This window comes from Halorussus ruber (assembly GCF_004765785.1).
Classification (GTDB): domain Archaea; phylum Halobacteriota; class Halobacteria; order Halobacteriales; family Haladaptataceae; genus Halorussus; species Halorussus ruber.
Genome location: NZ_SBIT01000007.1, coordinates 54,095 through 108,735 on the forward strand (window position 1 = coordinate 54,095; position 54,641 = coordinate 108,735).

General features: G+C 64.5%; 59 protein-coding genes and 3 pseudogenes (2 of these 62 running past the window's edge). 32 read left to right on the plus strand and 30 right to left on the minus strand.

The features are described from left to right. Positions 1-63: the 3' end of a hypothetical protein gene (locus tag EPL01_RS21630; protein WP_168215886.1), read on the plus strand. Its footprint begins 108 nt before the window's first position; only the last 63 of its 171 coding nucleotides appear in the window; the start codon falls outside the window, past its left edge; it ends in the stop codon at positions 61-63. Positions 64-106: 43 nt separating this feature from the next. On the opposite strand, the gene EPL01_RS11585 is transcribed toward EPL01_RS21630, so the two are convergent. Next, on the minus strand, positions 107-439 hold the full coding sequence (locus EPL01_RS11585; protein WP_135825434.1) for a 2Fe-2S iron-sulfur cluster-binding protein: 333 nt from the start codon (positions 437-439) through the stop codon (positions 107-109). A gap of 119 nt (positions 440-558) precedes the next feature. On the opposite strand from EPL01_RS11585, the gene EPL01_RS11590 reads away from it, so the two are divergent. After that, positions 559-1,929 carry a geranylgeranyl reductase family protein gene (locus EPL01_RS11590; RefSeq protein ID WP_135825435.1) on the plus strand — a complete coding sequence of 457 codons (1,371 nt, stop codon included), beginning with the start codon at positions 559-561 and terminating at the stop codon, positions 1,927-1,929. Between the two features lie 73 nt (positions 1,930-2,002). Here EPL01_RS11590 and EPL01_RS21635 read toward each other — a convergent pair whose 3' ends face one another. Next, positions 2,003-2,155 (minus strand): hypothetical protein, encoded by a 153-nt coding sequence (locus tag EPL01_RS21635; RefSeq protein ID WP_168215887.1) that lies wholly within the window; start codon positions 2,153-2,155, stop codon positions 2,003-2,005. 107 nt (positions 2,156-2,262) lie between these two features. Here EPL01_RS21635 and EPL01_RS11595 point away from each other — a divergent pair, with 107 nt between their 5' ends. Further along, positions 2,263-2,916: a hypothetical protein gene (locus EPL01_RS11595; protein WP_135825436.1), complete on the plus strand. Its 654-nt coding sequence runs from the start codon at positions 2,263-2,265 to the stop codon at positions 2,914-2,916. A 274-nt stretch (positions 2,917-3,190) separates the two neighbouring features. On the opposite strand, the gene EPL01_RS11600 is transcribed toward EPL01_RS11595, so the two are convergent. Continuing rightward, a complete protein-coding gene (locus tag EPL01_RS11600; protein WP_135825437.1) occupies positions 3,191-3,937 on the minus strand; it encodes a proteasome assembly chaperone family protein in 747 nt (248 codons plus the stop codon). A 189-nt stretch (positions 3,938-4,126) separates the two neighbouring features. On the opposite strand from EPL01_RS11600, the gene EPL01_RS11605 reads away from it, so the two are divergent. After that, entirely contained in the window at positions 4,127-4,885 is a 759-nt protein-coding gene (locus EPL01_RS11605) for an SAM hydrolase/SAM-dependent halogenase family protein (protein WP_135825438.1), read from the plus strand. Between the two features lie 42 nt (positions 4,886-4,927). On the opposite strand, the gene EPL01_RS11610 is transcribed toward EPL01_RS11605, so the two are convergent. From EPL01_RS11610 to pyrF, 3 genes are all read right to left on the minus strand, one after another. Next, positions 4,928-5,347: a GNAT family N-acetyltransferase gene (locus tag EPL01_RS11610; protein ID WP_135825439.1), complete on the minus strand. Its 420-nt coding sequence runs from the start codon at positions 5,345-5,347 to the stop codon at positions 4,928-4,930. 69 nt (positions 5,348-5,416) lie between these two features. Continuing rightward, positions 5,417-5,689: a DUF7520 family protein gene (locus EPL01_RS11615; RefSeq protein WP_135825440.1), complete on the minus strand. Its 273-nt coding sequence runs from the start codon at positions 5,687-5,689 to the stop codon at positions 5,417-5,419. Positions 5,690-5,720: 31 nt separating this feature from the next. Next, a complete protein-coding gene (gene pyrF / locus EPL01_RS11620; RefSeq protein WP_135825441.1) occupies positions 5,721-6,524 on the minus strand; it encodes an orotidine-5'-phosphate decarboxylase in 804 nt (267 codons plus the stop codon). Between the two features lie 319 nt (positions 6,525-6,843). Here pyrF and EPL01_RS11625 point away from each other — a divergent pair, with 319 nt between their 5' ends. Beyond that, positions 6,844-8,100 (plus strand): cation:proton antiporter, encoded by a 1,257-nt coding sequence (locus EPL01_RS11625; RefSeq protein ID WP_135825442.1) that lies wholly within the window; start codon positions 6,844-6,846, stop codon positions 8,098-8,100. 97 nt (positions 8,101-8,197) lie between these two features. Here the strand turns inward: EPL01_RS11625 and EPL01_RS11630 are convergent, their stop codons facing one another. Further along, positions 8,198-9,211, minus strand: a complete 1,014-nt coding sequence (locus EPL01_RS11630; protein WP_246045684.1) for a zinc-binding dehydrogenase — start codon at positions 9,209-9,211, stop codon at positions 8,198-8,200. Between EPL01_RS11630 and EPL01_RS11635 the strand changes: the two genes are divergently transcribed. Both EPL01_RS11635 and EPL01_RS11640 read left to right on the plus strand, forming a co-directional pair. After that, positions 9,201-9,449, plus strand: coding sequence for a hypothetical protein (locus EPL01_RS11635; RefSeq protein WP_135825443.1), 249 nt, complete (start codon positions 9,201-9,203; stop codon positions 9,447-9,449). The genes EPL01_RS11630 and EPL01_RS11635 overlap by 11 nt on opposite strands. A 238-nt stretch (positions 9,450-9,687) precedes the next feature. Beyond that, positions 9,688-10,533 (plus strand): GHMP family kinase ATP-binding protein, encoded by an 846-nt coding sequence (locus tag EPL01_RS11640; protein ID WP_135825444.1) that lies wholly within the window; start codon positions 9,688-9,690, stop codon positions 10,531-10,533. 95 nt (positions 10,534-10,628) lie between these two features. Here EPL01_RS11640 and thsA read toward each other — a convergent pair whose 3' ends face one another. After that, positions 10,629-12,191, minus strand: coding sequence for a thermosome subunit alpha (gene thsA / locus EPL01_RS11645; protein ID WP_135825693.1), 1,563 nt, complete (start codon positions 12,189-12,191; stop codon positions 10,629-10,631). Positions 12,192-12,526: 335 nt separating this feature from the next. On the opposite strand from thsA, the gene katG reads away from it, so the two are divergent. The 3 genes from katG (at position 12,527) to EPL01_RS11660 (ending at position 16,756) form a co-directional block, all read left to right on the plus strand. Continuing rightward, entirely contained in the window at positions 12,527-14,662 is a 2,136-nt protein-coding gene (gene katG, locus EPL01_RS11650; protein ID WP_135825445.1) for a catalase/peroxidase HPI, read from the plus strand. Between the two features lie 742 nt (positions 14,663-15,404). Then, entirely contained in the window at positions 15,405-16,229 is an 825-nt protein-coding gene (locus EPL01_RS11655) for an amidohydrolase family protein (RefSeq protein WP_135825446.1), read from the plus strand. 122 nt (positions 16,230-16,351) lie between these two features. After that, on the plus strand, positions 16,352-16,756 hold the full coding sequence (locus EPL01_RS11660) for a DUF7344 domain-containing protein (RefSeq protein WP_135825447.1): 405 nt from the start codon (positions 16,352-16,354) through the stop codon (positions 16,754-16,756). On the opposite strand, the gene EPL01_RS11665 is transcribed toward EPL01_RS11660, so the two are convergent. Continuing rightward, positions 16,753-17,139, minus strand: coding sequence for a DUF7344 domain-containing protein (locus EPL01_RS11665; protein ID WP_135825448.1), 387 nt, complete (start codon positions 17,137-17,139; stop codon positions 16,753-16,755). The genes EPL01_RS11660 and EPL01_RS11665 overlap by 4 nt on opposite strands. A 130-nt stretch (positions 17,140-17,269) precedes the next feature. Between EPL01_RS11665 and EPL01_RS11670 the strand changes: the two genes are divergently transcribed. Then, on the plus strand, positions 17,270-17,950 hold the full coding sequence (locus EPL01_RS11670; RefSeq protein ID WP_168215888.1) for a helix-turn-helix domain-containing protein: 681 nt from the start codon (positions 17,270-17,272) through the stop codon (positions 17,948-17,950). Here the strand turns inward: EPL01_RS11670 and EPL01_RS11675 are convergent, their stop codons facing one another. Then, on the minus strand, positions 17,951-18,928 hold the full coding sequence (locus tag EPL01_RS11675) for a glycosyltransferase family 2 protein (RefSeq protein ID WP_135825450.1): 978 nt from the start codon (positions 18,926-18,928) through the stop codon (positions 17,951-17,953). Positions 18,929-18,990: 62 nt separating this feature from the next. Then, positions 18,991-19,698 (minus strand): class I SAM-dependent methyltransferase, encoded by a 708-nt coding sequence (locus EPL01_RS11680; RefSeq protein WP_135825451.1) that lies wholly within the window; start codon positions 19,696-19,698, stop codon positions 18,991-18,993. A gap of 162 nt (positions 19,699-19,860) precedes the next feature. Between EPL01_RS11680 and EPL01_RS21640 the strand changes: the two genes are divergently transcribed. Next, a complete protein-coding gene (locus EPL01_RS21640) occupies positions 19,861-20,019 on the plus strand; it encodes a hypothetical protein (RefSeq protein ID WP_168215889.1) in 159 nt (52 codons plus the stop codon). Between the two features lie 15 nt (positions 20,020-20,034). Here EPL01_RS21640 and EPL01_RS11685 read toward each other — a convergent pair whose 3' ends face one another. Beyond that, the gene (locus EPL01_RS11685; protein ID WP_135825452.1) at positions 20,035-20,439 is read right to left on the minus strand and encodes a PPOX class F420-dependent oxidoreductase; all 405 of its coding nucleotides are present in this window, start codon (positions 20,437-20,439) and stop codon (positions 20,035-20,037) included. 150 nt (positions 20,440-20,589) lie between these two features. On the opposite strand from EPL01_RS11685, the gene EPL01_RS11690 reads away from it, so the two are divergent. From EPL01_RS11690 to EPL01_RS11705, 4 genes are all read left to right on the plus strand, one after another. Beyond that, positions 20,590-20,859, plus strand: a complete 270-nt coding sequence (locus EPL01_RS11690) for a MarR family transcriptional regulator (protein ID WP_135825453.1) — start codon at positions 20,590-20,592, stop codon at positions 20,857-20,859. Between the two features lie 58 nt (positions 20,860-20,917). Further along, complete coding sequence (locus EPL01_RS11695; RefSeq protein ID WP_135825454.1) at positions 20,918-21,697, plus strand: MBL fold metallo-hydrolase; 780 nt, start codon at positions 20,918-20,920, stop codon at positions 21,695-21,697. A 161-nt stretch (positions 21,698-21,858) separates the two neighbouring features. Beyond that, positions 21,859-22,539 (plus strand): YkgJ family cysteine cluster protein, encoded by a 681-nt coding sequence (locus tag EPL01_RS11700; protein WP_135825455.1) that lies wholly within the window; start codon positions 21,859-21,861, stop codon positions 22,537-22,539. Positions 22,540-23,015: 476 nt separating this feature from the next. Further along, entirely contained in the window at positions 23,016-23,429 is a 414-nt protein-coding gene (locus EPL01_RS11705) for a TRAM domain-containing protein (RefSeq protein ID WP_135825456.1), read from the plus strand. A 42-nt stretch (positions 23,430-23,471) separates the two neighbouring features. Here the strand turns inward: EPL01_RS11705 and EPL01_RS11710 are convergent, their stop codons facing one another. Beyond that, positions 23,472-25,199: a radical SAM protein gene (locus tag EPL01_RS11710; protein WP_135825457.1), complete on the minus strand. Its 1,728-nt coding sequence runs from the start codon at positions 25,197-25,199 to the stop codon at positions 23,472-23,474. A gap of 150 nt (positions 25,200-25,349) precedes the next feature. Here EPL01_RS11710 and EPL01_RS22035 point away from each other — a divergent pair, with 150 nt between their 5' ends. From EPL01_RS22035 to EPL01_RS11720, 3 genes and pseudogenes are all read left to right on the plus strand, one after another. Next, positions 25,350-26,900, plus strand: coding sequence for a hypothetical protein (locus tag EPL01_RS22035; RefSeq protein ID WP_210424134.1), 1,551 nt, complete (start codon positions 25,350-25,352; stop codon positions 26,898-26,900). A gap of 413 nt (positions 26,901-27,313) precedes the next feature. Then, the gene (locus EPL01_RS21645) at positions 27,314-27,472 is read left to right on the plus strand and encodes a DUF7559 family protein (RefSeq protein ID WP_168215890.1); all 159 of its coding nucleotides are present in this window, start codon (positions 27,314-27,316) and stop codon (positions 27,470-27,472) included. Next, positions 27,469-27,858, plus strand: a pseudogene (locus tag EPL01_RS11720) (Hsp20/alpha crystallin family protein); the annotation flags it as partial. The gene EPL01_RS21645 and the pseudogene EPL01_RS11720, both read left to right, overlap by 4 nt. 20 nt (positions 27,859-27,878) lie before the next feature. Here the strand turns inward: EPL01_RS11720 and EPL01_RS11725 are convergent. The 8 genes from EPL01_RS11725 to EPL01_RS11760 form a co-directional block, all read right to left on the minus strand. After that, positions 27,879-28,070 carry a hypothetical protein gene (locus EPL01_RS11725; protein ID WP_135825459.1) on the minus strand — a complete coding sequence of 64 codons (192 nt, stop codon included), beginning with the start codon at positions 28,068-28,070 and terminating at the stop codon, positions 27,879-27,881. A 63-nt stretch (positions 28,071-28,133) separates the two neighbouring features. Then, complete coding sequence (locus tag EPL01_RS11730) at positions 28,134-29,255, minus strand: NAD(P)/FAD-dependent oxidoreductase (RefSeq protein ID WP_135825460.1); 1,122 nt, start codon at positions 29,253-29,255, stop codon at positions 28,134-28,136. Next, a complete protein-coding gene (locus EPL01_RS11735; protein ID WP_135825461.1) occupies positions 29,256-30,026 on the minus strand; it encodes a creatininase family protein in 771 nt (256 codons plus the stop codon). It abuts the gene before it with no gap. A 74-nt stretch (positions 30,027-30,100) separates the two neighbouring features. Then, positions 30,101-30,820 (minus strand): fumarylacetoacetate hydrolase family protein, encoded by a 720-nt coding sequence (locus tag EPL01_RS11740; RefSeq protein WP_135825462.1) that lies wholly within the window; start codon positions 30,818-30,820, stop codon positions 30,101-30,103. 71 nt (positions 30,821-30,891) lie between these two features. Then, the gene (locus tag EPL01_RS11745; protein WP_135825463.1) at positions 30,892-31,674 is read right to left on the minus strand and encodes a DUF7388 family protein; all 783 of its coding nucleotides are present in this window, start codon (positions 31,672-31,674) and stop codon (positions 30,892-30,894) included. A 496-nt stretch (positions 31,675-32,170) separates the two neighbouring features. Next, positions 32,171-32,776 carry an NUDIX hydrolase gene (locus EPL01_RS11750; RefSeq protein WP_135825464.1) on the minus strand — a complete coding sequence of 202 codons (606 nt, stop codon included), beginning with the start codon at positions 32,774-32,776 and terminating at the stop codon, positions 32,171-32,173. A gap of 293 nt (positions 32,777-33,069) precedes the next feature. Continuing rightward, positions 33,070-33,549, minus strand: coding sequence for a DUF7109 family protein (locus tag EPL01_RS11755; protein WP_135825465.1), 480 nt, complete (start codon positions 33,547-33,549; stop codon positions 33,070-33,072). 308 nt (positions 33,550-33,857) lie between these two features. Continuing rightward, a complete protein-coding gene (locus EPL01_RS11760; RefSeq protein WP_135825466.1) occupies positions 33,858-34,958 on the minus strand; it encodes a pyridoxal phosphate-dependent aminotransferase in 1,101 nt (366 codons plus the stop codon). Between the two features lie 94 nt (positions 34,959-35,052). Here EPL01_RS11760 and EPL01_RS11765 point away from each other — a divergent pair, with 94 nt between their 5' ends. From EPL01_RS11765 to EPL01_RS11775, 3 genes are all read left to right on the plus strand, one after another. After that, positions 35,053-35,409, plus strand: coding sequence for a nuclear transport factor 2 family protein (locus tag EPL01_RS11765; protein WP_135825467.1), 357 nt, complete (start codon positions 35,053-35,055; stop codon positions 35,407-35,409). A 256-nt stretch (positions 35,410-35,665) separates the two neighbouring features. Beyond that, positions 35,666-36,181 carry a CinA family protein gene (locus EPL01_RS11770; RefSeq protein WP_135825468.1) on the plus strand — a complete coding sequence of 172 codons (516 nt, stop codon included), beginning with the start codon at positions 35,666-35,668 and terminating at the stop codon, positions 36,179-36,181. Positions 36,182-36,634: 453 nt separating this feature from the next. After that, on the plus strand, positions 36,635-37,117 hold the full coding sequence (locus EPL01_RS11775) for a metal-dependent hydrolase (RefSeq protein WP_135825469.1): 483 nt from the start codon (positions 36,635-36,637) through the stop codon (positions 37,115-37,117). 20 nt (positions 37,118-37,137) lie between these two features. Here the strand turns inward: EPL01_RS11775 and EPL01_RS11780 are convergent, their stop codons facing one another. Continuing rightward, positions 37,138-37,896, minus strand: a complete 759-nt coding sequence (locus EPL01_RS11780; RefSeq protein ID WP_135825470.1) for a PHP-associated domain-containing protein — start codon at positions 37,894-37,896, stop codon at positions 37,138-37,140. A gap of 101 nt (positions 37,897-37,997) precedes the next feature. Between EPL01_RS11780 and EPL01_RS11785 the strand changes: the two genes are divergently transcribed. From EPL01_RS11785 to EPL01_RS11795, 3 genes are all read left to right on the plus strand, one after another. Next, entirely contained in the window at positions 37,998-39,659 is a 1,662-nt protein-coding gene (locus EPL01_RS11785) for a long-chain fatty acid--CoA ligase (RefSeq protein ID WP_135825471.1), read from the plus strand. A gap of 389 nt (positions 39,660-40,048) precedes the next feature. Beyond that, on the plus strand, positions 40,049-41,203 hold the full coding sequence (locus EPL01_RS11790) for an acyl-CoA dehydrogenase family protein (RefSeq protein ID WP_135825472.1): 1,155 nt from the start codon (positions 40,049-40,051) through the stop codon (positions 41,201-41,203). A gap of 154 nt (positions 41,204-41,357) precedes the next feature. After that, positions 41,358-42,020, plus strand: a complete 663-nt coding sequence (locus tag EPL01_RS11795) for an HAD family hydrolase (protein WP_135825473.1) — start codon at positions 41,358-41,360, stop codon at positions 42,018-42,020. Between the two features lie 42 nt (positions 42,021-42,062). On the opposite strand, the gene EPL01_RS11800 is transcribed toward EPL01_RS11795, so the two are convergent. Next, entirely contained in the window at positions 42,063-44,129 is a 2,067-nt protein-coding gene (locus EPL01_RS11800; protein WP_135825474.1) for an ABC transporter substrate-binding protein, read from the minus strand. A gap of 198 nt (positions 44,130-44,327) precedes the next feature. On the opposite strand from EPL01_RS11800, the gene EPL01_RS11805 reads away from it, so the two are divergent. Continuing rightward, a complete protein-coding gene (locus EPL01_RS11805; RefSeq protein ID WP_135825475.1) occupies positions 44,328-44,633 on the plus strand; it encodes a DUF7565 family protein in 306 nt (101 codons plus the stop codon). 55 nt (positions 44,634-44,688) lie between these two features. Here EPL01_RS11805 and EPL01_RS22605 read toward each other — a convergent pair whose 3' ends face one another. Then, the gene (locus EPL01_RS22605; RefSeq protein WP_168215891.1) at positions 44,689-44,829 is read right to left on the minus strand and encodes a hypothetical protein; all 141 of its coding nucleotides are present in this window, start codon (positions 44,827-44,829) and stop codon (positions 44,689-44,691) included. Between EPL01_RS22605 and EPL01_RS22610 the strand changes: the two are divergent. Then, a pseudogene (locus tag EPL01_RS22610) lies at positions 44,809-44,901 on the plus strand (hypothetical protein); the annotation flags it as partial. The gene EPL01_RS22605 and the pseudogene EPL01_RS22610 overlap by 21 nt on opposite strands. Before the next feature lie 180 nt (positions 44,902-45,081). Then, positions 45,082-45,768, plus strand: a complete 687-nt coding sequence (locus tag EPL01_RS11810) for a hypothetical protein (RefSeq protein ID WP_246045686.1) — start codon at positions 45,082-45,084, stop codon at positions 45,766-45,768. Between the two features lie 17 nt (positions 45,769-45,785). Here EPL01_RS11810 and EPL01_RS11815 read toward each other — a convergent pair whose 3' ends face one another. Further along, positions 45,786-46,364 carry a GNAT family N-acetyltransferase gene (locus EPL01_RS11815; protein ID WP_135825477.1) on the minus strand — a complete coding sequence of 193 codons (579 nt, stop codon included), beginning with the start codon at positions 46,362-46,364 and terminating at the stop codon, positions 45,786-45,788. A gap of 106 nt (positions 46,365-46,470) precedes the next feature. Here EPL01_RS11815 and EPL01_RS11820 point away from each other — a divergent pair, with 106 nt between their 5' ends. Next, on the plus strand, positions 46,471-48,153 hold the full coding sequence (locus EPL01_RS11820) for an acyl-CoA mutase large subunit family protein (protein ID WP_135825478.1): 1,683 nt from the start codon (positions 46,471-46,473) through the stop codon (positions 48,151-48,153). A 684-nt stretch (positions 48,154-48,837) separates the two neighbouring features. On the opposite strand, the gene EPL01_RS11825 is transcribed toward EPL01_RS11820, so the two are convergent. The 3 genes from EPL01_RS11825 to EPL01_RS11835 form a co-directional block, all read right to left on the minus strand. Further along, on the minus strand, positions 48,838-49,584 hold the full coding sequence (locus tag EPL01_RS11825) for a twin-arginine translocation signal domain-containing protein (RefSeq protein ID WP_135825479.1): 747 nt from the start codon (positions 49,582-49,584) through the stop codon (positions 48,838-48,840). A gap of 4 nt (positions 49,585-49,588) precedes the next feature. Further along, positions 49,589-50,317, minus strand: coding sequence for a hypothetical protein (locus EPL01_RS11830; protein ID WP_135825480.1), 729 nt, complete (start codon positions 50,315-50,317; stop codon positions 49,589-49,591). A 288-nt stretch (positions 50,318-50,605) separates the two neighbouring features. Continuing rightward, positions 50,606-51,196, minus strand: a complete 591-nt coding sequence (locus tag EPL01_RS11835) for an AsnC family transcriptional regulator (protein ID WP_135825481.1) — start codon at positions 51,194-51,196, stop codon at positions 50,606-50,608. Positions 51,197-51,264: 68 nt separating this feature from the next. Between EPL01_RS11835 and EPL01_RS11840 the strand changes: the two are divergent. Beyond that, positions 51,265-51,359 (plus strand): annotated as a pseudogene (locus tag EPL01_RS11840) (four-helix bundle copper-binding protein); the annotation flags it as partial. A 444-nt stretch (positions 51,360-51,803) separates the two neighbouring features. On the opposite strand, the gene EPL01_RS11845 reads toward EPL01_RS11840, so the two are convergent. Further along, positions 51,804-52,925 (minus strand): aminotransferase class V-fold PLP-dependent enzyme, encoded by a 1,122-nt coding sequence (locus tag EPL01_RS11845; protein WP_135825482.1) that lies wholly within the window; start codon positions 52,923-52,925, stop codon positions 51,804-51,806. Between the two features lie 252 nt (positions 52,926-53,177). On the opposite strand from EPL01_RS11845, the gene mce reads away from it, so the two are divergent. Beyond that, positions 53,178-53,561: a methylmalonyl-CoA epimerase gene (gene mce, locus EPL01_RS11850; protein WP_135825483.1), complete on the plus strand. Its 384-nt coding sequence runs from the start codon at positions 53,178-53,180 to the stop codon at positions 53,559-53,561. 18 nt (positions 53,562-53,579) lie between these two features. Here the strand turns inward: mce and EPL01_RS11855 are convergent, their stop codons facing one another. Further along, positions 53,580-54,278 (minus strand): FAD-dependent oxidoreductase, encoded by a 699-nt coding sequence (locus tag EPL01_RS11855; RefSeq protein WP_135825484.1) that lies wholly within the window; start codon positions 54,276-54,278, stop codon positions 53,580-53,582. Between the two features lie 194 nt (positions 54,279-54,472). Here EPL01_RS11855 and EPL01_RS11860 point away from each other — a divergent pair, with 194 nt between their 5' ends. After that, positions 54,473-54,641, plus strand: the beginning of a protein-coding gene (locus EPL01_RS11860; protein ID WP_135825485.1) for a 2-oxoacid:acceptor oxidoreductase subunit alpha. 1,592 nt of this gene lie beyond the right edge of the window; the window shows 169 of its 1,761 coding nt (coding positions 1-169); its start codon is at positions 54,473-54,475; its stop codon lies off the right edge, out of view.

Sequence of the window (54,641 nt, forward strand, 5' to 3'; positions counted from 1 at the left end):
ATCCCTGAAATGACCGACTCACAGAGCTTCCGCGAACTCCTCGCCTCGATTATCCGCAAATAACTCTTGTTCTACGTGTCAGAAACTCGTTCTAGCAGTTCGTGGCTTAGTCGTCGGCCGCGGCGGGTTCGCTCTCCATCGCGGTGGCGTCGTCCTCGATGCTCGGCGGGTACTTCCCGCGGTCCAGCTTGAGGTCGCTGTTGGGCCGGGCCATGCAGGTCAGCGCGTAGTCCTCGGCCTCCTCCTCGGTCAGACCGCGGGCCGCGGGCTGGGTCACGTCGCCCTCCACGATTTCGGCCGAGCAGGCCAGACACATCCCGACGCGACAGGAGTACTCCTGCGCGATGCCCTCCTCGATGCACTTGCTCAGGATGGTCTCTTTGTCCGAGACTTCGATGGTCTCGCCCGTGCCGACGAACTCGACGGTGTACTCGGTCATGCCTCGTGCTACGAAACTCCCTCACTAAACTCTTTATCGCCGAGGCTATCCCCTGATCGCCAACAGAATCCCAGTTCGCGTATAAAGAGTTTTGCCCCCTCCGTCTCGTAGCCGAATGCATGGCTACGCACGAGTACGACATCGTCGTCGTCGGGGCGGGGACGGCGGGTTGTTACGCCGCCGCGACCGCCTCGAAGGCAGGGTACGATGTCGTCGTAGTGGAGCGAAAGAACGAGGAGGAAGCTGGCCACATCGCCTGTGGAGACGCGCTGAAGGGTGCGGACGCCTTTCCCGAGGCCATCCCCAAGTCCCAGTTAGAGCCGTCCTTTACGAACACGGGCGTCGACCACGGCCGGTTCGAGATACCGCAGGAGAACACGGTGCTGGAAATCCCGGTGCCCGGCGAGCTGGCGGTCATCGACCGCTGGGAGTACGGCCGCCGCATCATCGAGGGCGCGGAGAACGCGGGCGTCGAGTTCCACTACGACACGGTGGTCAAGGACGTGACCCAGCGCGAGGACGGCCGAGTCACCGGCGTTCGGGGCAAGCGCAAGGGCGACATCCACCGGTACGACGCCGACGTGGTCGTGGACGCCGCGGGGTCGCTGTCGATTCTGCAAGACAAGGCGAACCTCGAAGACGCCACCTTCGACACCAATGTCAACTACTCGCAGTTCTGTTCTGCCTACCGCGAAATCGTGGAAGTCGAGGAGCCGGTGCCGTGGGACGACGCGCTGGTGTTCAAGCCGACCGAGCGCGCGGCGGGCTACCTCTGGTACTTCCCGCGGACCGACACCGAGATTAACGCGGGCCTCGGCTTCCAGATGACCGAGGAGCCGATGCATCTGGTGGACGACCTCAAGCGCGACCTCCAGCAGCGTCCGGAGTTCGAGAACGCGACGGTCGAGGACAAACTGGGCGCGGCCCTGCCGACGCGCCGACCCTACGACTCGGCGACCGCGCCGGGATTCATGTCGGTGGGTGACGCCGCGGGTCACGTCAACCCGACCACGGGCGGCGGCATCGCTGGCGCGGCCTACGCCGGAAAGTACGCCGCCGAGGCCGCCATCGACGCCATCGAGCAGGGCGACGTGACCGAGGCCGCCCTCTGGGAGTACAACGAGCGCGTGATGGACCACTTCGGCGCGCGCTACGCCGGACTGGACGTGTACAACATCTTCTCGACCGCGGTGGACGTGGACGACCTGATGGGCCTGCTGGGCGCGCTCCCGGCGAGCAAGCTGGCGGAAGCCCTCTACTCGGGGTCGGCCAACGTCGGCTGGTGGCTCAAGATTCAGACCGCCATCAAGTCGGTCGGCCACTGGGACCTCATCTACGACCTCTACCAGACCAAGAACCTCGCCGACGACCTCATCGACCACTACGAGACCTACCCCAGCGACCCGCGGGGCCTCTCGGCGTGGCAGGAGAAGCGCGATTCGATTATGGACGACATCTACGCGACCACGGGCGCTGACCCGAAGTATTAACCACGGTCTTTTCACTGCGAGAGCAGTCGCTCACGGCGATTGCTCTCGACGAAAAACTCGACTATGCAGTTGGTTACTCCGACTCGGCTTTCTCGCGGAGGTCCTCGACCTCCTTCTGGATGCGACTCAGCGCGGCGTCGGCGTCCATGTAGCCCTTGTCGTACTCGCGGTAGACGGTGTCTGTCTCGCTCAGGAACTCCGAAACTGCGTCTTCGAGGTCGGTCATGGTCGAGATGAGTCACCGCGGGAGCAAAACACCGACGCTTTCGACTCCAGCGCGCGAGGAGTAGTTGATTCCGCAACAACTTTCCGGCCCGTCTCGGAGATTCGGATATGAACCGGCGCGCGGTGCTTCGAGTGGTCGGACTGAGCGCGACGGGAATCGCCGGATGTGTCGGATTCGGGTCCGAGGAGTCCGGTCCGACCACGGAAGCCACGACCTCGACCACCAGAGCGACAGCACGAACCACGACCGAGGGCGCGGCGTCGACAACGACGGACGGGACAACCCCAGCGACAGTCGAGACGACCGAAGACACGGGCGCATCGAGGACCGACAACTGTCCGCCGTCGGCGATTCCTGCGCGTCGGCGGCACGTCCGCAGCGATTACGGCCTCGGACTCGTCCGCGAGTCCGGACATCGTCCGGCGGTCACGGTCGTCGGCGATGAGTGGCGCTCGACGCTCCGAACGGACGAGGTGACCGACGCCGACGACGCCTTCCTGACCGAAACTGACTTCGAGCGATTCGCGGTGCTGGTCGTCCAGTACACGAAGAGCAGCGGCGGTCACGACCTCCGCGTGACTGACCTCGGAATCGACGGCCGAACCGTCCGCGCCGAGGTCTGCGTCGTCGCCGACGGTGCCACGAACGACGCGCCGACAGCGAACCTCCTCGTTCGCGTGCCCTACGAGGAGTCTCTACCAACTCGCGCAGAAGTCGAGATACGGACGCCGACCGGGCCTGTCACCGTCGCCAGCGAGTAGGTTAGACAAACCCGAAGATTCCCCTAAACAATCTATTTATTTCCTAAATATACAAAAATATTTCTTGGATGGGGCTGCGTTACCACCGGCGCATCGCACCAGCATCCGCGCGAGCGGAGCGAACGACGGCTCGTCAGAGCTTCGCTCTGACGGTGTTCTCCGTGAAAGTTTTGCCAGGGAGAAATCGCGGCGGAGCCGCGATTTCGACCGCACCGGAAGACAAACCGCGTCTTCCGAGCCTTTGCTCGCTACGCTCGCAAAGACAGCAAACGTTTCACTGGAACATCCGAAGCGGCTGGGCCTGCGAACTCTCGTCGGACTCGGCTTCCTGCATGCGCTGGGCGAGCTGCTCTTTCTGCTCGCTGATCTCCTCGGCGCGCTCCACGAGGTCACTGCTGTCGACTTCGACGCCGGTCAGGGGCGCAATCCCGCGTTCGATGAGGATGCGGGCGGCCTCGGGGTCGGGGAACTGCGGGTCGCTCTCCACGATGAGACCGAGCGCGTCGAGGTCTCGCGCGCCTGCCTCGTGGAGGAGCGCCCCTGTCGGACCGCTAATCGCGCCCTTGTCGCCGGGCGTGTCGATGTCCTGCTCGTCGAGGCGGTCGGCCACGTCGCCGGTTGCGACCCCGTAGAGCGACGGGATTTCGTCGGCCTCCTTCTTGTTGGGAAGCCCGCTCATGTAGATGGCGGTGGCGTCGTGGTCTTCGAGCCAGTTACTGATGCACGAGGAGAACTCCGAGGCCGCCGACGCCGAGACCGGCACGTCGCTCTGGAGGGCGACGAGATTGCGCTCCTCGTCGGCGTAGAGGCGGACCGGCGGTTGGAGTTCGCGGCTTCCGTCCTCGTAGACCGCGATTCGGGGCAGGCCCTCGCAGTCGATGCTGGCGAAGTACGTCATGTCGAACGTCTCCACGAGGTGGTCGGTTGCGATTTTCCCGACCAGTCCGATGCCCGGCAGTCCCTCGACCAGCGTGGGTCGGTCCAGTTCCACGTCCTCGGCGACGACCGTGACGTTTGCCATGTCCGGATTGTCGGGCAGAGAGCGCATAAAGGTCCGGGCTACGGGGCGTGTTTTGAGCGGCACGTTGGGGCGTGTTTTGGGCGGTGCGTCGTTTCGGTGTCTTTCGAAACGTCACTCCCGTCCGACTTCGCACCGCCGACCGCTCTGGAACGGGTGCGTTTTAGACGCAGGGGGCCGAACCCTTCGCGTATGATAACGCTCGCCTCAGACTTCGGCACGCCCTACCCCGCCGCGATGAAGGGCGTCGTGCTCCAGCGAACCGACGCGCGACTGGTGGACGTGGCCCACGATTTCCCCCGGCAAGACCTCCGCGCCGCCGGATTCTGGCTCCGCGAGGTCCTGCCGTACTTCCCCGCCGCGGTCCACCTCGTCGTCGTGGACCCCGGCGTCGGCACCGACCGGGCCGCGCTGGCGATTCGGGCGGGCGACCACGCCTTGGTCGGTCCGGACAACGGCGTCCTCCTCCCGGCGGCCCGCGAGCTGGCGGCCCGCGAGGGGGCCGACGTGGAGGTCTTCGAAGTCGAGTACGCCGACCCCGCGAGTTCCACCTTCCACGGTCGGGACGTGTTCGCGCCCGCCGCGGCCGCAATCCACGAGGAGGGCGTCGAGAACCTCCACGAGCGCGACGACGTGGTGCCCGTCGAGGAGTACCAGAACCTCCGATTCCCCGAACCGGAAATCGAGGACGGCACCGCGGTCGGCGAGGTCCTCGTCGTGGACGGGTTCGGCAACGTCGTGACCAACCTCCCCGGGGACCTCCTCGACGACCGCGAGGAAGTCGTCGTCAACGGCGAGTCCGCGCCGGTCGCGCAGGCCTACGACGAGGTCGGGCCGAACCAGCGCCTCGTCACGGTCGGAAGCCACGGCAACGTCGAACTCGCGGTCAACCGCGGCCGCGGCGACGAGGAATTCGGCGTCTCGGTCGGCGACGAGATTCGAATCGAGTGAAAACGAGCGAGCGGAATCGAGCAGTTCACTCGTATGTCACTTCTACAGCTCCGTCTCTACGACGTGTCCCCATCGCTCCATCCCCTCGGACTCGTAGAACCGGAGCGCGTCGTCGTTGCCGCCTCTGACGGCGAGCGCGACGTACTCGCAGTCTCGGTCCTCGGCCCACGACTCCACGAAGCCGAGCAGTTCCGCGCCGTGGCCTTGCCCGCGGTGGGCCTCGGCGACCACGAAGTCGTGAATCCACGCGTGGCGAGCGTGGTGGAGGACGCGCTGAATCGAGACTCCGGCGACCGCGACGAGATTCCCGCCTGCGAGCAGGCCGAACAGCCGATAGTCGTCCTCGTCGGCCCACGACCGGACGAACTCCTCGTCGGCGTCGGTCCAGAGTTGGCGCAGAATCGGGAGCGCGGCCGTCCACTCGGCCTCGGTCGTCAACTCCTGCACTCGGGTGTCGGTCATGCGAGACTCGTCGGAGGGCGGGTAAAAGGGCGTTTCGCCGACAGTTCTCCTACGGTCGTTCGTCCGTTTCTACGCTCGCTCGCCGGTCTGGTCGTCGTACCGGGCGGCCACGCTGACGAGGCCGAACAGGAGCGCCAGCACGCTCGCCGTCACGACCATCCCGAACGCGGCCATCGAGACCGGCGTCATCTGGAAGGAGACGACGCCCAGCAGGTCCATCGACACCGCTCGGTTCTGCCCGGACGCGCCGACGATTGCGCCGATACCGCCCGCCACGAGGACGACGATGACTGCGACCGCGGCGAAAATCGGTCGGCTGGAAATCGTCTCGTCAGTACTCACGCCCGGAGGTTAGGGTCGGTGGCGATTAGGGCTATCGGTACTGGTTCAGGCGCTCTTTCAGGTCCTTCGCGGCGTCTCCGGCGGCCTCGTCGAAGGCTGACTCGGAGTCCTCGCCCGAGAAGATGATGCCCCGAGTCGAGTTGACCAGTCCCGCGCCGTTCTCGGCGGTGGCGTGAGTCGCGGCGGCCTCCGCGTCGCCGCCCTGCGCGCCGACGCCGGGGACGAGGAAGGGGAGGTCCGGCACGCGCTCGCGGACTGCTCGGAGTTCCTCCGGCGTGGTCGCGCCGACGACGAGGCCGACGTTGTCGTTGGTGTTCCACTCGCTGGCGAGGTCAGCGACGCGCTCGTAGACCAGATTTCCGTCGGCGAGTTCGAGTTCCTGTACGTCCGCGCCGCCGGGGTTCGAGGTCCGACAGAGGAGGAAGCACCCGGCCTCCTCGCGGTCGAGGAAGGGGGCGAGCGCGTCCCGACCGAGGAAGGGGTTGAGTGTGATGGCGTCCACCGAGTCCAGCACCTTGGCGTACTGCCGGGAGGTATTGCCGATGTCGGCGCGCTTGGCGTCGAGCAGGACCGGGACGCCCTTCTCTTGAGCGTGTTCGACGGTCTTCTCCAGAGCTTGCCACCCATCAGAATCCTCGTAGAACGCGGCGTTGGGCTTGAACACCGCGGCGTGTTCGTGGGTCGCGTCGATGATTCGGCGGTTGAACTCCCAGCGCGGCAGGTCGGCGTCGCGGACCGCCTCGGGCAGGCGGTCGGTGTCAGGGTCGAGACCGACCGAGACGATGCTGTCGATGTCGGCGATGCGGTCGGCGAGTCGGTCGAAGAACGTCGTCATTGCTCCGGATTTCCGGGGGCGTGGATACAAAGGTTGCTACTCGTCGGGAACAGGCGAGGAGCCACCCTCGGGAGCGAGCGACCCCGGATGTCGAAAGCTGACCTCCGGACGAAGTCGGATGGCTACCAGCCTTTTCTACCTCTGGCCCGAAAACGCGGTGAATGTCTCTGACTCGTTTACCGCTCTCCCTCGGACGTAACCCCGAAAAGCCGGCGCAGGTCCCGACGACCGCTCCGCGTCGGTCGTCGTCGCGTAACGACCGTTCGAGGTCTCGCAACGGCCATTCGGGAGTCCCCGAAATCCCAGCGGAGACCCGGCGGTGAGCGACCTCGTCGTCTTGGTCGGCGAACTCATGCTGGTTTTGGGCATCGCCGCCGTCGTCCGAGCGTTGGCGACTCGCGTTCGCATTCCGTTCACGGTCGTCCTCGTGGTCGTCGGGTTCGCCATCTCGGTCTCCCAACTCCAAGTCAGTCTCGACCTCTCGCCGGACCTCGTGATGAAGGTGCTGTTGCCGACGATTATCTTTCAGGGTGCCGAGGAGACCAAGCCCGGACACTTCGGCGACGTGCTCCCCGAGGCGATTCTGATGGTCGTCCTCGGACTCCCGTTCGCCGTGTTGCTCCTCGGTCTTGCGGGGAGCTACGCGTTCGGCGTCCCCCTCGTCATCGCGCTGCTGTACGCCGTTATCGTCTACCCTATCGACCCGGTCGCCGTGCTGGCTATCTTCCGCGACACGGAGGCCCCGGTGCGACTCGGCGTCCTCGCCGAGACCGAGAGCCACCTGAGCGAAGGGTTCGCCATCGTGACGTTCTCGACGCTTCTGGCGCTGGTCTGGGAACAGGTCCAGACCGGCCAGTCCATCGAGGGACTCGTCACCGTCCCGGAACTCGTGAATTTGGCCGTCGAGATAACGTGGGTGAGCCTCGGGGGTCTCGCCGTCGGACTCGTCACGGGCGGGCTCGTCTTGCTCGTCCTGCGGTACGCCGTCGAGGAGATGGCCCAACTGCTGTTCCTGATCATCCTCCCGTACGGTAGCTATCTGCTCGCCGAGGAACTGTTGCACCTGAGCGGCGTTCTCGCGGTCGTCTCGGCGGGACTCCTGATCGGCACCTACGGGAAGGCGAAGGTGATCCGCGCCGAGACCGTGGAGTTCGTCGAAGAAATCTGGCGGACCGCGGCCTTCCTCGCAACGACCGTCCTCTTCGTGCTGGTCGGTATCCGCGTGCCGGTGGACCATCTGCTCAACTTCATGCCGCTCATCCTCGTCGCCGCGGTGTTGGTGTTCCTCGTCCGGGCCCTCTCGGTGTACCCGGTCATCAAGCTCGTGAACCGGTCGAGTACCGGACGGATTCCGCTGGACTACCAGCACGTCCTCGTCTGGGGCGGGATGCACACGGTCGTCCCGATAGCGCTCTTCCTGTCGGTTCCCGACGCGCTCCCGTACCACGACAAACTCGGCGCGATGGTGTTCGGGGTGGCCGTCCTGAGCATCGTCGTTCAGGGAATCCTGATGCCGTACGTCCTCCAGACCACCGAGACGATGGACTCGATGGAGGGGGCCATCGACTCGGACTGAGTCATCCACTTAGACTGAGTCATCCACTTGGACTGAGTCATCCACTTGGACTGAGTCATCCACCCGGACCGAGCGGTCCGCCGAGGGCTTCGCGGCGCTACTCGGCCCGGACCAGCGAAATCTTCCCGACGTGATTGCCCTCCTCGGCGTAGCGGTGGGCGTCGGCGACGCCCTCGGCGGTCAGCTCGAACTGCTCGTCATCCAGCACGGGTTCGAGGCCGCCTTCCGAAACTACGTCGTTGATTTTCCGGAATCGCTCGCCGACGCGCTCGCGGCCCTGCTGTCGGAGGACCGGCAGGATGGAGAGGACGACGCCGAGCGAGAGGGCCTTCTGGTGCATCTGGCCGAGGTTCTGGGTCGAACTCGACTCGGTGGTGACGACTCGCTGGAAGGGCGCGACGGCCTCGAACGCGGTCTGGAGGTGGTCGTCGCCCACGGGGTCGAACACCACGTCGAAGCCCGCGCCGTCGGTGTACTCGGCGACGTACTCCTCGGGGTCGCTCGCGGTGTAGTCGATGGTCGCGGACGCGCCCAACGCCTCGGCGAGGTCGCGCTTGCGCTCGGTCGAGCCGGTGGCGTACACGTCCGCGCCGAGCCAGTCGGCGAGTTGGACGCCGACGTGGCCCACGCCGCCAGCGCCGCCGTAGACCAGCGTCGAGTCCTCCTCGCCCGCGTCTGCCTTGTCCACGAGCATCTCCCACGCGGTGAGCGCGACGACGGGGAGCGCGGCGGCCTCGGCGAACGACAGCGAGTCCGGCACGGGCGCGAGGAGTTTCTCGTGAGCGGGGACGTACTCGGCGTAGGCTCCCTGTGCGCCGGTGACGCCGCCGACCATGCCGTAGACCGCCTCGCCCTCCTCGAAGGCCGTCACGTCGTCGCCGACCGCCTCGACTACGCCCGCGGCGTCACAGCCCAGAATCGCGGGGAAGTCGGGCGCGAACGGCGGCAGGTCGCCCGAGCGAATCTTGTACTCGACGGGGTTGACGCTGGAGGCCTCGACTCGGAGCAGGACCTCCTCCGGGTCGGGTTCGGGTCGGTCGAACTCCCTGTCCTCGAAGACGTCCGGGTCACCGTACTCCTCGATAGCGACGGCGTGCATCGTGTCGGTCACGCCGGAGGGTATCGGCTTCAGCAGGGAAAGCGCGGTGGCCGCGGGGCGACGAGAGAAGTATCGATCTACGCAGACGACAGTATATTTATTTATAAAATATTATAATAGGGATATTCCGCTACCGAACGACGACTCGTCGGGGGATTTGGTCGGCGAGAAACTCGGCGTCTTCCGCATGGGCATCGGTCTAGGCTACCTCGTCGCTATCGGGGCCGCGGTCAGCACCACCGGCGAGTGAGTTACGTCGGTCTCGTCACGATTACGCTCGGCATTCTCGTCTCGTCGTACTTCCGTCGGCAGAGCGAGTGACGGTCCTCTCTCACTCGGAGAACCAAAATTCAGCCTTTATAAATTGTATTTATTTTTTTTAACATAGGTTTTATTGTCTCTACTGTGGACGCAGTGACGAACGATTCCGGCGATTCCCGCCGACTGCCTCCCGAGGGTTCAAAAGGGATTCCGACCAATCACCGACTGTGAGAGCCTTCGCCCCCGGAAGCGTCACCGCCGTCTTCGCGCCGGGCGAGACGGCCGACCAGTCGAAGGGCGCGAGCGTCGCCATCGCCGACGGCGTCGTCGCGGACGTGACTCTCGCCGAGGGACCAGACGCCGGTAGCTCGACCACTGACGAACCGGACGCCGAGCGCCCGACCGCCGACGACCACGTCGTCACGGTCGGCGGTGAACCCACCGACTTCGAACCGGTCGAATTGGCCCTCCGGAAACTCGACCTGCCGAACGCGGCCCGCGTGGACGTCACCGCCGAGGTCCCCATCGGCCGCGGGTTCGGCGCGAGCGGCGCGGCCACCCTCGCCACCGTCATCGCCGCGAACGCCGAGTTCGACCTCGCTATGTCCCGCGAGGACCTCCTCGAAATCGCCCACCGCGCCGAAGTCGAGGCCGGGACGGGCCTCGGCGACGTGTTCGTCCAGCACCGCGGCGGTCTCGTGGTCGGCGACGGCGGCGACCCTCGGAAGTTCGCGCGCGAGACGACTATCGAGTACTCCTCGTTCGGCCCCATCGCCACCGAGGAGGCGCTGGCCGACGAGGACCTGATGGCTCGCGTCCAGCGCGAGGGGACCGCCCTCCTCGACGCGCTCCCCGACGACCCGACGCTCGCGGACCTGACCCGCGAATCGTGGGAGTTCGCACAGGCCATCGACCTGCCGACTGCGGCGGTGCGCGAGGCCGTCGAAGCGGTCGAATCGGCGGGCGGGACCGCCAGCATGGCGATGGTCGGCGAGACGGTGTTCGCTGTGGGCGTCGAGGGCGTGCTGGAGAATCAGACCGAGGTGTGTCCCGAGGGTGCGGAATTACAGTAGCTCTCGACGGAGCAAAATTGGAAGGACTACAAATGAAGCCCTCCCGCATCTAGACCATTACCTACTACGACGGAATAGGTGGTAAATGTATTGTCTTATTCCGCCGCAATCACGTCGTCGATGCGCGCGATCATCGTCGCGGCCTCGGTCGCCGACTCGAAGGCCTCGCGCTTGACCGCGGCGGGGTCGAGGACGCCCGCCTCGACCGGATTCCCGACCTCGCCGTGTTCGCCCTCGGCGATGATTCCGGCCCGGCCCTCGTTGCCCTCGTTCTCGGCGCGGAGGTCCACCAGTCCGTCGATGGGGTCCATGCCGGTGTTCTCGGCGAGGGTGCGCGGAAGCACGTCCACGGCGTCGGCGAAGGCCTCGACCGCGAGTTGCTTGCGGCCCTCGACGCTGGCGGCCTCCTCGCGCACTCGGTCGGCGGCGACGATTTCGGTCGCGCCAGCGCCGGGGACGACCCCGCCGGTGTCGAGCGCGGCCGTCACCACGTCGATGGCGTCGGAGAGGGCGCGTTCGAGCTCGTCAACGACGTGTTCGGTGCCGCCCCGAATCAGCATCGTGACCGCCTCGGCGGCCGCGCCGCCCTCCACGAAGGCGAGGTCGTCGTCGGCGAAGGTCCGGACGCGGACCGTCTCGGCGCGCCCGAGGTCGGCGTCCTCGATGTCCGCGACCTTGCTGGTCCGACTCGCGCCGGTCGCGGAGGCGATGGCGCGGGCCTCGTCGTTGCCGACGCTCTCGAACGCGAGGAGACCCGCGTCGGCGAGGAAGGCTCCGGCGCGGTCGTCGATGGAGTCGGTCGAGAAGACGACATCGACGCCAGCCTCGGCGAGCGCGTCGGCGTACTCGCGGAGTTCGCGCTCCTCGGCGTCCATCGCGGCGGTGAGTTGGTCCACGTCCTCGACCGTGTACTCGGCGTCGATTTCGGTCTCGCGGACGCCGAACTGCTCGTCCACGACCGCGATGGTGGCGTCCTCGACCTCGGTGGGCATGTTGGCGTGGACCGCCTCGGCGTCGGAGATGACGCCCTCCACGAGTTCGGTGGCGGACGACGAGCCGCCGGTCTGGGTGTGGACCCGGATGTTGTCGCGGACGACGCCCTCGTCGCCTTCGACGTGGCGGACCGCCCGGACCACCGCGTCGGCGAGCTTTTCGGTCGTGATGTCGCCGGTCCCCTTGCCGGTCATGCTGGACTCGGCGACGTGTTCGAGGAGTTGGTCGTCTAGCTCCTCGTCCAGAACGAGGTCGTCGATGGCCTCCATTGCGATTTCGCGGGCCTCGGCGTAGCCCTCGACGATGGTCGTCGGGTGGACGTCGTCGTCGAGCAGTTGCTCGGCCTTCGAGAGCAGTTCGCCCGAAAGCACCGCCGCGGTCGTGGTCCCGTCGCCCACTTCGTCCTCTTGGGCCTCGGCGACCTCGACTATCATCTGGGCGGCGGGATGCTCGATGTCCATCGTGTTCAGGATGGTCGCGCCGTCGTTGGTGATGGTCACGTCGCCGGTGTCCGTGACCAGCATCTTGTCCATCCCGCGCGGTCCGAGCGTGGTGCGTACCGCCTCGCTGACCGCCTTTCCGGCCGAGATGTTCGACTTCTGTGCGTCTCGGCCCTGCGTTCGTTCGGTCCCCTCCGCGAGGACGAACATCGGTTGGCCTCCCATGCGTGGCTGTCCGGATTGTGAATCTGCCATGGTTACTCCCCGTCTAAAAGATGTTTGAACTTCTATATAAACTTTGGCCCGATTGCCCCAGATTGTGATACGTCGGCAATACTTTGGTCCGCCGCCGCGATTGTCGAACCGACGAGTAACGACGCTATTCTAGCTTCCACAAAAAATATTGCTCTTTTAGAAAACTAAGGCCGCCGAATACCACCTACTTTTTTGTAATAGCGGTTCCCCTCTCCGAATGAGTGAGTTAGACGAATGTCAGTAGAAAACCACGACGACGGTGTGGACGACGTGCAGACCGACGAGATTTCGGAGGGGGTTCGCCGATGAAGGGGTCGAATCACGACTGGTGGCCGAACCAGTTGAAGTTGGACGTTCTCGACCAGAACGCCTCGGACGTGAGTCCGACGGGCGAGGACTTCGACTACGCCGAGGAGTTCCAGAAACTCGACCTCGACGAGGTGAAAGCGGACATCGAGGAGGTCATGACGACCTCTCAGGACTGGTGGCCCGCCGACTACGGCCACTACGGGCCGCTGTTCATCCGGATGGCGTGGCACAGCGCCGGTACGTACCGCACCAGCGACGGCCGCGGCGGTGCGTCCGAGGGTGCCCAGCGCCTCCCGCCGCTCAACAGTTGGCCCGACAACGCGAACCTCGACAAGGCGCGCCGACTGCTCTGGCCCGTCAAGCAGAAGTACGGCCGGAAGCTCTCGTGGGCCGACCTGATGATTCTCGCCGGGAACGTCGCCATCGAGTCGATGGGCGGCAAGACGTTCGGCTTCGGGGGCGGCCGCGAGGACGCCTACAAGCCCGACGAGGCCGTCTGGTGGGGTCCCGAAGACGAGATGGAAGCGTCCGAGCGCTTCGAGGACGGCGAACTGCAGGAAGGTCTCGGTGCGACCGTCATGGGCCTCATCTACGTGAATCCGGAAGGCCCCGACGGGAATCCGGACCCCGAGGCGTCGGCGGAGAACATCCGCGAGTCGTTCGGTCGCATGGCGATGAACGACGAGGAGACCGTCGCGCTCATCGCCGGTGGACACACGTTCGGAAAGGTCCACGGTGCCGCCGACCCCGACGAACACGTCGGCCCGGAGCCGGAAGCCGCGCCCATCGAGCAGCGGGGCCTCGGCTGGGAGAGCGACTACGGCTCTGGCAAGGGTGGCGACACCATCACCAGCGGCATCGAGGGGCCGTGGACGCAGGCACCGACCCGGTGGGACACGGGCTACATCGACAACCTGCTGGACTACGAGTGGGCGGCCCAGAAAGGTCCCGGCGGCGCGTGGCAGTGGCTTCCGGTCGACGAGGAACTCCGCGACTCCGCGCAGGCGGCCCACGACGACGACACCGTGACGCCGATGATGCTCACGACGGACGTCGCGCTGAAGCGCGACCCCGACTACCGGGAAATCCTCGAACGCTTCCAGGACAACCCGATGGAGTTCGGCATCAACTTCGCCAAGGCGTGGTACAAGCTGACCCACCGCGACATGGGGCCGCCCGAGCGCCTCGTCGGTCCGGAGGTCCCGGACGAGGAGATGCTCTGGCAGGACCCGCTCCCCGACGCCGACTACGACGTGATTGGAGACGAGGAGGCCGACGAACTCAAGGCGAAGATTCTCGACTCGGACCTCTCGGTCTCCCAACTCGTCAAGACCGCGTGGGCGGCGGCATCGACCTACCGCGACAGCGACAAGCGCGGCGGCGCGAACGGTGCCCGCATCCGCCTCGAACCCCAGAAGAGCTGGGAGGTCAACGAGCCGTCGGAGCTCGAGACCGTGCTGGAGACCCTCGAAGGGATTCAGGCGGAGTTCAACGACTCCCGGTCCGACGACACGCGAGTCTCGCTCGCGGACCTCATCGTGCTGGGCGGCAACGCGGCCGTCGAGCAGGCGGCGGCGGACGCCGGGTACGACGTGGACGTGCCCTTCGAGCCGGGCCGCGTGGACGCCACCGAGGAGCAGACCGACGTCGAGTCGTTCGAGGCGCTCAAGCCGGAGGCGGACGGGTTCCGCAACTACATCGAGAGCGGCGTCGACCACCCGGCAGAGGAACTGCTGGTGGACAAGGCGGACCTGCTGGACCTGACGCCCGCCGAGATGACGGTGCTGGTCGGCGGCATGCGCGCGCTGGACGCCAACTACCAGCAGTCGGAACTCGGCGTCTTCACCGACGACCCCGAGACGCTGACCAACGACTTCTTCGTGAACGTCCTCGACATGGACTACGAGTGGGAACCGGTCTCCGAGGACAAAGAAGTGTTCGAGGTGCGCGACCGCGAGACCGGCGACGTCGAGTGGAAAGGCTCGCGCGTGGACCTCATCTTCGGGTCGCACTCCCGACTGCGCTCCCTCGCGGAAGTCTACGCCGCCGACGACGCCGAGGAGAAGTTCGTGCAGGACTTCGTCGAGGCGTGGCACAAGGTCATGACCCTCGACCGCTTCGACCTCGAATAAGAAATCTCTGAATTTCTTTTAGCAATATTTTGTTGTCTTTAACATTACTGTATATTTCTTTTGAGTGGGTCGAAGGAATCGTGAGTGTGAACTCTTCTTGAAGCCCCCGCCCGGTCGCTTCGTTTTGACGGGCCAGCAACCTCAAACCGCAGAATCGGAGTGATGAACGTTTTTTGAAGCCCCCGCCCGCTCGCGGTCGCTGTGCAGGATATTCGCGGCTCTCCGCACCGGAAGACAAACCGCGTCTTCCGAGCCATCGCCTCGCTTCGCTCGGCGAGACACCGCCCGCCGCGAATAGAGCCTGCACAGCGACTAAACTGGACGCGACCGGGCGGCCCCTTCATCCCACCCGAGGGGAGTTTGACCCGAGCGTTCGCTGGCGGTTGGTCAGCCGAGCGCGTCCGGCGTGGCGCATCAACCGACCGGTTTCGACCGGTGGAACAACCGACTCCTGGTGGACTGAAAGGGCGAGCGGGGTTCGCGTTTACTGTGGTCGTCTCAGCGACCCCTATCGCGGACCGGGCTGTGCGGAGAGGTCCGCGATATGTCGCTGAGCGACCGCGAACCGCGCGAGGGCTTTCGAGGACGTTACCATCCCGTCAATCCCTGCGGTTCTCGTCTACTCCTGCGGTTCTGAGCGCGAGGGCTTTCGAGGACATTACTATCCCGTCTGCTTCTACTCAAGCGCGAGGGCTTTCCAGAACCGATACTAAAAAATAGGGTAGTTCCGAACCCATCCACGATGCTGGAGTTGGAGCATCGCTTCCGGGTGGTGGACGTACACGCGCGGCTCAACGCCGACGCCGGGGGCGTCCAGACCCGAGGGCGGGCCATCAGTCCTGACAGATTGGAGCGAGAGATGCATCAGGCGGGGGTCGTGCGGTCGGTCGTCTTCCCCGGCCCGAGAGACGGCGGGAGTTACCTGAGCGCGAACAACGCCGTCGCGCGCCGGAGCGTCGATAGACCCTTCCTCGCGTTCGCTCGCATCAACGGGCCGCGAGACCCGGGCGAAAAGGCCTCCTCGCGGCTTCGGAACCTGACCGCGCGCCGGAAGGACCACCACACCTCGCCCGCGGACGTCGAGCAGTACGCCTACGACGACCGGTTCCACGGCTTCAAACTCGACCCCGTGACCGACGGCCTGCCCGACGAGGAGACCTTAGACCAGTTGGAGGACGTCGGTCTCCCGGTGCTGGTCCACGGCGGCGAGGGGTTCTCGCCCGCGGCGGCCGAGGAGGACCTCCTCTCGCGGTCGTTCCCCGTCGTCTTGGCCCACTTCGGCGGCCACCCGCTGGACCGGGAGCTGATGACCGACGCCATCGACCTGCTGGAGCGCAACGACGAGTGTTACCTCGACACGAGTTACGTCCGGTATCGGGACCTGCTCGAGCGGGCGGTCATGGAACACCCCGACCGGGTGCTGTTCGGAAGCGGTTCGCCCAGTTCCCACCCCAACGTCGCGGTCATGGAGATTCTGACCCTCGACGTGCCCGAGGACGCGATGCGAAAGGTCTTCGACAAGAACGCCCGCCGGGTGCTGGCCGACTCGCTCCCCGGCGACTTCTGAGACGCTTGCGGGACTTCTGGCGCTCCTCGCCGTCTTCGATTTCCCCGCCTCGACGGCGAGATGTAGAATCGGGCACAATCCTTAGGTAGTAGCCTGCGCTTTATGCGTCGGGGCGGAAGCGGATGTCCGACAACGGAGGAGACGACGTACATTCGGACGACAGCGACGACCACTCCGGCGGCGCGCGCGACCAGCGACCGGTCGCCGAGGTTTCACTTTCCTTAGATTCCACGCTCGAAATTCTGGCCGACCACGACCGGCGAGTGATTATCGACTACCTGCGGGCCGAGGCCGACCAGACCGCGACGGTCGGGGAACTCGCCGACTATCTCGTCTCCCAGAAAGTCGAGAAGGCCGACGAGCGCCCCAGTTCGGACCGCGTGCAGACGATGCTCCACCACATCCACGTCCCGAAACTCGTGGACGTGGGACTCGTCGATTACGACGCGCGAAACGAAGAGATCCGGTACTGGGGGAGCGAGCGACTCGAACGGTGGCACGAGCGCATCCAGAATCGAGACGATTAGTCGGGGGCGTTCCGAGTGAGTCGGTCCGGCGCGGCGACGTCCGAGAACGCCGGTTGTTCGCGTTGGGTCTCCTCTCGCGCCGCGGCCGTGAGGAGGGGTTCGAGGCGCGTAATTCCGTCGTCGAGCGACACGTCGTCGTTCGGGCCGTCGTACTCGACCACGCCGAACTCGTCGAGTTTCGGAAGATAGGTGTGGACCAGCGACGCCATCGCTCGCTTGCGGTCGTCTGCAATCCCGGTCGAGACGACTGCCTCCGCGAGTTCGCCGACGCTCGCCGGACCGTCTCGCTGGAGAGTGTAGATGACGCGCCGACGATAAGAGCTACTGAGGAGGTCACACGAGCGGTCGATTCGCTCGCGGATAGCGTCGTGTTCGTCTACCATCGCTTCCCGATACCGCCACGCGCCACTTGAGGGATCGATTCTTTCCCGCCCGTTCCGCACGGAAGTCAGCCACCGTTCCGAGAGAGGAACTGACCCTAGATGTTAAATTTTCGGCAGTAGTATGCGGCCTATGACCCTCATCGCGGACTTCTATCTGGAGACGCCGGTCGTGCGGACCACGCTTCGGGCGGCCCCGGAGATGTGCGTCACTATCGAGCAACAGACCTCGCGGGATTCGAAACCTTTCGCAATCACCTTCTGGGCCTCCGACGGAGATTTCGAGGAGTTCGAGGTCGGGTTGGCCGACGACCCGACCGTGGACACCGCCGTCGTGCTGGCGGAGGTGGACGGCCAGCGACTCTATCAGGTCGAGCTGACGCCGGAGGGAAACAACCAGATGACGTATCACGCGTGGGCCGACCTCGGGGGCGTCTTCGTCTCTTCCCACCGGGTCGGCGACGGGTGGCGGGTCAGGATTCGGTTTCCGGACCGCGATTCGCTTCGAGAGTACGTCAACTACTGCGAGCGCCGCGACCTCACCTTCGACCTCCGGCAACTCTACGACGCCGGGCGCGAGACCGGCGACGAACTCGGCCTGACCGACCGCCAGCACGAGACGCTGGAGACCGCGACCGAGATGGGTTACTTCGAGGTGCCTCGACAGGCCGAACTCGAAGACCTCGCAGACGTCCTCGGCGTCTCCAGACAGGCGGTCTCCGAGCGACTCCGGCGCGCGACCGAGACGCTCGTCCGGGCGACGATTCACGGGGACGACCCCGACCAGAAAACGGACACAGACCGCGAGGAGTAGCTACTGTTCGGGTTCTTCGGTGCGCTCCGGGTCGTCGGCCTGCTCGGTGGTTTCTGGCTCCTCGGCGTCGGTGCGCCAGTCGTAGCGTTCGACCGCGCGGTCGGCCCGCGCCGAGATGCCCCACGGGTTGCGTGTCTCGCTCCGGTCTTTGACGCGCGCCCAGAGGCCGTCCTTGACGCCGAGAATCGCGCTCGTCGCCATGCACCGCCCGTTGTACATCCACTCCGAGGGCGTCTCGTCGCCCCGAAGCACGTCGGTCGCGCTCTCGACAGCGTCGGAGATGGCGTCTCTGGCGGTCCGCCGGAAGACGCCGGGCCGCGGCCCGTAGCTCTTCACGAGTCGATAGGCGAGCGCGCGGTATTTCCATCCCCAGTCGCGGTCCGCGTCGTCCTCGCCGTCCTCGTCGGCGTGGGTCACGCAGACGTCCGGCGACCACTCGACTTCGTAGCCGTTCGCGGCGAGTCGGTGCGCGCAGTCTCTCGCGCCGCCGGTCACCAGATACTCGTCGAAGCCGTCCATCGCCTCGATGGTCTCGCGGGTGAACGCGACGTTGCCGCCGTCGAAGTAGGTCACTTCCCGACCGTCGATGGTCCGGCACTCCTCGTCTTCGGTGGTCACGCCCGCGCGGACCGACCGGTGGACCGGTCCGGTGACAGCGTCGGTGTCACGCTCGGCGAGCGCCGACCGGACGCCCTCGGTCCACGACGCCTCGATTTCCTTGTCCTGTCCGACGAGCGCGACGGCGTCGCCGCTGGCGGCCGAGAGACCGGCGTTGCGCGCGACGTTGAGCTTTCTGTCCGAGACCTCGATCAGCACGTCCACGTCGTCGCGCTCGCGGACCATCCCGGTGGTCCCGTCGGCCGAGGGGCCGTTGACGACGACCACCTCCGCCTCGGGGGCGTGAGCGGCGAGCGCGTCGAGACACCCTTCGAGGCGCTCGCGCCCGTTGAGCGTCGGGACCACCACGGATACTTCCATACCCCCGAATCTCCCGCCGGAGGCTTAAAAACGGTTCGGCCTCTGGTCGATTTTGGTTCGATTTATTCGACGCGCGTGTTCCAGTAGGAGACCGACGCGAAGTAGTCACCTACCGGCGAGTCACCAATCGTGGTATCTACCTCCCGAATCGGCCCCGCGATTGCGCCCGGAATCTTCCGGTAGAAGCCGTAGGGCAGAATCCAGTCGTGTTCGGCCTCCACGAGTCGCAGGTCGGCCTCGTCCAGCAGTTTGTCCACGTCGGACCGCGAGTAGAGGTGCGACCCCATCGGAAGCAGCCAGTTGTAGACGCTCCGGGTGCTTCGGGCGTTGAACGTGTCGAAGACGACCTGCTCTTTGGCGACCCGGCGCATCTCCGAGAGGAAGGTCGCGGGGGTGTCCGCGAGGTGGAAAAACCGCATGGCGAACACCACGTCGAAATGGTCGTCGGGGAATGGGAGTCGCCCCGCGTCCCCACGCATGAACTCCAGATGGTCGGAGACGCCCGCACTCCGGGCCTTCTGGCGACCCTGCTGGAGCATCGCGGCCGAGATGTCGAGGCCCACGATGTCGGCCCCGCGCTCGGCCAGCATGACCGTGAATCGCCCGGTACCGCAGGCTATTTCGAGGACGTTCTTGTCCTGCAACGGGGCGATAGCGTCGAGGACGGCCTCTTTCTCCCGGCGGTCGATGAGGCGTCCGCCGCGCGAAAATCGCTTCTCCTCGTACTCCTCGGCGACCTCGTCAGTCTGGTACCACTCCGCTCCTTTCACGCTTCTCGTCTCCTTATAGTCCGCGGGGGGACTAAAACGGTATTGGAACAGTTTCGGGGCTAACCTCTTTCCCGGGGCCACTTCGAGACCGACCCCCGCCTCGGGACCGACTCGGGGACTAACCTCTTTGGGCGTCGGGTCGTACCCCTTCCGGGGGAGCGTATGACGACGTGCAAGCAATGTAAACGAGAACTCGACGCCGAGGACCTCGTCCGTCACGAACTCGAACGATCCGTGGTCGTGCATTGTCCGGACTGCGGCTGTCTCGTCGGTCGGTACAACCGACACGGCGACAACCCGAAGACCGACCTGCGCAGGTAGTGAACGGCAGGTTCGCTACTTGCCGCTCGTGACGACGCGGTCGGGTCGAATCCGGACGATGACTCGCGGCCCCGACTCCTCGCCGTGGTTGGGGTACTCCTCGACGCCCATGTAGCGTCGCGCCAACTCGTCGATGTGTTCGACCGCGCCCTCCTCGGTGACTTCCACGACCTCGCCGCGGACCGAGACGTACCGGTAGGGGTCGTCGGGGTCCATCACGCAGACGCCGACCTTGGGGTCGCGCTCGACGTTTTTCTCCTTCTGCCGACCGCGAGCGGTGTTGACCAGCAGGTGGCCCTCCTCGTCGCGGTCTATCCAGACCGGCGTGACCTGCGGGGTGCCCTCCGGCATCAGGGTGGCGAAGTTGGCGAACGTCTCGCGCTCGAAGAGGTCGTTGAACTCGTCGGGAATCGACTCCATGCCGGACCCGACGTTCCCGACTGACGTAATTTTGCCGCCACATTTGCCGAGAAAACAATTTAAGGACACTTAATATCTCCTTAAGGAGTTTAGAGTGTACAGACCTCCATATAGCCAACATTTACCTATGGCTTCCGGAGTGAGGTAAACATGAGCACGACCACGGACGAGTCACCCGTCGCCGAACAGTTATCAGACGACTTCCGCAACCGCCTGCGCGAACTCCCCCCGAGCGCCAAACTCGTGGCGAAGGTGCTGGAGACCGACGCTCCGCTCTCGCAAGGCCAGCTCGCCGAGGAGTCGCTGCTGCCCGACCGCACGGTCCGGTACGCCCTCAACCGCCTCGAAGACGAGGACCTCGTGGACTCTCGCTACAGCTTCCAGGACGCGCGCAAGCAGGTCTACTTCCTCGACCGCTGAACTTCGATTCCTGAGTCGCTTCGTCTGTCTTTTCCCGTCGGCGCGCAACGTCTCTGACATGCATGTCCAGCAAGTCTCGGTCCCCACCGAGACGCTCGCGCCAACTGGTTCGACCAACGCCTACGTTCTGGGCGACGAGGAGGCCCTCCTCGTGGACCCGGCGAGTCGGACCGACGAACTCGACGCCGCGGTCGAGTCGGCCTCGGTCGAACACGTGCTGGTCACTCACGCCCACTCCGACCACGTCGGCGCGGTCGCCCACTACGCCGACGCCTGCGAGGCGACGGTCTGGGCGCGAGCAGGCCGCGAGGAGCGATTCGAGCGTGCGACCGGCGTCGCACCCGACCGGACTTTCCACGAGGGAACTAGCATCGGCAAAGGCACCACCGCTGGTGCGACAGTCGTGGAGACGCCGGGTCACGCCCCGGACCACGTCGCGCTCGAAGTCGGCGACGAGTTGCTGACCGGCGACCTCGTGGTCTCGTCGGGGAGCGTCGTGGTCGGCGCGGACGAGGGCGACGTTCGGGCCTACCTCACGTCGCTCCGGCGACTCTACGTCCGCAATCCCGACAGACTCTGGCCGGGCCACGGCCCCGCGATAGACGACCCCCGGGACCAAATCGAGCGCCTGCTTCGCCACCGCCTCGACCGCGAGGCGAAGATTCTGGCGGCGGTCCACGACGGCGCGACCGAACTGGACGCGATTCTGGACGCCGCCTACGACAAGGACCTCTCGGGCGTTCGAGAACTGGCGCGAAGCACGACCGCGGCGCATCTGGGGAAACTCGCCGTCGAGAAGAAGATCAGTTGGGACGGCGACCGAGCGTATCCGGCCTGACGGGCGCGCTCGGTGCGCTTCACTCACGTGACCGCGACCGGGCGGGGGCTTCAAGAAAACATCACCACGACGGTGCTGCTGTTCGCGCTTCGCTGTTCGTATTCGACGCCTCGCCGAATCCCGATAAACACCCTTTTGCCCGTTAGAACCAACCCTCGAACGTGCAGAGCCTCGAAGCGGAACTCGAAAACGCCCGGGAACTCGACACCGCCGACCTCGCAGACGCCATCGAGGAGATCGGCTTCGAGTGTACGCGGTGCGGCGCGTGCTGTAAAGCCGAGGCTGACGACCCTCACACGGCGACCGTCTTCCCCGACGAGGTGCGGGACCTCCAAGATGCCACAGAGTACGACTGGAGAGACGTGGCTCGGCCGATGCCCTACGGCCTCGAGGGCGGCGAAGCCGACGCCGAGGACGAAGGCAACACCGAACCCACCGGAGAGACCTTCGAGTGGGCGCTCCAGACCGACGCCTGCGGCGATTGCGCATTCTACGAGGAGGCCGAGGACGGCACCGGTGCCTGCTCGGTCCACGAGAGTCGGCCGCTCATCTGCGAGACCTACCCCTTCAGCGTCGCGCTCGGGGGAACGAGTCAACCGATGGGCGAAGCGGTAGACGAGGAGGGGATGGTCCGCGCTCACGAGTGCGAGGGGCTGGGTAGAGATATCTCTCGTGACCGCGCAGAGGACCTCGCGGCGGCGCTCAAGGAGCGCGCGGTGCGGGAACTACGGGAGGCCATCGCGGTCCGCGACGAGTACGAACCCGCCGACCCGGACGACGGCGTGGTGGTCCACGACTCCGAGGGCGCGAAGCGCCCGGACGGCACGGAGTACGACGACTGAGGACGCCGCCGACGCGGAGCGCCGCGAGCAGTACCACCGCTAACTCGACCGCCGCGAGCGGGCCGGATTTCGGTTCCAGAGGCGACACGCGAAGGGTTGGTCTCGTGCTGGTATTTAAACCTCAGGCGTGGTCGAGAAATCGAGCCGGAGAGGGCGAGATTTGCTCGAACGACGGTATTTAGTTTGTTTAAGTAGATTTTTGTTTCCTAAACAATTGAGAGTGTTTCTTTCCTGGGGAAGTCGGGTGATTCGAACCCTCCGTATCGACCAGCGATTCCACCGCGAGCGAACGAGTGAAGCGAGTGAGCGAGCGGTCCAAGCGACGACCGGAACGAGCGAAGCGAGTGGCGGGAGGAGCGCAGGATTTTGATCGAGCTTTTGCAAGGCCGCGCCTCTCGTGGCGCGGCCTTGCAAAAGCTCGTTGAGTAAAATTCTTTACGGACTGACCACTTGGATGCTAATGGAGGCATATAGCCTTGGAGATCTCTGACAAACTCCTGTGTCTGTTCAGTGCTGATGTGACTATCGAAGACGACAAGTACGTCGTCGAGGTACCGCGCCGAGAAATCGAGACCGGGTCGGTCGAACCCGGCGAAACCTACCGCGTCGCGCTCATCTCCGACGACTCCGAGTCCTCGACTCAATCCTCGGAGTCCGAGCAGAACAAGAGCAGCGGCGCACCGTCCGAACCGCAGCCCCCCGTCGAGGAGGGCGAAATCCGCTACGTCGAGGTCGAGGACATCGGCAAGCAGGGCGACGGCATCGCTCGCGTCGAGCGAGGCTACGTCATCATCGTGCCCGACGCCGAAATCGGCGAGCGCGTGAAGGTCGAAATCACGGAAGTCAAGTCCAACTTCGCGGTCGGCGAAATCATCGACGAGGACTTCTAAACCGACTTCCCTTTTTGTTGCGAGCGCGACCCCCGAGAGCCGTCAGTCCGCGCCCTCCGGCGTCTCTGCGGTCGTGAACGCGGTGAGGTCCACGCCCACGTCGGCCGAGAGGTCGGTCGGCGAGTCGTAGGGTCGGTTGACGATGACGTTGCCCGCGCGCTGTTTGCCCAGACCCGGAATCGCGGTGAGTTCGTCCATCGTCGCGCTGTTCAAATCCAGCGGGTAGGGCACGCCCGTCACCGAGCGATAGCCGTGGTCCACGACCGCCACGTCCACGGTCCGGCCGAGTTCGCGCTCGCCCGGAATCCCGACAAGCAGGGGGTAGGTCCCGAGTTGGCGACCGAAGGTCTTGCCGTCCTGATGGTATTCCAGATGCACGTCGGGCAGGACCGTCCCCGCCGGGGCGAGGCGCTGGAGCATCGGGTTGTCGATGGTCTCGCGGACTTCAGTTTTGTACTGCTTGAACAGTTTCTTGTGGTCGTTGGCGATGTCCGCGCCCACGTCGCTCATCTCGGTGCCGTCGAAGGCCATGACCTGCCGGATGTTGACCCGCCGGAGCATCAGGCCCTCGTCGTAGACCCGGTTCAGGAACTCCTTGTTGTGGTCGAAGGTCTCGCGGCGCTCGCCCTTCAGGCCGTGGAGTAGGTTGATGCCGGGCAGGAGCTTCGGCAGGCGATTGGCGGCGGATTTTCCGTGCGTCGGAGCGTCCGCGGGGTCCTCGCCCGGTCGCCAGCCAGCCTCCTCGTTGACGATTTTGACCGCCTCGAAGCACTCCTCGGCGGTCACGTTGAGGTTGTTCTCGTCCTGCACGAGGGGGTCGGCCGATTCGAGGCCGAACGCGGCGGTGTCGCCCGGCGTGTTGTGTTCGGCGATGACGCGGATGCCCTCGCGGGCCAGTTCGGGCCACTCGACCACCGTGATGGGGTTCATGTTGTCGAGGTGGAGCGTGCCGAGGTCGGGAGCCACGTCGCGGATTCCACCGTACAACTCGCGCAGGGCGTCGGGGTTGGGCTTCTCGCCGTCGCCGCCGTAGGCGAGGATGTCGGCCTGTCGGCCGAGTCGGAAGTGGCGCGCGCCCCGGTTGTAGAGGTATTCGACCTCGCTGACGACCGAGTCCGGCTGGCGGAAGGAGGGGTTGCCGTACAGCGGTTCCGTGCAGAACGAGCATCGGTAGGGGCATCCCCTGCTGGTCTCCATCTCGCAGATGAGGTAGTCGGGGTGGTTGGGGTGCTGTTCGATGACGAACGCGCCGTCCGCGGCCCACCGGTCGATTTCTTCGTTGTCCCGCATCCGGTTGTTGAACCCCTCCAGTCCGCTTTCGAGCAGGTCGTAGGCCGCGGCTTCCACGTCGCCCTTCGCCACGAAGTCGAAGTCTAAATCGTCGCGCTCGGTCTCGGTCGCGCCGGCGTTCTCGTCGCCGACGCCGAACTTGACGGGGCCGCCCATCAGACTCGTTCCCTGTGCTGTCCACGCCATCTTGCGCACTTCGTCGGGTTCGGCCGGGGTGCCGCCGACGTACTTGCCGGGGACGGTCATCCCACCGATGTAGACGAACAGGTCGGCGTCCTCCACGTCGCGCCACTTCCGGGAGTCGTCGCGGAGTTCGTCGATGGTGTGATAGGTTACGTTCTCCTTGGGGACCCCCGCGTCCACGATGGCTCCGGCGGTGTACCGGGGATACGTCGAGATGTACGGTGGCACGCCGAAGTGTGCCGGTTCGTCGACGTACCCGTCCACGAGGGTCACGTCGAGGTCCGCGAGGTCGGTCATGTGACCTCCTACCCGTTCCACGGATAAAACCGTGCGGATGTCTGAAGCCGAGGAGACGTATCTCTGATTCGACGTTTCAGAATAGGAATCACCTGAGCGGGAGTAGTCGGCAGGTAACAAAGCCCGACGAGGTACTTCTCGGAGACAACCATGTTCCCCCTTAGCCGACGCGGCCTTCTGGCCACCATCGCGGCCGGTGTCGCCGGAAGCGCCGCCGCACGCAGTTCAGACGCGACCGAGTACGTCCTCCAGCAGGGCGACCGATGCGTCCCGATTACGCCGCTCTCGGGCGGCGAGAGCGCAGAATCCTTCTACGACTACCGGACGCCCAACACTTCGCCGTCCGGAGCGACATACAGCTCCTACGGCACGACAGACCTCCAGCGCCCCGAAACCAGCATCTGTTTCCTCTACGAGGGGCCGGACGGACTGAGTCTGGTCGTCGTTCACGACAAACTCCGCGACGGGACTCCCGGTGGTGCGGTCACGTTCGACGTGGACTTGCAGAACCCCGACCGCGGGTCGTGGGTCGTCGGCGACGACGACTACGACGCGCCGACCAACTACGACACCTTCGAGCGCACGGACACCGGTTGGCACGTGAACTGGACGTGGGCCGAGGGCCGGTCGGACGGCGGCGTCTACGGCCGCCTCGGCGACGACTTCGCGGTCACGATAGACCCGGCGTTCAACCAGCGGGCCGCGCTCTACGGCGACCACTACGAGGGCGAGGTCACCGACTGGGAGTTCCTCACGGGCGACCGGGCAAGTCCCGAGCGCATCTCGCTGGCGATGGACCAGCCGCTCACGATTCGACCCGGCAGTTGCGGCGACCGGACGACGCCGACCACGACACCGCGCGAGACGACCGAGGAGAACGAGCAGGACGAGGAGACCGACGAGTCGTCCGAACTCCTCGACGCGGACGTGGAGATTCTCCCCGGCAAGGTCAACCCGCGGAGCCGCGGTAGACTCCCCGTCGTCGTCCGCTCGACCGAGGAGTTCGACGCGACGAGTCTCGCGCCCGGCACGGTCGAGTTCGGGCCGGGCGAGGCGAAGCCGGGCAAGCGCATCCGAACCGACGCGGACGACGACGGTCGCGCGGACCTCAAACTCCTCTTCTGGATGGACGACGTGGCCATCGACTGGGAGACCGAGGAGCTTCTCCTGACCGGCGAGACCGAGCGCGGACGCGGAGTCGAGGGGACGGCCGAGGTCCGACTCGTGCCGAACGGCGAGGACGACGAGGCCGAGGAGAGCGAAGCCGAGCGGGAGGACGACGCCGAGGATGAGGACGACGAGCGCGCAATCGAGGACGACGAGGCCGAAGACGACGAAGCGGGGGATGAAAAGTGCGACGAGGACGAGCGCGACGAGTCAGAGGAGGAGAAAGCCAAGCGCGAGGACGACGACGAGAGCGACGAGGAGGAGGCCGAAGACGACAACTATCCCGGCCGCGGCAAGGGTCACGAGAAGGGCAAGGGACGCGGAAAGGGCAAGGGTCACGGGAAAGGCAAGGGACGCGGAAAGGGCAAGGGTCACGGGAAAGGCAAGGGACGCGGAAAGGGCAAGGGTCACGGGAAAGGCAAAGGACGCGGAAAGGGCAAGGGTCACGGGAAAGGCAAAGGACACGGAAACGGTCGAGGGAAAGGACGCGGAAAGGGTCACGGCCGCGGCAACGGTCACGGCGAAGACCACTAGCTGAAACTCGGCGTCCGCGCTTCGGAAACTTTTGCATATGTTAAAGCATTGTAATAGTTTCTTTAGAAAAGGTATCTCGCTGTTAGCGCCGACTTGGCCGTCTCCTCGTGGATTGGCCCACCGAGCGTTTCTCGGTGGGAAGTCGCACCGAGCGCAAGCCTCACGCCTCCCGAGCCTCCTCGTTCATTCCCTTCGGTCATTCAGTCGTCCACCGGAGGACAAACCGCGTCCGTCGAGCAGTCACTCGCGTCGCTCGTGACGACCGCGCCAGCGCGCGCCGAAGTAGAAGAACAGTCTGACACGTGAGCAAACCGAAATTCGACCGGCGAGTCTCGCCGAATCGACCCGCGGCGACGCCCCGGAGAATCGCCGAAGCCCTCCCGTTTATGGTCGCTCGGGCGTTAGATTCGAGTATGCCCGCGACGCTCGAAGTGAAGTGTACGAACGACGAGTGCGAACTGGACATGTTCGAGTTGCACTACACCTACGACATGCCCGACGACGTGGGAGTCTCGGACTTCCAGTGCGCGTACTGCGGTGGGACCGACTGCCTGCGGGAAATCGAACTATGACGCTGGGTGACATCGGACGGTCGGTCGGGAGCGCCATCCTCCAGCGCGTCGGCCGCGCCGCCAGCAAGGTCCAAGAGTCCAAGCCCCTCCCGGTGGACTTGCTGGAGAGCGACGACGCCTATCTGGTCGTGTTCGACGCGCCGGGCGCGACCGGAAGCGACGTGCAGGTCCGGTACGCCGACGGCGCGGTCCACGTCCGCATCGACCGCTTCCGGGACTTCTACGAGGACTTCGAGATGCTGTTCCCCGGTCGCGGCCTCTCGCTCGACGGACAGGCCGACCTCCCGGCGGACGCGATGGTGGACGCCGAGTCCGCGACTGCGACCCTGACCGAACACGGCACGCTCCGCGTTCGAGTGCCCAAGAAAGGTGAACAGACCGACGAGGCCCGCGAGTCGGCCGAGGCTTAGGGCGACTCGCCGACCGGACTCGCGCTCGTCGCGCTCTTCTCGTCGCGTCGCTCGATGGTGACCTCCCAGTCGGGTAACTGGTCGGGAACCGTCGTCACGGCGTGCTCCCCGGTAACCTCCGCCCCCTCGGCGAACGCGGTCAGAACGAGGTCGCGCAGTTCGCTGTCGAATGTACTATCTTCATCCATACACGATATTCAATGTAGTCATGCTATTTTAACCTCTCCTGCGTGGCGAGTCGAAAATAGGGGCTACTCGACTGCCATCCCCTCAACGATGGGGAACTCCTCGTCGCCGTCGAACCGCGTCGGGTCGAACTCCGGCAGGGGATTCTCGCCGAGAATCGCCTCGGCGGCCGCCTCGCCGAGCGCCGGGGTGCGCATGAACCCGTGGCCCTGCCACCCGGCCGCGACGAACAGGCCGTCGCGCAACTCGCCCAGCAGGGGGTCGCGGTCGGGCGTCGCCACGCAGAGACCGGCCCACGCCTCCCGGGTCGCGCCGAACTCGCCGAGGCGGTGGCCGAGTCGCTCGCGGGTAATCTCGCGGAACTCACGGTCGGCCTCGCGGGTCCAGTCGTCCGGGTCGCTCTCGACCTCCTCGGTGCCGTCGCCCGCCAGCAGGCCCTCGGGGTGGGGCCGGAAGTAGTAGCCCCCGGTCGCGTCGTAGCCCATCGGGAGGTCGGCCCGGCGCTCGTCGGCGAAGCCCGCGGTCAGCGCCTGCACCCGGTAGGGCTTGAGCGAGACGGGGATTCCGGCGACGGCCAGCAATCGCTTGGTGTGTGCCCCCGCGGCGACCAGAATCGCGTCGAAAGATTCCGAAGACGCGCCACCGACGCCTTCGACTGCGAGTGCTTCGGCGTCGAGTCGGGCCTCGACTCCGGTCCGAATCTCCGCGCCCTCCTCGCGGGCCTTCTCCGCCAGCAGGTCGGCGTAGCTCGCGGGATTCGTGTGCCCGGCGTTCTCCGCGACCGCGGCGACCCCCACGTCGCGCCAGTTCACCGCGGGGAATCGCTCTTCGAGTTCGTCCGAATCGGCGAGCGACACGTCCCGGCCCGCGTCGGCCATTCGGGGCACCTGCTCGCGGATGGCGGCCGCACGCTTCTCGTCGCCCTCCCGAGCGAACCAGACGTAGGGCGTCTCGTGAAACTCGAAGTCTCCCTCGCCGGAGAACTCGCGGAAGCGCGCCATCGCTCGGTCGCCGACGCGGGCGTCCTCCGGCGCGGCGAAGGCGTCGTAGAGGACGCCTGCGGCCCGGCCTGTGCTTCCACCGGCAATCTCGTCTCTCTCGTAGAGGACCACCTCAGCGCCCTGCCGGGCGAGGTCGTAGGCCGCGGTGACGCCGACCGCGCCGCCGCCGATGATTGCGGTCTTCATCTATCGATGCTCCCGCGGCCAGAGGTCGTCCATCTCCTGCTCGGCCAACCAATCCACGAGGGCTTGGAGGTCCTCGCTCGCGTAGTCCAGCAGTTTCTCGCCGACTTCGCGGGACCCCGCGGTGGGTTCGCCGACCGCGCCGCTCTCGGTGAAGTCGATGGTGTCGAAGCCGACCGACGCGCCGTAGACCGACTTGCCCCACGAGTCCGCGCCGCCCTCCTCGGCGGCTTCGAGCGCGGCCTCTCGGACCCACCGCTCGGCGACCGCCAGCATCATGCTGGTCTCGACCTCGTCGGCGTGACCCAGCGAGGTGTCGAATTCCTCCTCGATGAGCGCGTCCAAGTTCGACCACCAGTTCCACGGCGCGGCGAAGGCGATTTCGTCGTCGCGCAAGTTCCGGGCCGCGCGCTGGAGGGCGTCGGAGTTGCCGCCGTGACCGTTGACGACGACGGCCTTCCGGACGCCGTGTTCGGTCACGCTGGCCAAAATGTCGGCGACGTAGCTCTCGAAGGTCTCGGGGTCTGTCCAGAGCGTCCCGTCGAACTGGCGATGGTGGACGCTCACGCCGACCGGAACCGGCGGGAGGACCAGCGCGTCGGGGTGGTCGGCGACGGTTTCGGCGACTGCCCGCGCGGCGAAGAAGTCGGTGCCCAACGGGAGCGCCGGGCCGTGCTGTTCGACGCTTCCGGTCGGGAGGACGGCGACTTCCGCCTCCTCGAAGGCGTCGGCCGCGGTCGTCGTGGTGTGTTCGTGGAGGTAGGTACGACTCATGGCCGGGAGAAAGGCCAGCGGGCACTTAGAGGTGTGCCCCGCGGAAAAGGAGGCGGAAATGGCGACCGGACTCTCTACTCCGACTCGACGACCTGATTCCGGAGCGTGCCGACGCCCTCGTAGGTAATCTCGATTTCGTCGCCGGGTTCGACCAGCCCCGGATTGGCGGGACTACCGAAGGCAATCACGTCGCCCGGCCGGAGGGTGAACCGCTCGGAGACGAACGAGACGACCTCGTAGGGGTCGAACAGCATCAGTTCCGTGTTGGCCTCTTGGCGGCGCTCGCCCGCCACGTCGGTCCACATGTCGATGTCGGTGGGGTCCACGTCGGTCTCGACCCACGGGCCGAGGGGTCCCGAGGCGTCGAACGCCTTCCGGGCGGTCCGGCCCTGCTGGTCGAGGGCGTCCACGTCGTTCATCACGGTGTAGCCCCGAATCGCGTCGGAGACCGCTTCGGGGTCGAGATTCCGGCACCGCCGGTCCACGACGGCGGCGAGTTCCCCCGCGTAGGTGAGTTCGTCGGTGAACTCGGGGTACGGAATCGGTTGCTCGTGGGCCAGCAGCGATGCGGGGGATTTGATGAAGAAATCCGGCTCCTCGGGGCGCTCGTACTCCATCTGTTCGAGCGTCTCGGCGTAGTTCCGACCGACGCAGTACAGCGCCGAGGGGTCGGCGGGCGGCAGGAGCCTGCCGTCGCGGCCGACCTCGTAGGTGCCGTCGTCGGCGTAGAGTTTGCCGTCGTCGTACTCGCCGCGGACGGGACCCTCCGGCGTCAGCAAGCGTGCGAGTTTCATGGCTCGGGATTCGGAACTCGGCGGGAAAGGGGTACCGACTCGGCGCGAAACGGGTTCGATTCGGGTCGCTCCTACTCCACGAACTCCTCGATGCCGCGGGCGGGGTAACCCACCACGAGGTCCGCCCCGGCGTCCTTGAGTCGGGCCACGCGCTCGCCGACCTCGTCGGGTCGTCCGACCAGCGCGTAGTCACGGCTCGCGGCCGAGAGGACCTCTCGCGCTCGTCCCGATGCGGCTCGGTCGGTCTCCGCGTCGTCGGGGAGCGCGCTGGCGACGGGGCCTCGGCGGGCGGCGTAGGCTCCCACGGCGTCGAGGATTTCGTCCTCGTCGTCGGTCAGGACCGTGGGCGCGTAGACTGCGAGTTCGCCGTCGAACCCGGCGGCCCGGAGCGCGTCGAGGTCGCGCTCGGTGGACCGAGAGAGGAGTTCGAACTGGGTCGCGCCGGTCGCCAGCGCGAGGCGCTCGACGCCCTCGGTGCCGACCCACGCGCCGGGGTCGCGCTCGATTGCCTCGCGGAGTCGGGGCGCGACCGCCTTCCGGCGCTCGTCCTCTGAGAGGTAGGCGGCGTGGCCCGCGACCGCGACCCGGCCGACCTCCTCGGGAATCTGGTCGTAGCGCGCGTCGTCGCCGAGGGGGTCGAACCCCTCGGCCCTGACGGGCGTGGTCAGCCGAACGTTCTTCCGGCGCGAGAGGTCGGCCAGCGTCTCGGCGTCGGGGAGGTGTTCGGGGCCTTCGTAGTCGATAGCGACTCTGTCGAAGGGCAACTCGACCGCTCGCGCTACGTCGCACTCAGCGGGCTTCAGCGCGGCGGCGTCCAATCCAGTCTCGGCGATGGTCTCGCCAGTGGTCAACATGTGCGAACACCTCCAGTAATAGCGTCTCTTCGTGCGGTTCTACTGCTCGTGCGGAACGCGATCCATCGTCTCTGCGACCATGTAGCCACCTGTTCCCTCGGCAAGTTGAAAAGGGTATCGACGCGGACGATTCTTACCGACTCGACCGACTGACCCGACTCTCGGGTCGCGCTCGGTGGAATCGTCGCGCTCAAGCGCCCAGTTGCGCTCAAGCGCCCGGTTGATTTGATTCCCCGGCGCGTGCTGGCGCGCTCTCTCGTGAGCGCGCCGAACCGCGCGAGGGACGCGGCCGCCTTGCGCGGCCGCGAGGTTGGGGAGGTGTGAGGCTATCGCGGTGTGGAGCAGTTGCGTGGCGGTCGCGGTAGACTCCTGTATTCAACCCTGAAGCTAGCTCTGACTCATTACTGGACCTCAGCAACTCCGCGGGAGAAATAAATAATCCCTATCTTTAGAATACAATCCCACCTCAAAACAATTAAATACGTGTCTCTAAAACTCAATTCCCTTGCCGAATGTCCGCGTCGGGGTCCACCACTCTATCTATCTTCTCGGGCGCGCGCCAGTCCGTCGTCAGTTCCAGCAACTGCACCAGAATCCGAGCCGTCGCGCCCCAGACCGTGTAGCCGCCGACGCGGAAGAAGTGGACGACCGCCTCGCCGTACTGGGGATGCTCGCGGCGCTCGTTCTCGTAGTTGGCCGAGTCCAGAAACTCCGCGACCGGCAGGACCGCGATTTCGGCGACCTCGCGCTCGTCGGGAACGTACTCCCGGTCGGGGACTCGCGCGACGTAGGGCGTGACGGAGTACCGACTCGTCGTCCGGATGTCGTCGAGGCGACCCACCACGTCGGCCTCGTCGGCCCGGAGGCCGATTTCCTCCTCGGCCTCGCGGAGCGCGGTCGCCCGGAGGTCGTCGTCGCTCGGTTCACGGCTGCCACCCGGAAAGCTCATCTGCCCGGCGTGTTCGCCGAGGTGGTCCGCGCGCTTGGTGAACAGGAGGTAGCGGTCGCCCTCGCGCTCCACCACGGCGGCCAGCACCGCCGCGTCGTACTCCTCGTCTCCGATTTCCCGCGGGACGTGTTCGGCCACGCGACCCAACTCCATACCTCATCCTCGTACCCCGGCGTCTTAATTCGTCGGTCCTCGGGTTGCGGTACTACGCAGATACACCGCCAGAGTAGCGACCGCAACGTCCTCGAACGCCATCACACGCGGAATCGCAGAAGTAGATGGAACAGTACTGTTCTCGAAAGCCCTCGCGGACCTCGCGGTCGCCCTTTCAGTCCGCCAGGTCCGCGGAAGGTCTACTGGGCGAAACTTGTCAGTTGGACCACCCGGCGGAACTAGCAGTCGGTCCAGCGTCTCGCGCACCCAGTCGGAAGCCGCGCTGTCTCGTCCTACTCGAAGGCCCGGTCCAGCGTCTCGCGCACCCGGTCCGCCTCGACCGGTGCCCATGCTTCGAGGTCGTAGCTCACGTCGAGGAGTTCCTGAGCGCGCTCGACGTCCCCCGCGGCGGCGATGGTGCGGGCCTCCTCGTGCAGGCGCTCGGCGACCGACTCGCCCAGTCCCTCGCGGTCCAGTTCGCGGTCGGGCACGTCGAGGATGTGGGGCAGGTCCTCGCCGTTCTCCGGCACCGTTGGGAAGGCCGCCGGACCGGAGACGAGGAGCGCCTCGGCGTCGTGGTCCTCGCCATCCCCGTCGGCTTCCACGAGGTGATAGTCCTCGACCGCGGCCTCGATTTCGGCCGCGAAGGCCTCGCGCTCGACTTCCGTGCCCTGCTTGAACGCGAGTTCGACCAGCGCCTGCTCTAACTCCTCGCGGGTGAGGCCGCCGAACAGGTCCACCACCCCGGCGAGTTCGTCCTTGGTGTCGCTCATTGGTTGTCGAAGGGTCCTCGCGGGGGCTTAGTTGTTCGGGAACCGTCGCGTTGGCTCTCTTCTCGCTCCGCCGCGCTCGCACAGAACTGCGTGAGTGCGGCAGGGTCGCTCACGCCAAGGTTGAAATACGAGGGCGTGACGAACCCCCACCGGACGTTTCGCGCAGTTGCAGGCAGATAGCTGGCGAGTCAGTCAGCAGTGTCGTCTCGCGGTGTCGCCGCCCACAGACGGCGTCACCGCCTTACCCTGTAACTGCCAGTCCGACTAATCCGAAAGGACGGAGCCAATCCGACAGCGGAGAGCGACAGCTACGCGAAGTAGTCGGCCAGTCGCTCGGCGGCCTCCTCGACGCGGGGCGAGACGAGCGCGAAGCGAAGCCAGTCGTCGTGGGACTCGCCGAACGCCTCGCCGGGCATCCCCGCGACGCCAGCCTCGTCGATGAGTTTCTCGACGTTCGCCAGCGTGCCGGGGAAGTCGGGGAACCGCGCCAGCACGTAGAACGCGCCGTCTGGCGAGGAGTAGTCAGCACCCGCCGCGTCGAGCGCATCGGTGAACGTCTCGACGCGCTCTCGCAGGAGTTCGCGGTTGGCCTCGTAGTAGGCCGGGTCGGTGTTCCGGAGCGCGTGGAGGACCGCGTACTGGCCGGGCCGCGTAGTGGCGACGTTGGTGAGCATGTGGCGGGTCTTGGCCACGTCCACCAGCGACTCGGGGAAGACGGCGTAGCCGACCCGGAATCCGGTGATTGCGAACGTCTTCGAGTAGGAGTTGGTGACGACCCGGTGGTCCGAATCGAAGGATAGCGCCGAGGTGAACTCCCCGGAGAAGTCGAAGTGGTCGTACACCTCGTCGCTCACGAGGAGCGCGTCGTACTCCTCGGCGATAGCCACGAGTTCGCGCATGGTCTCCTCGTCGTAGACCGCGCCCGTGGGGTTGTTCGGCGTGTTGACCACGATTCCGGCCGTCTCGTCGCTGGCGGCCGCTCGGACTTTTTCCGGGTCGAGCGAGCCGTCCTCCTCGGTATCGACGTACGTCGCGGTTGCGCCGAGCATCGTCGTCTTGCCGGGGTAGTAGGGATAGACGGGGTCGGTGAGGACGAACTCCGAGCCGCGTTCGCGCTCCAGCGCCCGAGCCATGGCGAGGTAGTTAGCCTCGCCACCGCCGTTGGTCACGATGACCTGCGACTGGTCGACGTTCCGGCGCTCGGCTATCTCCTCGCGGAGCGCCCGAAGGCCCTCGCTCGGCGGGTACTGGAAGTCGGCCCCGCCGAGGTCGGCGTACTCGTGAAGCCCCTCGCTGATAGCGTCGGGCGACCCCCAATCGGGGTTCCCGCTCACCATATCCACGACGTCTCGGTCGGCGTCGGCCGCGTACTGCATCACGTGGAAGAACAGCGGTGTGTCGTAGTCCATGAACGGAGGGTCGGACCCCGAGAAGGTCTTTCTTTCGTTCACTCGGACTTGCCACCCCCGAAAAGAACTACCGGGAGGCCGACGAGTTCCGACTATGACCAATGCAAATTCGGACGCGGTCAGAGACTACTACGACTCCATCGACGCCGAGGAGTACGAGTCGATCTTCGCGCTGTTCGCCGACGACGTGACCTACGAGCGTCCCGGCCAGTCGAACCTCTCGGGGATGGACGAGTTCCGCGAGTTCTACCTCGAAGACCGACCGCTGGAGGACGGGAGCCACGAGGTTCACGACCTCGTCGCCGACGGCGACACCGTGGCGGTCCGCGGGGAGTTCTCCGGCGTACAGGGCGGCGAGGAGGTCTCGTTCGGATTCGCCGACTTCCATCGGTTCGACGACGATGGCAACATCACCGAGCGGTGGACCTACACCGACCGCGACGAGGTATAGGCAACTGGTTTCGCTCGGTGGACCGACCGCCATTCCTGGTGGACTGAAAGGGCGACCGCCGGAAGACAACCCGCGTCTTCCGAGATCACGTTCGCTCCACTCACGTGACTGCGAACCGCGCGAGGGCGTTCGAGGACGTTGCGGTCCATCTGCTTCTGCGGTTTCGAGACTCCCATCGCTGTTCACGTGACGAACCACAACACACCGACACCCAGAACCCCGCACCTTCATTCGCCTTCGCCTCGTCTCCTCGACCATGCGAGAGTACGCCGAGGAGCCACCTGTCGAGGAGCGCATCGGAGGCCCACTCCGCGAGGCCGACCAGACAGTCGCCGTCGCTGAGTCCTGTACGGGCGGTCTCATCGGGTCGCTGTTGACCGACGTGTCGGGGTCGAGTGACTACTTCGACCGGAGTCTCGTCACCTACTCCTACGACGCCAAGTTGCAGGAACTCGGCGTCCCCCGCGAGGTCTTGGACGAACACGGTGCGGTGAGCGAACCCGTCGCTCGCCAGATGGCCCGCGGCGTCAGAGACGGGGCCGGAACCGACTGGGGCGTGGCGACGACCGGCATCGCGGGACCGACCGGCGGGACCGAGGAGAAACCGGTCGGGACGGTCTTCATCGGCGTGGCGTATGCGTGCGACTGGGGCACGCAGGAGTCGTATTCGCTCGTCTCGCGCTACGAGTTCGACGGCGACCGGCGCGAGATAAAAGAGCAAATCGCCCGGCAGGCGCTTCGGGACGTGCTAGACGAGGTGAAATCGAACTGACGACGAAATTGGGTTATCAGAGCTAAAGATGCCCACACAATTGTTTTAACATCCTATATATTGCTTAGGGGGTTTCTAGTTGTCTGGTTGCCGCGAGAGATGTGGTGGTTTAGAAAGCCCCCGACCGGTCGCGGTCGCTGAACGACATATCCGACGGACGTAGTTGCGTCGGATAGCGGTCGTTCAGACGACCGGGCGTTGCGCGACCGGTCGGCCCCTTTCAGTCCACCCAAACCGGTGGTTGACGACACCGATCGCATCCCGGTGGAAAGTCCCATAGGCGCATCCTGGCGGTTGGTCGGTCGAGCGCGTCCTCGTGGTTTGACCTGCCGAGCGCGCTCGGTTCGTCCCCACGCCAAGAAAATCACGGAAGCGCAAGACGCGCGTCAGACACCGGAGGGAAAACCTTGAGTCGCCACCGGATAAGGAATCCGATATGACCGAGGCCAAGCCATGAACAAGGAGGGCCACGTTCTCAACGCGGTCTTGCTGAGTATCGGACTGGGGTACGTCTTCCACCCCTCAGGCGACGTGCCCACCTTCCGAGCCATCGCCGAGATTTCGGTGCCGGTCGTCCTCGGCGCGCTGTTTCCCGACGTGGACACCGCCTTCGGCAAGCACCGAAAGACGCTCCACAACCTGCCCGTGCTGGCGGTCATCTACGCCTACCCCGTCTTCTTCGACAACCTCCACTTCGTCTGGATCGGCGTGGCGACTCACTACGTCCTCGACGTGCTGGGGAGCAAGCGCGGCATCGCGCTGTTCTACCCCTACGAGAAGGAGTACAACCTCCCGTTCGGCGTCCCGGTCTCCAGCAAGTGGGCGACCGGCGTCACAGTCGCGGTCACCGCAGTAGAAATCGCGCTCGTCGCCGTCGTCGTCCACTTCGACCTGCCGATTCAGGACCTCTCGGCGTCGGTCGCGGGGCTGATTTAGGAGACGTCCTCGGACCAGTTTCAGTACACGCCCTCGAATCGGTCGTCGTAGGCGATGTGGTCGGGGTGAGTCGGTTCGGTCCCCGAGAGGAGCAGGCGGTCGATTTTCTCGTAGGAGTTCTCCCATCCGAGGTGCGCGAACTCGGCGGCGCACCGCAGTTTGTGACGCCACCCCGAGCGGTGGACGATTCTGCGCGAGACGCCCTCTCTCAGTCCCGCGACCAGTTCGTCCACGCTGTCGAACGACTGCTGGAACTCGGTCCACGCCTCGCCGACCGACCCCCGGAGGTGGGCGTACGAGGAGGTGAACGTCGGCAGGTCGAACTCGGCGGCCAGTTCGCGGGCCCGCCGGTTGTGATGCGGCCAGTGTTTGGGATTGTAGCCCTCGACGGCGTCGATTCGGTCGCGGTAGGCCGCCAAATCATCGGCGTTCAGGCTGACGTTGAGAAACTCCGGGTGGGGCGCGAGGACCGCGGCGTCCTGTCGGTCGAACTCGGCCAGCGCGTCTTCGAGCGTGATGAAGTCCGGAACCGGGTCGTCGAGGCCGACCGCGAGGACGTGCTTGCGGTTCGACCAGTCGCCCGTGAACACCTCGCGGGCGGGCACCACCAGCAAGTCGTCGTCGGAGAAGCGCGCGGCCGTCTCGCGGGCGTCCGAGAGTCGAGTGAAATGGGGCGCGTAGACGATAGCGTCCAGTCCGCGGGCCTTCGCTCGCTGTACTACTCGCTCGTCCAGCACCTTCACGTGGAAATCGACGCGGAACGACTCGCCCCCTGTCACGTTCGGATGTTGCCACACCCACCGGTTAACGATTCTGATTCGCGGAGTTTTGGTTGCGTGACTGTAACAAACAATAAGGTGTCGAAGCGCGGACAAGGCGTATGGGTGGAACTGACCCCACGCTTCGACCGTTCCTCTGGCGCGCCGAGAAACTGTACCCGGACACCGAAATCGTCTCGCGGACCGGGCGAGGCATCGAGCGATACGACTACGCCGAGTTCGGCGACCGGACGGCCCAGTTGGCCAACGCCCTCGACGCGGCGGGCGTCAAATCGGGCGACAGGGTGGCGACGTTCTGCTGGAACCACCACCGCCACTTCGAGACCTACTTCGGCGTGCCCAACTCGGGCGCGCAGTTGCACACCATCAATCCCCTGCTCCCGGACCACCACATCGAGTACATCGTGGAGAACGCGGCCGACCGCCTCATCTTCGTGGACCCCTCCTTAGTCGAGAAACTCGAGGGACCGGCCGACTCGGAGGCCTTCGACGGCGTCGAGCAGTTCGTCGTGATGGGCGAGGAGGTCCCCGAAACCTCCCTCTCCCCAGTAACTGACTACGAGTCGTTCGTCGCCGACGAGTCCGCCGAGTACGACTGGCCGGACCTCTCGGGCGACAGTAAGGCCGGGATGTGCTACACCTCCGGCACCACGGGCAAGCCCAAGGGCGTCGAGTACACTCAGCAGATGCTCTGGTCGCACACGATGGCGACCCTGACCCCGCAAGGTCTGGAATTTGACGAATCGGACGTCATCATGCCCGTGGTGCCGATGTTCCACGTCAACGCGTGGGGGATGCCCTACTCCGCGACCGCGGCGGGAGCCAAGCACGTCTACCCCGGTCCCGCGCCGGAGCCTGCGGATTTGGCCAAGCTCATCGAGGAGGAAGGCGTCACCTTCACGGCCGGGGTTCCGACGGTCTGGCTCGGCCTGCTGGAATACCTCGAGGAGAACGACGCGGACCTCTCGTCGCTCGAAACCATCGTCATCGGCGGGAGCGCCGCGCCCGAGGCGGTCATCCGGCGCTTCGACCAAGAGTACGACGTAGACGTCCTCCACGCGTGGGGCATGACCGAGACCGCGCCCATCGGGACTGTCTCGCACCTCAAACACGAGATGGAGGACTGGGACGACGACGCGCGCTACGAGAAGCGCGGCAAGCAGGGCCTCATCGTGCCCGGACTGGAGTTCAAGGTCGTAGACGACGACGGCGAGGAGGTCCCGTGGAACGGCGAGGATTTCGGCGAACTCTACATCCGCGGCCCGTGGGTCACACAGTCGTACTTCGAGCGCCCGGACGCCAACGAATCGGACTTCGACGGCAACTGGCTCAAGACCGGCGACGTGGTGACGGTGGACACCGAGGGCTACGTCAAAATCGTGGACCGCGCCAAGGACGTCATCAAGAGCGGCGGGGAGTGGATCTCCTCGCTCGAACTCGAAAACGCGCTGATGGCCAACGACCACGTCGCGGAGGCCACGGTCATCGGCGTGCCCCACGAGCGCTGGCAGGAGCGCCCGGTCGCCTTCGTGGTCCCGGTCGAAGGTGCCGACGAGGAGGACCTGCGCGAGTCCCTCATGGCCTCGATTCAGGAGGAGTACCCGCGCTGGTGGGCACCCGACGAACTGGTGTTCATCGACGAGGTCCCCAAGACCGCGACCGGGAAGTTCGACAAGAAGGTCCTCCGCGAGGAGTATAGCGACGAGTCGCTGGTCGAAGGCCGGGTGCCCGAAGAGGCCGCGCCGGACGAGGAAGGGGAGTAAGTCGAGAACTCGCTCTGGCCGACTTCGACTGAGAACTCCCTCTAACAAACCTCCGGCGTCCGGCGCGCGGAGATGCGCGCAGAACTGCGTGCATCCCTCGCGCGAGGGACGAGCATCGCAGGGAGCGAAGTCCTGCTGAGCGTAGCGAAGCAGGGCTCGGAAGACGCGGTTTGTCTTCCGGTGCGACCGAGAAGCGCAGGAGGTTGGGGAGGTGTGAGGTTCGCGGTCGCGGTGCGGTGCGGGGACTCCTCGGCTCAAGCCTGAAGCTAGCTTCTTCCTGACTTTCGGGTTCGCTTCTTTCGACTCGTCCCAATTCACACGTCCACTCAAAACTCCGACTTTCTCAAACCAGCCCCGAAGTATATCCTCGCGCGGCCCTTGCATACCCCATGGAACTTCTTGCAGACGACATCGTGCCAGAGTACGCCCGAGAAGTCAAACACGAGGCCCGCGAGTTCGCCGACGAGTACATCGCGCCAAACGCCGAGGAGCGATTCCGGAAAGCCGAGTACCCCCACGACATCCTCGAAGCAGGCCAAGACGCCGGACTCGTCGCCCAAGACATCGGCGAGGAGTGGGGCGGTCGGGGCCTCGACGTGGTCGAGATGCTCGCCGTCGCCGAGGAGTGGTTCCGCGCCGACGCGGGCATCGCACTCTCGCTCCAGTTGGCCAGTTTCGGCGCGGAAATCGTGGAAGCCCACGGAACCGAGGAACAGAAAGAGGAGTACCTCCGACCGGTCGCGGAGGGCGACCAGATAACGGGCCTCGCGGTCTCTGAACCCGACACCGGGAGCGACCTCTCGGGGATGCAGACCACCGCCGAAAAGGACGAAGATTCGGGGGAATGGGTCCTGAACGGCGAGAAGTACTGGATAGGCAACGGGGTCGAGGGCGACTGGCTGACGGTCTACGCCCGGACCGGCGACGACGAGGACAACCGCTACGGCAACCACTCGCTGTTCATCGTCCCGACCGACGCCGAGGGGTACGAGGCCGAACACATCCCCGAGAAGATGGGGATGCGCGCCAGCAAGCAGGCCCACATCGTCTTCGACGACTGCCGGGTCCCCGACGAGAATCTGGTGGGCTACGAGGGCGCTGGCTTCATGCTACTGGCGGAGTTCTTCAACAACGGCCGGACCGTCGTCGCGGGCCACGGCCTCGGCCTCGCCGCCGCGGCAATCGAGGAGGCGTGGGAGTTCGTCCACGACCGCGAGGAGTTCGGGCGGACCATCGCGGACTTTCAGGCGGTCCAGCACGGGCTGGCCGACATGCGCATGGAGTTCGAGGCCGCCCGGGCGCTGACCTACCGCGCCGCCGAGAAGGTCCGCGACGGCGACAACGCGGGCCTCTGGGCCGCGATGGCGAAGACGAAGGCGACCGAGGTCGCCACCGACTGCGCCGAGCAGGGGATGCAGTTCCACGGCGGGCGCTCGATTCTGACCGACCGCCGAATCGCTCGGGTGTATCGGGACGTGCGGATTCCGGTGGTCTACGAGGGCGCGAACGAGATTCAACGGAACCTCATCTATAGACAATCGTAGAGAAGTATTTTAGACTCCTATCCCTACGTTTAGGAATTGTATTTGTTTCTCCTCCTGCGGGAGCTTCCCTGTCGGCTGTTTCACCGAGCGACTGCCACAAATTACCACACCAACCGGACCTTTTTCCCGAACGCCCGAGAACCCCTCCCAAACCATGCAAGCGGTCTTCTTCGACCTCGATGGAACGCTGGTGGACCTCCCCGAGGACTTCGCCGCGGTCTTCGAGCAAGCCCTGCGCGACCACGACCTGCGCGCCGACGCCGAGCGCCACGAGTGGTTCACCGAGGCCCTGCTCGACCACCTCGGCGAGTGCCGGGGCGACCCCTACCGGGCCGCGATGGCTGATTTCTGCGCCGAGTTCGGCCTCGACGCGCCGCCCGAGGAGTTGGCCGAGAGCTACGTCGAGCGCGAGGTCGCGGCGACCGCGCTCCGGCCCGGCGTCCGCGAGGCCCTCGACGCGCTCAGAAGTTCGTCAGTCGCGCTCGGCGTGCTGACCAACGGCGGGTCGCGCGCCCAGCGCCGGAAACTCGCCCGCCACGACATCGCCGACGAGTTCGAGGCGGTCGTCGTCTCCGGCGACGTGGGCGCTGGCAAGCCCGACGCCGAAATCTTCGGGGCCGCGAGGGAGGCGATTCCGGCCGACGAGCACGTCTTCGTCGCCGACGACCTCGAACGCGACGTGCTTCCCTCCCGAGAAGCCGGGTTTACCGGGGTCTACCTGTCGGAAGCGGAAGAATCAGAAGAACTAGGAGACGCGACCGGCCGCGCCGACGGAGTCGCCTCCTCGCTCCGCGAACTGCCCGCGCTGCTCGGGTAGCGTCCGTGCTTTTCGATGGCTACCGCACCTGCTGTCGTTGGATCAGTTGTTGCCACCTCCGCCACCGCCGCCTCCGCCGCCGGTCTGGTGGACCTGCATCATCTGGACCGAGAGGTTCGCGGCACCCGGACCCGGAATCTCCGGGACGAATCCGGCGAAGTCCGAGGAGTTGACCGGCCACATCAGTTGGTCGTAGCCCATCACCATGTACGGGTAGTCCAGATAGATGCGCTCGACGGCCTTCCGAGCGATTTCGTTGCGCTCGTCGGCCTGCATCGTGGTTCTGGCCCGCGAGATGAGGTCGTCGGCTCCCGCGTCGCCGAGTCCGTACCCCATCGCGTTGTTGAGTTGGGTCGTGGTGTTCTTCTGGTCGTACCCGCCCTTCTCCGAGTGGTCGTCGGCGTTGTCCGAGTGGAAGATGTTGTACAGCGTCCCGGTAGCGAACGGCGAGAGGTCGCTCCACCCCATCGGGTAGACGTCGAAGTCCTCCTGTGAGTAGACCCGACCGAGCATCGTGTTGAACGTCATGACCTTCGTGACGGCCGGAATGCCGAGTTGCTGGAGCATGTCCACCCAGCGCGTCGTCATCTTGGCGAGTTTCGGCGTGTCCTTGGCCGGGTAGACGAACACCTCCATCGGCCCGCCCATGATTTCGGTCATGGTCTTGCCGTTGACCCGAATCTCCTGTTCGACGCCGTCCGTCTGGCGCAGGACCTTCGACTGGACCGGCCCGAAGCTGTAGTCGTGCTTGCCCTTCGACTGGCCGCCCGTGACGCCGGTTATCGTGCCGGGGTACTCCTTGCCGACGTAGGTGCCCGAGTTGCCGTCGATGACCTTTCCTTCCGTGAGGAACTGTCGAATCCCCTCGTAGTCGGGAATCCCCGGTTCCTTCTGGCGGAACTCGAAGGCGTTGGTCGCGGGGTCCTCCAGCAGTTTCACGTTGTCGCCCGCCGTCTCGGGCCGGACCGCCGAGTAGCCCGGCGGCATCACGAAGTCGCCCATGTACTCGTAGCCCTGCTGGAGTCGCTGGGTCCAGAAGTAGTCGTCGAACGCCATCGAGGTCGCCTGCCGGAAGGTGGCGTCGTCCAAGGGCACCCGGCGCATGTTGTAGGCGAAGTAGCCGAAGCCGGTGTCGTACCCCTGCACGAACGACTGGCCCTCGTTCTTCTTGACCTTCGGGATGTTGGCGACGTTGATGGAACTGTAGAGGCTGTCGATGCTCCCGCGCAGGAAGGCCTGCTGGAGCGCCGAGTCGCTCCCGAATATCTTGAACCGCACCGCGTCGAGGAAGGGTCCGCCCGCCGTGAGTTTGTCGACCTGCTCGCGCCAGTCGAGCGTCCCCAGCGGGTAGTCGTCGCGGAACTCGACTTCGATTGCGGTCGATTGCTCGTACCGCGTGACCGTCCCCGGCCCGATTCCGACGGGACCGTCGTTCTGGGCTGGCGAGTACTGGCGGTAGTCGCCGACCTCCGACCAGATGTGCTGGGGCAGAATCGGAATCGCAAGCTGGTTGCTCGCGTAGGTTCCGATGGGCTTGCTGAGCTTCATGTGAACGTCCCAGTCGCCCTGCGAGGCCTTCTCGACCGACTTGATTGGCTTGATGGTCGAGGCGTAGCGCCCCGGCTCCTGCTCTTTCATGTAGTTGTACGTGAAAACCACGTCCTCGACGGTGAGCTCCTCCCCGTCGGTCCACGTCAGCCCCTCTCTGACGTTGAAGTACACGTCGGGTTGCGGATTCGCCTGCCCCTCGGGCACCTCCACGGTCCAGTCCGTGTAGACGTTCGGCCGGACCTCGAACTCCACCGGGTCCACCGCGGTCCCGCCCTGATAGACGAGGTCCAGAATCGCCCACGAGTACGCCGAGGAGGTCGAGAGCGGGTTCAGTCCCTTCGGCTGTTGGCCCATCCCCATGACGAAGATGCCGCCCTCTTGGACGTTCTGGGCGTCCACGTCCGCTGGCTCCGTTATCATCGAGTCCGCCGTGTCTCGGTCTGCGTCGGGCTCCTCGGCGTCCGCCGCGCCGGGAAGCGACACCGCGACCGCCCCCGCTCCGCTTGCTTGTAGGAATCTACGCCGACCGGTTTTGAACTCTGGGTTGTCCTCACCCATGGAGGGAGCTAGCCAGTCACACGGAAGAAACCAACGGATATTAATAAATAGGCTTGCATTGATTCGGCCGTCCGGTGGTCGGGAACGACGATTCGGCGTGGTTGGGGTGCTGGTGGTCGGAGTGGTCCACCCCGTATTCGACGCGCGCCCGACGCCGAGGCGAAAGGTTTTATCAGGACCCTCCGACCATCCGCGTACATGACCGATTGGGAGTGCGGCATCGACAGTTGCGGCGAGGCGTTCGAGAACGTCGAGGAGGCCATCGTTCACCAGACGACAGACCACAAGCGCCGGGAGTGCAAGGTCTGCGGCTCGGTGGTCCCCGACGGCTACTTCGCCATCCGGCACGCCTTCAACGAACACTCGCGGGCCGAGTACGTCCGGGCCTACGGCGCGAGCGCCGCCGAGGTCCGCCAGCGAGAGCGCGTCCGCGACGCCATCGAGGACGAGGCCGACCTCCAGCAGGTCGTGAACCGACTGGACGAGGTCACGGGCGGCCTCTGAGGACGACGGAAGAGTTTCAGACACCGGGAGCGACCGAGTTTCTGACCTCGGATTTTCACCGCTTTCGCGGCGACTCGACTGCGTTCGCGCTGACTCGACGGAGCGTGTCCGCGTCGGCGCGCGCAGAAAAGCCATCTACGACGCCGAACAGCACATCGACGAGGCCCTCGGCGAGATGGCCGAGGAGGTCGAACACGACGAAATCGCAACCTACGGGAGCCTCGCCAAACTCGCCGACAAACTCGGCTACCACGACGCGGGCGACCCGCTCCACGAGAACCTCGAAGAGGAAGCGGAGTTCCTCGACCGACTGGTCGAACTCGCCGAGGACTACGATTACGACCAGTTGACGTGGACGACGTTCGGTTGTCGGAGGAATTTGCGATTTTTGGTTTTGTTCGTCGGTCAAATCGATACCATTTTTTCGGCTGGTTGTAACGTAGCGGACATGAAGCGCCGAGATGTACTGGCTAGCGTCGGTTTGGCGATGTCCACGAGCGGTTGTATGGGGCTTCTCGCTACGAAATGCGAACCGGGCGAGGACGAATTTGCGACGCTACAGGACGAGATAGACCCTGACCGGAACATCGATGTCTCTGTCAGAGGCGTCGTCGTCAAGTTCATTGACGGTAACATGGTGCTCCACGACGGAACGGGATTGGCTGAAACAACAGCGCCGGGATGGAAGGAATTCAACGAAGACTGGTTCCAGCGCGGGGACTGCGTGAAAATATCCGGACTCCTCGATGGAAGCTACAGTTTCTCGACCGGGCGACTCCGCATCTCGACTTCGTCGGAGGAAGAAATCGAGACAGTCGGCGATGCCAAACGCGAACCGCCGACTATTCCTGACAAGCCCAACGCCACGTTCGACCTCGATTACCGGCCAGCCGAGAAGGTCGCAGTTGTCAGCCACACGGAGGGTGAGTCGATACCGGCCCGTCAACTCGAAGTGCGCCGACTCCACAACGAGGAGATTTCGACCTACCCGTGGTACGAACTGACCGAGAAAGCACCCGACGACGAGGTGTCAGTCGGCGACTCTCTCGAGTTCGAGAAGACTGGAGACTTGAGTCTCATGTGGCGTTACAACGAGTACTGGACCAAGGATATGGATGTCCGTTGGTCGTTCTGACCGAGACGTGGGCTAAACTACCCGGTATCGTACTTGTAGGTCGCGCTGTTCGGGTCGATGCCGAAGTCCTCGGCCGACTCCTCGGGTTCGGGTTCCTCCTCGTGGGGCTGGGCGCTCTTGAACCGCTCGCGGAGGCGGTCGGGCATCACGAACCGCTCTACGCTCAGCGCCATGCCGACCGCGTCGGGGTCTAACTCCTCGCGCTTGGTTTCGAGGCGTTCGCGGAGTCGCTCGGGCAGGTCGCTGCTCTCGACCCCGCGGAAGCCGAACTGCGCGAGGTAGTCGGTCGCGCTCGTCAGCGCGTACACCACCTCGAACCCCTGGTCGCGGGCCTGCTCGACCAGTCGCTCCACGACGTGCGCGCCGACCCCCTGTCCGCGCCACGACTCCAGCACCCCGATGCTGGTGAGTTCGCACAGTTCCTCCTCGTCGGTCTTGTGGATGCGGATGCGGCCGAACCCCGCCTTCTGGCCCGAGGTCTCGTCGATGGCGACCACGTAGTCGCGGGAGCGGAACGCGGTTTCGTCGAGACCCATCGCCTCGATGTGGTCCAGCAGCCAGACCTCTTCCCTGTTTTTCGCGTCCCGGACGTACATGGGAGAGAGTTGGCCGTCTGAAGATAAAAAGGTGTGGCGCGAGGGGTCCCCGGCGTCAGAAGCAATCCGCCAATTGTTAAGACAAACCCGCCCGTCCGCCTACGTAATGTTTGACTCGGACGACCTCGAGGAGATACGCGAGGCCCGCGAGGAGTGGGACGAGGAGACCGTCGGCCCCACCGTCGAGCGCTTCGGCGAGCGCAAAGAGGAGTTCACGACCGACACGGGCGGCCAAGAGGTAGACCGCATCTACACGCCCAACGACGTGGCGGACTTGGACTACGACGAGGACCTCGGCTTCCCCGGCGAGGAACCCTACACGCGCGGGGTGTACTCCACGATGCACCGCGGGCGGCTCTGGACCATGCGCCAGTACGCCGGGTTCGGCACGCCCGAGGAGACCAACGAGCGATTCGAGTACCTCATCGAGAACGGGTCGTCGGGCCTCTCGATGGCGTTCGACCTGCCGACCCAGATGGGCTACGACTCCGACGCCGACATGGCGGCGGGCGAGGTCGGCAAGTCCGGCGTCGCCATCGACTCGCTCCACGACATGGAGACGGTCTTCGACGGGATTCCGCTGGACGAGGTCAGCACGTCGATGACAATCAACGCGCCAGCCTCGGTCCTGCTGGCGATGTACATCGCGGTCGGCGACAAGCAGGGCGTCGACAGGGAGGAGCTTCGGGGCACCATCCAGAACGACCTCCTGAAGGAGTACGTCGCGCGAAACACCTACATCTACCCGCCGGAACCCTCGATGCGCATCATCACCGACATCTTCGAGTTCTGCGCCGACGAGACCCCGAAGTTCAACACCATCTCCATCTCGGGGTACCACATCCGCGAGGCCGGAGCGACCGCGGCACAGGAACTCGCGTTCACGCTCGGGAACGGCATCGAGTACGTCGAGGCCGCGATGGACGCCGGACTCGACGTGGACGACTTCGCGCCCCAACTCTCGTTCTTCTTCAACGCGCACAACAACATCCTCGAAGAGGTCGCCAAATTCCGCGCGGCCCGCCGGATGTGGGCCAAAATCATGGAGGAGCGATTCGACGCCCAGAACCCCAAGTCCAAGCAACTCAAGTTCCACACCCAGACCGCGGGGTCGACCCTGACCGCCCAGCAAGTGGACAACAACATCGTCCGAGTCGCGTATCAGGCCCTCGCCGCGGTGCTGGGCGGCACCCAGAGCCTCCACACCAACGGGAAGGACGAAGCCCTCGCGCTCCCGACCGAGGAGAGCGTCCGGACCGCCCTCCGGACCCAGCAGATTCTGGCCCACGAGTCGGGCGCGGCCGACACCATCGACCCCCTCGCCGGGAGCTACTACATCGAGAGCCTGACCGACGACGTCGAGGACGAGGCCTTCGACATCCTCGACACGGTCGACGAGAAGGGCGGCATGTTGCAGGCCATCGAGGACCAGTGGGTCCAGCGACAGATTCAGGACGTGGCCTACGAGCGCCAGCGCGAAATCGAGGAGAAAGAGCGCATCATCGTCGGCGTCAACGAGTTCGAGGTCGACGAGGAGCCCGAGGTGGACATTCAGGAGGTCACCGAGGAGGAAGAACAGAAGCAGATAGACCGCCTGAACGCGGTCAAGGACGACCGCGACGACGAGGAGGTCGAGGCCAAACTCGACGCGCTCCGCGAGGCCGCCGAGGGCGACGAGAACCTGCTGCCCTACATCATCGACGCGGTGAAGGCCTACGCGACGGTCGGCGAAATCTGCGGCGTCTTCCGCGACACCTTCGGCGAGTACCGGCCCGGCGCGGCGGTGTAGTGACTTAGTTCCCCGGTCTGGCTATCACCTTCTCGGACAAACTCCGACCTACTTGGAGTTCGTCTTTGTTATCCCTACTATGGGAAAATAAACATATTATATTTCACAGCAGTATTTTAATTGTAAGCTTTTCGTAGAGGAAGATTTATTCACAGGGAAAATCTAATCACTTATTGTATGTGGATAAACGAACGATTAGCACATCGAAGTACGGAATCTTTGATTTTCTTGTGTCTCTGTGTGAGCGTTGCACTCACGGTCATGTATATCGGCACGTGGAGTTTTGTCGGCCAAGGCAACTATCTGTTCCTGATACTTGGAACCTATGCAATTCTTGCCGTTTTCCTAGTATTACAGCTATTCCGAGCCACACGTATGGATGAGTGGTCAGCCAGACTCGGTTCAGTCGGAGTCGTTATCGGATTCGCCACGACTATTTTTCTCGGTCTTCGTCCAAGACCAGCGTGCTTGGATGTAAGTCCGTGTTTAAGTGGTCTTAGTCCGCATCTCTTCCAGTTGGCGTTCGGAATCGGTGTTGTGACGATTTCGCTGTTCTTGGACCTTCGGGACAGTATGACCGGGGGTAAATTGTAAGTTGCTCTGCCTTCTAAACTGTGTAGTAAAGGCTAGTTTCGGAAGAAAAAGCCGACTTGAACGAAAGGAGTTCTGTGCGAAATCTCGTTGCTATTCCTGTGCTACGTCCCCTATCAATAGCTTCTCGATCTCAAGTCTTCCATGATTTCGCACATGAACCTCCGGAACTGCATCAACCTCGAAATGCACCGGTTCTGTTGGCGGGGATTCACCGGAAGACGGCACGCCGCTATGTTGTCTAGTTGAGTCTGCATCCATTAATCGTTGCGCGGTTAATTTCGCCGCCTTACTGCGGAAGCGATGACTGTTCGCCTGTTGCGTTCCGATATTGGCCGACTCGTTCAATACGATGCCATCCCCGCTTTTTCTGAGTTGAACCGCTGGGCTCCGTATTTCTCTATCCAAGGTGAGAGAATCCACCTGTCGCGCTCCAAGTTCTGGATTCAGACGAAGGTATTTCTCCGTTTCTCCCCACATTTTTCGAGAGAAAGGCTTAATACCATCAGATATCACGACTACATTCCTATCTTCGACTATTTTTACTTCTTGTTTGGAAGCAGTGGGAGTCAGTTGGAGACGGTTGCCCCCGACGTGATAGGAAGGAGGTGAACACGTCGCACTGAGCGGCGGGATGAGATCGTCACCGTTTGGTATTCCGTCTGGAAGTCTATACCCCGTCTTTACTTCTAAGACAAGCGGCTTACCACCGTTAGATTCGGAGCGAACAGTTTCACTGAAGACGACTGGACCGGCTGCTGCTCCGGCCGTCTTAAGGAAGCTTCGCCGACTTGTCAAACTATCCGTCTCTGCTTCATCTTTGCGATTGTTGTTGTCCATTTTATTACTTAAGAGTGTTAATAGTTTCTTTGACACCCGTTTTCGTACAAGAAGTCAGCGTTTCGTTGTAGACACCAGAAACATTAGGGTAGTCTGTTGCACAGCCGTCATTTAACTCACCGTCGTGACGTCCGTGAGTGTCTTCATAGCTCGTACAGAGAGGACTTGAGTCACCGGCTCCACTCAGAATAGTACCGAGGTCGTGCTGTCTGTGGCCTCCATTATTATAGTGCTCAGACATCTTTCTGACCGCAGTGTTATCGGAGTCGATAATGGTGTGTAATGCCTCGTGCGACGAAGCATTTCGAATCCACGGTCGAATGGAGCCGCAACCCAGAATTGTACACCGGTCGTTCACGAGTGCGCTTCCACTTTCTGACGTTGGTACTTCCGCATTCCCCGAGGCAAACCCTGCGGCTGCGAGGAAATGGACGCCGTTCCATGAAATGCCCTGATTATCAAGCCAACTTCGGAAATTGGTTCTGTAGTCCTTTGCACCATTACCGTCAATGTGCGGGTGACTGTAATCGATGAGTATTTCCGCGTAGTCAATTATCCCATTATTCACTAGTTGGTCGGCCATCCCCTTCAAACCTAGGTACACGTCGTTTTTCTTAGCGCTTTTTTCGCACAGCGAATCCTGTACACTAGTATTGGGGTATTCATAAATACTCAAATTGCGATACTCATTCGATGAAAGACTTCCAGTACTGTATTCTTCTACGTATCCCATCGCAATTTACACCTTGCCACCCCCATACTATAAACTTTCTGCCTAGCTTATACTAATCATATCAAAGGCGAGAATAATCTGCCCGGTTGAACGACTGAAGTGAGCGAACAAGAAAGTTGGGGAGGATGAGGCGCTGGTGCCCTCCACCGAAGAGAGCGGGAACAAGAGCGCATCATCGACGCGGTGAAGGCCTACGCGACGGTCGGCGAAATCTGCGGCGTCTTCCGCGACACCTTCGGCGAGTACCGGCCCGGCGCGGCGGTGTAAACTCGAACTCTTTCCAGTCTTTCAGGCCGCCTCTTTCAGTTCCTCGTATCGCTCCCGAAACAGCGACTCGCAGGACGTGCAACACATGTGGTAGCGCCGGTCGTCCATCTCGACGGTGACGCCGCCCTCGTGAACCGGCTTGCCGCACTCGGCGCATTCGAGCGCGAGGTCCGCGCCGTCCACGTTCGGTTGCCACGACGACTCGGCCACCTTCCGAATCGCGTAGTCTTCGAGGGAGTCAGGGTCGAGGGCCTCCTCGAAGAGGTGGCGGAGTTCCCGGTCGTCCATGTGGCCGTAGGCGACGATTCGCGGGTCGATGGCCCGGACGACGTGTTCCACGAAGTCGAACTCCCGGAGCGTCTCGGCCACCTCGTCGCCGCTCCCCGGCCGGGCGTCGATTTCGAGGACTACTTCGTCGCCGGTCGCCAGCACCGAGCGGTCCAAGTCCAGCGTGAACCCCCGAATCACGCCGAGTTCTTCGAGTCGCTCGACGCGGTTCGAGACGCTCGGGGCCGACAGGCCCACCTCCTCGCCGATTTCCTTGTAGGAGCGCCGGGCGTCCTCCATCAGCAGTTGGAGGATTTCGGTGTCCGTGTCGTCGAGTTCGGTCATTAGAGCGTGTACACCCTCCAGCTGTAACAGTCTTTTCGGGGTTTCGAGAACCTCGCGCGAGGGTTCCCGACGAGTGCGAACAGCACGACCCGACAACTGTCAGGTCTGCGCCGAGGTGCTTCGGGAGTGCGCCGAGAGTTGCCGGACGATGGCGAGCGCCTAAGCGGTCCCCGAATCAGCGTTCCGTTCTTGCTTCTTCTCAGAGCCGACTGACCAGTTCGCCCACTTCGCCTCGAGTGTTAGTGAGTCAAACGACGGTCGGCAAAATCTGCGACGTCTTCCGCGACGTGTCCGAGGAGTACAAGTCCGGCGCGGCGGTCTGACCGTGGTTCGCTGTTTTCCGGCACGACTGTTCGATAACTGGACTCCGCATAACAGCCCCCACTTAATTATATCATAAATAATAGTTAGTAAAATATTTATGCGCACTTTGTTTAGATTATTTTGGAGGTGAATCAGAGTATGTTCTTTGTGGTTCCGTTCGACAATACGACGTGCGCTCCGTATCGTGCCGGATGCTGAATAGGTCCGAACGAGTATCGTCCCGACGAATGTTCCCGGTTGCCCGGAATCGGCCGGGTAACACAGTATTTCAGTAGTCGAGCTTTCACAGATACCCGGCTAGTTCGTCCACGTCGTCCTCGGTATTGAAGACGTGAATCGACGCCCGGACCGCGTTCTCGGGGTAGGGAAGCGCCCGAATCTGAATCCCGTCGTCGGCCAACTCCTCCACGAACGCCTCGGGATTAGGGTCGTCCACGGCGAACGTGACGAGGCCCGACTCGTACTCGCGGGGACTCAGCAGCCGAGCAGACTCGGCGTCCGCGATGCCCACCTTGAGTCGGTCGGTCAGGTTCTCGATTCGGCGCTGAATCGCGTCGTAGCCCACGTCCTCGATGGTTCGGATGGCCTCGGCGAGTCCAGCGTAGGGCGCGGGCGAGACGGTGCCGACCTCCAGTCGGTGCGCGCCGGGTTCGTAGGCGTACTCCTCGGCGTTGGGGTCCTCGACGCTCCGGTAGCCGATGTGGGCCGGTTCGAGGAGGTCCTCCGCGCCGGGGCTGACGTGGACGAACCCCGCGCCGAAGGGGCCGAGGAGCCACTTGTGGCCCGCGCCCGCCGCGAAGTCCGCGCCCCACTCCGAGAGGTCGAGGGGCATCTGGCCGGGCGACTGCACGGCGTCGGCGAGGACGAGCGCGCCAGCGTCGTGGGCGATTTCCGAGACCTCCTCGACCGGGAGGCGCGTGCCGTGAGTCCACGTCAGCGAACTCATGCAGACGAGTTTGGCGTCCTGTACCGCGTCGGCCATCGCGTCCATGTCGAGGCGGCCCTCCTCGGTCTCGACCACCTCGACCTCGACGCCGTGGCGCTTCAGGCGCTTCCACGGCAGGATGCCCGAGGAGTGTTCGAGGTCGGTCCGGACCACGGTGTCGCCGGGTTCCCAGTCGAGCGCGGCCGCGACGCGATTGATGCCGTCGGTGGTACTCTGGGTCAGCGCGATTTCGCTCGCGTCCACGCCGAAGTGGCCCGCGAGCGTCTCGCGCGTCTCGTCGAAGACGCCGAACGCGCAGGAGTACATCCCCTCCTCGGCGGGCGCGTCGTACTCGTGGCGCTCGACGCACTCCTCGACGGCCTCGACGACGCGAGTCGGACTCGGTCCCGAGGCTCCGGTGTTCATGTAGGTCGTGCCGTCGAGCGCGGGAATCGCGTCCCTGAGGTCGGTCGGGTTCATGGCTTCGAGGTTGGACCGGTTCCGTGAAAAGTGCTGTCTGCGCGGCAAGTAGCGAGGCGACTCGGCGTCGGCGGTCGGAGTTCCGGCAGGCGTGTCGCGTTCTACAATTGTTCTAAATTATTAAAGAAACCAAAATATTTGCTATGAAATTGTATCTCGTTCTTTAGCGGGTCGCTCGACGGCCGGACGCACCAGAAATACCGAGACGGCGGGACCGCCGAAATTATACTCCACACGACCGAACCCCCGCGCATGCACATCGACCACGTCGGAATCGCAACCGACGACGCCGCGGACCTCGCCGAGTTGTACGCTGACCTCTTCGACGCACCTATCGCCCACGAAGAGGAGTTCGACGGCCTGCGAGTCCTCTTCCTCGAATTCGGCGACAGTTACTTCGAACTGCTCGAACCGCTCGAAGGCGGGACCGTCCAGCGGTACCTCGACAGCAACGGGCCGGGAATCCACCACGTCGCCCTCGAAACCGACGACATCGAGACCGCTCTCGACACCGCCCGAAGTCACGGCGTCGAACTCATCGACGACGAACCCCGGCCCGGCGCGTGGGGCCACGACGTCGCCTTCCTTCACCCCAAATCGACCGGCGGCGTGCTAATCGAGTTCGTCGAACACTGAGCGACCGGCGGTTTTTGGCTACTCCGAGTCCGGCGCGGGACCGAAGTTCTCGGTCTTGGCCTCGTCGGCGTCCACGCTGACCGCGTCGAGCGCGGCGGTCGCCCGGTCGAGGAAGTCAGCGAAGCCGTAGACGAACGTCTGGCCCTGCGCGTCGGCGAGGACTTCGAGTACCTCCTCGTTGCTCACGTCGTCGGTAATCACGACCGTCGCGCCCGCTGCGGCGAGGGCAGTCAGGCGCTGCTCGTGGGCGGGGTCGGCGTCCTCGTAGACCACGGTGACGGTCGCGCCCTCGTCGCTGGCGCGCTCGCCGATGCCGACCGCGGGGCCGACGCCCGGCCCGCCAGCGAGGACGACGACGCTCTCCTCGCCCTCGTAGAAGGAATCGCCGTAGGGTCCGGCGACTTCGACTGTCTCGCCGGGTTCGAGGTCCGCGAGGTAGGGGCTGAGCGACCCCTCGGGGTCGATTTCGACCGTCACCTCGAATGTCTCCTCGGCACCGTCGGACTCGTCCGACGAGCCTCCGCTTGCTTCGCTCGCGGAGACACCGGGCGACGAGAGGGTGTAGTGGCGCGTGACCTCCTCGCCGTCCACCGTCGCGGCGAGTTGCACGAACTGGCCCGGCTCGGCGTCGAAGCCCGGCGGCGTCTCCAGGGTCAGCGCAATCGTGTCCGTTCCGACCGACTCGACCGCTCGAACCGCGACCTCGGTTCCGTCCATACTCCTCGGTTGTCGGGGCGCGAGTAAAGACGCTACGACTAGTCGCTCGGATTGGGCGAAAATAACACGATTTTAAACGGCCGAGACGGCGTGTAATCCGGCAAAAAACGCGGGACAATTTTTACAGGGTTTATAACCCCCCGCGGTCGCTTCAGAAGGCTTTTGATTTGGGACGGGCTATCTCACGCCTAGGAATGCCAGACGACCTGAACTGGGCCATCGGCGGCGAGGCCGGCGATGGGATTGACTCTACCGGGAAAATTTTCGCACAGGCGCTTTCCCGCGCAGGACGACACGTATTCACGTCGAAAGATTTCGCGTCCCGAATCCGAGGCGGTTACACCGCCTACAAGATTCGGAGCG

Bases quoted from the DNA above. Each gene is read 5' to 3' on its own strand.
- EPL01_RS11760 (WP_135825466.1), bottom strand. From the start codon at position 34,958: ATGGACTACGACACACCGCTGTTCTTCCACGTGATGCAGTACGCGGCC.
- EPL01_RS11675 (WP_135825450.1), bottom strand. From the start codon at position 18,928: ATGGAAGTATCCGTGGTGGTCCCGACGCTCAACGGGCGCGAGCGCCTC.
- EPL01_RS11810 (WP_246045686.1), top strand. From the start codon at position 45,082: ATGAAGCGCCGAGATGTACTGGCTAGCGTCGGTTTGGCGATGTCCACG.
- EPL01_RS11855 (WP_135825484.1), bottom strand. From the start codon at position 54,278: ATGGACGGAACCGAGGTCGCGGTTCGAGCGGTCGAGTCGGTCGGAACG.
- EPL01_RS11670 (WP_168215888.1), top strand. From the start codon at position 17,270: ATGACCCTCATCGCGGACTTCTATCTGGAGACGCCGGTCGTGCGGACC.
- EPL01_RS11800 (WP_135825474.1), bottom strand. From the start codon at position 44,129: ATGGGTGAGGACAACCCAGAGTTCAAAACCGGTCGGCGTAGATTCCTA.
- EPL01_RS21635 (WP_168215887.1), bottom strand. From the start codon at position 2,155: ATGACCGACCTCGAAGACGCAGTTTCGGAGTTCCTGAGCGAGACAGAC.
- katG (WP_135825445.1), top strand. From the start codon at position 12,527: ATGAAGGGGTCGAATCACGACTGGTGGCCGAACCAGTTGAAGTTGGAC.
- mce (WP_135825483.1), top strand. From the start codon at position 53,178: ATGCACATCGACCACGTCGGAATCGCAACCGACGACGCCGCGGACCTC.
- EPL01_RS21645 (WP_168215890.1), top strand. From the start codon at position 27,314: ATGCCCGCGACGCTCGAAGTGAAGTGTACGAACGACGAGTGCGAACTG.
- EPL01_RS11595 (WP_135825436.1), top strand. From the start codon at position 2,263: ATGAACCGGCGCGCGGTGCTTCGAGTGGTCGGACTGAGCGCGACGGGA.
- EPL01_RS11710 (WP_135825457.1), bottom strand. From the start codon at position 25,199: ATGACCGACCTCGCGGACCTCGACGTGACCCTCGTGGACGGGTACGTC.
- EPL01_RS11690 (WP_135825453.1), top strand. From the start codon at position 20,590: ATGAGCACGACCACGGACGAGTCACCCGTCGCCGAACAGTTATCAGAC.
- EPL01_RS11825 (WP_135825479.1), bottom strand. From the start codon at position 49,584: ATGGACAACAACAATCGCAAAGATGAAGCAGAGACGGATAGTTTGACA.
- EPL01_RS11730 (WP_135825460.1), bottom strand. From the start codon at position 29,255: ATGAAGACCGCAATCATCGGCGGCGGCGCGGTCGGCGTCACCGCGGCC.
- EPL01_RS11795 (WP_135825473.1), top strand. From the start codon at position 41,358: ATGCAAGCGGTCTTCTTCGACCTCGATGGAACGCTGGTGGACCTCCCC.
- EPL01_RS22035 (WP_210424134.1), top strand. From the start codon at position 25,350: ATGTTCCCCCTTAGCCGACGCGGCCTTCTGGCCACCATCGCGGCCGGT.
- EPL01_RS11600 (WP_135825437.1), bottom strand. From the start codon at position 3,937: ATGGCAAACGTCACGGTCGTCGCCGAGGACGTGGAACTGGACCGACCC.
- EPL01_RS11835 (WP_135825481.1), bottom strand. From the start codon at position 51,196: ATGACCGAACTCGACGACACGGACACCGAAATCCTCCAACTGCTGATG.
- EPL01_RS11585 (WP_135825434.1), bottom strand. From the start codon at position 439: ATGACCGAGTACACCGTCGAGTTCGTCGGCACGGGCGAGACCATCGAA.
- EPL01_RS11830 (WP_135825480.1), bottom strand. From the start codon at position 50,317: ATGGGATACGTAGAAGAATACAGTACTGGAAGTCTTTCATCGAATGAG.
- EPL01_RS11770 (WP_135825468.1), top strand. From the start codon at position 35,666: ATGCGAGAGTACGCCGAGGAGCCACCTGTCGAGGAGCGCATCGGAGGC.
- EPL01_RS11735 (WP_135825461.1), bottom strand. From the start codon at position 30,026: ATGAGTCGTACCTACCTCCACGAACACACCACGACGACCGCGGCCGAC.
- EPL01_RS11745 (WP_135825463.1), bottom strand. From the start codon at position 31,674: ATGTTGACCACTGGCGAGACCATCGCCGAGACTGGATTGGACGCCGCC.
- EPL01_RS11845 (WP_135825482.1), bottom strand. From the start codon at position 52,925: ATGAACCCGACCGACCTCAGGGACGCGATTCCCGCGCTCGACGGCACG.
- thsA (WP_135825693.1), bottom strand. From the start codon at position 12,191: ATGGGAGGCCAACCGATGTTCGTCCTCGCGGAGGGGACCGAACGAACG.
- EPL01_RS11765 (WP_135825467.1), top strand. From the start codon at position 35,053: ATGACCAATGCAAATTCGGACGCGGTCAGAGACTACTACGACTCCATC.
- EPL01_RS11610 (WP_135825439.1), bottom strand. From the start codon at position 5,347: ATGACCGACACCCGAGTGCAGGAGTTGACGACCGAGGCCGAGTGGACG.
- EPL01_RS11775 (WP_135825469.1), top strand. From the start codon at position 36,635: ATGAACAAGGAGGGCCACGTTCTCAACGCGGTCTTGCTGAGTATCGGA.
- EPL01_RS11815 (WP_135825477.1), bottom strand. From the start codon at position 46,364: ATGTACGTCCGGGACGCGAAAAACAGGGAAGAGGTCTGGCTGCTGGAC.
- EPL01_RS11590 (WP_135825435.1), top strand. From the start codon at position 559: ATGGCTACGCACGAGTACGACATCGTCGTCGTCGGGGCGGGGACGGCG.
- EPL01_RS11820 (WP_135825478.1), top strand. From the start codon at position 46,471: ATGTTTGACTCGGACGACCTCGAGGAGATACGCGAGGCCCGCGAGGAG.
- EPL01_RS11665 (WP_135825448.1), bottom strand. From the start codon at position 17,139: ATGGTAGACGAACACGACGCTATCCGCGAGCGAATCGACCGCTCGTGT.
- EPL01_RS11660 (WP_135825447.1), top strand. From the start codon at position 16,352: ATGTCCGACAACGGAGGAGACGACGTACATTCGGACGACAGCGACGAC.
- EPL01_RS11740 (WP_135825462.1), bottom strand. From the start codon at position 30,820: ATGAAACTCGCACGCTTGCTGACGCCGGAGGGTCCCGTCCGCGGCGAG.
- EPL01_RS21640 (WP_168215889.1), top strand. From the start codon at position 19,861: ATGACGACGTGCAAGCAATGTAAACGAGAACTCGACGCCGAGGACCTC.
- EPL01_RS11655 (WP_135825446.1), top strand. From the start codon at position 15,405: ATGCTGGAGTTGGAGCATCGCTTCCGGGTGGTGGACGTACACGCGCGG.
- pyrF (WP_135825441.1), bottom strand. From the start codon at position 6,524: ATGACGACGTTCTTCGACCGACTCGCCGACCGCATCGCCGACATCGAC.
- EPL01_RS11750 (WP_135825464.1), bottom strand. From the start codon at position 32,776: ATGGAGTTGGGTCGCGTGGCCGAACACGTCCCGCGGGAAATCGGAGAC.
- EPL01_RS11685 (WP_135825452.1), bottom strand. From the start codon at position 20,439: ATGGAGTCGATTCCCGACGAGTTCAACGACCTCTTCGAGCGCGAGACG.
- EPL01_RS11805 (WP_135825475.1), top strand. From the start codon at position 44,328: ATGACCGATTGGGAGTGCGGCATCGACAGTTGCGGCGAGGCGTTCGAG.
- EPL01_RS11695 (WP_135825454.1), top strand. From the start codon at position 20,918: ATGCATGTCCAGCAAGTCTCGGTCCCCACCGAGACGCTCGCGCCAACT.
- EPL01_RS11785 (WP_135825471.1), top strand. From the start codon at position 37,998: ATGGGTGGAACTGACCCCACGCTTCGACCGTTCCTCTGGCGCGCCGAG.
- EPL01_RS11755 (WP_135825465.1), bottom strand. From the start codon at position 33,549: ATGAGCGACACCAAGGACGAACTCGCCGGGGTGGTGGACCTGTTCGGC.
- EPL01_RS11725 (WP_135825459.1), bottom strand. From the start codon at position 28,070: ATGGATGAAGATAGTACATTCGACAGCGAACTGCGCGACCTCGTTCTG.
- EPL01_RS11605 (WP_135825438.1), top strand. From the start codon at position 4,127: ATGATAACGCTCGCCTCAGACTTCGGCACGCCCTACCCCGCCGCGATG.
- EPL01_RS11790 (WP_135825472.1), top strand. From the start codon at position 40,049: ATGGAACTTCTTGCAGACGACATCGTGCCAGAGTACGCCCGAGAAGTC.